Consider the following 57,206-nt stretch of genomic DNA (forward strand, 5'->3'; position numbering starts at 1 on the left):
GCCGCAAATCCACACGAAATGTCCCTTAAGCCGCAGCCCTCCATATACCCACTTTGGAGTCGGGCTAAAAACAAAGAGAAGCACCCCACCAAGTGGTGGGGTGCTTCCTAAGCTCTGGCTCCGTTAGGGGCGGAGCCGATTCAAGCTAGCTTGAATTAGAAGGGGAGCTTGATGTTCAGAGCCTTAGCAATTGCCGGGAAGGCAGCTGCGATTGCGGCCAGGACACCAGCGACGATGCCGAAGATAGCGAGCGGGGTCGGCTTGCCATCGTTGGACAGCTTGTCCTTGATGTTGGAGGACTTGTCATCCTTGTTGTTGCCCGGCTTGGTAGCGTCGTCGGAACCGTTGTCGCCGCCCTTGTTGTCACCGTTGTTGTCGGCGGACTTGTTAGCCAGATCCTGAACAGCCTTGATGAGGGCATCGGTGCGGTCAGCCTGATCCTTGCGGGCCTGGACGTCGTCGGCCTTCTGCTTGATATCAGCCTGAACTGCGTTATCAGCGTTGACAACCTTGCGGAAAGACTCTTCCCACGTGATGTCGTAGTTAGACGGACCGAAGACCTCGCGGTTAGCGGCGACCTTAGCTGCGGTGTAAGCGTTGCGCTCCTCATCGCTGTGAGCATCGCCGTTGAACAGGGCAACCGGAGCGTTGGCGAACGGAGCCTCCGGGTTACCGATCTGGTTCGGAACCTTGTCGCCGAGGATACGCGGGCCGTAGATACGGTTACCCTCGTACTTGCTCTCGTTGTCACCCGAAGTAACGTTCTTGAAGGTCCAGTCCTGCAGGGCCTTGAAGTCCTCCTCCTGATCAACCAGAAGGTTGTAGTTGTGCTCGAGAGCTTCACCCAAGACTCCGCCGTGGTCGAAGAGCTTGAAGTAGGCCTCACGCAGGGTCGGCTTCGGGGTGGTGCCGTCGATATCAACGGTCTGGTTGTCCTTCGCCTCACGGAGCTCCAGCTCACGCTTACCAGCAGCGTAGTTAGCCTCGAGGACACGGATTACCTTGACCTGAGCGTAAGCACGCTCCAGGAAGCCCTGGCGAACCAGAACGTCAGACTTCTGAGCCTCGCGGGAAGCAGCCTGAGCAGCCTCGCGAGCTTCCTCGAGTGCAGCGTGGTCATCCTTGAGGGACTGGAGCAGCATCTCGGAATCAGAGATCAGGGTCTCGAGCTTGTCGATGTAGTGGCGGGTGATGAACTGATCCTTGTTGTCACCATCACGGTCACCTGCGCGGTCGAAGGCCTTCTTGTATTCCTTGATGGTCTTCTCGAGGTTCTTGATGTTCTCAGCCGGAACGGTGTTAACGTTGTTGGCATCCTCCGGGTCGATCTTCTGGATCGGGAAGCCCAGCGCGCCCGGGGTCTTGAGCGCCGGCAGGCCGCCCTTAGCGCCCTCGTCGTTCAGAGCGTTGAGGTCGGTAGCGAAGAGGCCGTCGGACTTGTAGTCGCCTTCCTTACCGATGATGTTGGTTACGGTGTTGTTGTAGTCAACAGCCTTTTCCTCGTAGTTGGCCCATGCCTTGTCAGCAGCCTTGTCCTTCTCCAGAGCGTAGTTCACGGAGTTCATGGCGGACTGGTAGTTAGCCTCTGCCTTAGCCAGCTGCTTGGTAGCCTCGTTTGCAAACTGAACGTAGGCCTTCCACTGTGCCTGCTCGAAGAGGTTGATGCCGTCACCCTGGATTGCTGCAGCCTGGGTGTAAGCATCGACGAACTGGTTGTTGTTGATGATGTAGTTAGCAGTCTCGTTGGTCATTGCAAAGAGCTGCTCTTCGGTCACGTTGTCAGCAACGGAGCCGTTGTCAGCGGATGCATCCGGCTTGTTGAAGCCGTCACCCTGGGTGGTACCCGGAGTGGTGTCCTCAGCGAAAGCCGGGACTGCAACACCGGAGACACCGGTGGCAACTGCGATAGCACCTGCGAGAGCGGCGGTGCGAACACGGTTCTTGAACATGTAATTCCCCTATGAGAGTTGAGGTCGGACTGTGAAAATTATCTTACGATAACCGTCGTGTAGGGCGACGCTAGCAATCGTTCTTCATGAATGATCTTCACATTCTCAACGAGTAGTGCAGCTTTTGTCGCTGCAGCAAGATTATCGAAGTCTGGCGGGTCTTTCCAGTCAAACACAACTTATTTTTAAACTTTTTCCAACTAGCTGGCGGCGATGCCTAGCATTTTTGCTGGTAGATGGCATTCTTCTATACAGGAGTTGAAATTGAAACTATTTCGAACCTTTGTGACAGCTGTGAATGTACTACCCCTATCTGGGTAATAATTACACGAATGTCATTGCACTTGCTAGGGTGTCGGCCCAACTTTCACCCTCACTCCCCCTGATACCTGGAACGGGTGATTCCTGTGAGCCTTCGTGGGGCTTAAGTGGAAAAAGGAAAGACACCCAGCTTCTTTGTCGTCGCTGAGCGTCTTTCCTTATTTATATTGTGGAGCATAGGAGAATCGAACTCCTGACCTTCTGCTTGCAAAGCAGATGCTCTACCAATTGAGCTAATGCCCCATTGTTCCGTGGTGGGCCTAGCTGGAATCGAACCAGCGACCTCATCGTTATCAGCGATGCGCTCTAACCGACTGAGCTATAGGCCCTTGACCGGAACGAGTAGTTACTCTACATAGGACCGGCGATTTATTACAAATCGCCTGGTCATATGCAGTATTTGAAGCTGGTTTTACTTCACTTTGTATCGCTATTGATGCGGCTCATCTTGCAGTCGGATCTTGAACCCTCCGAAGACGTCCACGATGGCGTTATATATAACAGCCATGAGTGGCGCCAGAATCGTCATCAGGACGGCGATGATGGCGCCGAACAGGGCGGCTGCAGAAACGACCAATCCGAAGGAGACCTCAAAGCCGCCGCCGACACCGCCAACAAGGCTGTTCAGGGAATCCCAGATGCCCGCCTGGTCAAGGCCGATGTACAGCAGGCACACGGCGATGATCCAGGCCACGAGGCCGACGAGGGACATGGCCAAGCCAACGCGGAACGCCGACATAGGCGAAATCCGGGCTAGGTGAAGCTCTCGTCCAATCATGGTTTACTCCTCGTCCTTATCGGAGTCCTTGTCTTCGCCCTTTTCCGGCTTGGAGTTCTCTCCAAGCTTGAGGTGTTCGGGCTTGACGTCCTCGACGGACTTTTCACCCTTGGCAACTGCCTGGGCGTCTTCTTCGCCGTCGTCCTCAACATTGCGGTCGATGGCCAGCAGCTCGACGTCATCTGCCAGGTTGACCAAGCGCACGCCCATGGTGGCGCGGGAGCTCGGGCGAATCTGGTTGACCTCGGTGCGCACAACACCACCGGCGGAGGTGATGGCAAAGATCTCGTCGTCCTCGTCGACGGCGATTGCTGCAATGAGCTTGCCGCGCTTCGGCGTGTACTTGAAGGTCATCACGCCGAGTCCACCGCGGCCTTGCGGGGTGTACTCCTCAATGGCTGTGCGCTTCCCGTAGCCGCCGGAGGTAGCCACCAGGAGGAACTGGCCGTCATTGACCACGGACATGGACAGCAGCTGGTCATCGCCGCGGAAGCGCATGCCCTTCACACCGGCGGTAGCGCGGCCCATCGGGCGCAACTGGTCATCGTCTGCAGTAAAGCGGATAGCCTGGCCCTGTTCAGAGGTGAGCAAAATGTCATCGCCCTCGTTGACGAGCTGTGCACCGATCAGCGCATCGCCCTCGTTGAGGTTGATGGCGATAAGCCCGGCGGAACGTGCGGACTCGTAATCGGTCAGGCGCGACTTCTTTACGCGGCCCTGCTGGGTAGCAAGGACCAGGTATGGGGCGTCCTCGTAGGACTGGATCTGAATGACCTGAGCAATTCGCTCCTCTGGCTGGAACTCCAGCAGGTTGGCCACGTGCTGGCCGCGGGCGGTGCGGCCCGCCTCTGGGAGTTCGTACGCCTTGAGACGGTAGACGCGTCCGAAGTTGGTGAAGAACAGGATCCAGTCGTGCGTGGAGCAGACGAAGAAGTTCTTCACAATATCGTCCTGCTTTAGCTCTGCACCGCGCACGCCCTTGCCGCCGCGCTTCTGCGCCTTGTAGGCATCCACCTTGGTGCGCTTGGCGTAGCCGGTAGCGGTGATGGTGACCACGACGTTCTCGCGGGCGATGAGGTCCTCATCGGAAACGTCTCCGGAGGCAGCGACAATCTGGGTGCGACGCTCATCGCCGTATTTCTCGACGATTTCCTCCAGCTCATCGTGGACGATCTGACGCTGACGCTCGTCGCGAGCGAGGATGTCCTTGAGGTCTGCGATGATCTCTTCGATCTCCGCCAACTCATCAATAATCTTCTGACGCTCCAGAGCGGCCAGGCGACGCAGACGCATGGCCAGGATGGCATCGGCCTGGATCTCGTCGACGCCGAGAAGCTGCATCAGGCCCTCGCGTGCCTCATCCACCGTCGGGGAACGGCGGATGAGCGCGATGACCTCATCGAGCATGTCAAGCGCCTTGACCAGACCGCGCAAGATGTGGGCGCGCTTCTCGGCCTCATCGAGGCGGAACTGGGTCCGGCGGACGATGACCTCAATCTGGTGAGCCACGTAGTAGCTCAGCATTTGGTCCAGGCGCAGGGTGCGCGGCACGCCATCCACGATGGAAAGCATGTTAGCGCCGAAGGAGGTCTGCAGCTGGGAGTGCTTGTACAGGTTATTAAGGACAACGCGGGCTACGGCGTCACGCTTGAGGGTGACCACGATGCGCATGCCCACACGGTCGGAGGATTCATCCTCAATCTTGGCGATTCCGGCGATCTTGCCGTTGACCACAGACTCCGCAATATTGGAGATCATGTTGTCCGGGTTGACCTGGTAAGGCAGCTCAGTGATAACGATGGTCTGGCGGTTGCCCACCTCCTCAATGGAGGTCACGCCGCGCATGCGGATGGAGCCGCGGCCGGTGGTGTAGGCATCCTTGATGCCTTGGTCGCCCACAATGAGACCGGCTGTGGGGAAATCCGGGCCCTTGACGCGTTCCATGCAGGCGGCCAAGGCTTCTTCCTCAGAAGCATTCGGGTTATCCAGCAGCCAGTAAATGGCTTCTGCCAACTCGTTGAGGTTGTGCGGCGGAATGTTCGTGGCCATACCGACGGCGATACCGCCGGAGCCGTTCATCAGCAGGTTCGGAACGCGGGAGGGCAGGATAGTCGGCTCCTGCGTCTTACCGTCGTAGTTCGGCGCGAAGTCGACGGTATTTTCGCGGATATCGCGCACCATCTCCATGGCCAAGGGCGTCATACGACACTCGGTATAACGCATAGCTGCCGGGCCGTCATTACCGCGGGAGCCGAAGTTACCCTGGCCGTCGACCAGCGGGTAGCGCATGTTCCACGGCTGGGCCAAGCGCACGAGGGTGGCATAAATAGCGAAGTCACCGTGCGGGTGGAACTGACCCATCGTGTCCGAGACCGGGCGGGCGGACTTTACATAGCCGCGGTCCGGGCGGTAGCCGGAGTCATACATGGCGTAGAGGATGCGGCGGTGAACCGGCTTGAGACCGTCACGCACCTCCGGCAGGGCACGACCGACAATGACGGACATGGCGTAGTCGATATAACTCGACTCCATTTCCTCATTGATGTCAATTGGTTGGATGCGATCGAAAAGATCACCGTTATTGTCACTCATAACGCCCAATCCTACCGTTTAGGGCCGTATAAGGCCGTTTGTGGCACGGCTGTGGTATCACAGTGATACCATTCGCGCTATGGCTATGACACTGCGCCTGACCCCGGAACAAGACCACGCGCTGACCCTGCTGGCCTCCGCGCAAGGAACCTCCAAGCACGAGACGGTGGTCCGCGCCATCGTTGCGGCAGCAGCACGAACCCTCTCGGATGCCGCCGTGCAGGACACCGCGCGCCGGCTGCTGCCTGGGCGTTCAGAATTAGAAGCGGAGATCCGCCAAGCTCGGGGAGGGCGTCAATGAGCGCAGAACAGCTGCTCCTCGTCGCGCGGGAGTTCTGCCAGGCCTATCGGGTGCGGGTTATAAACTTTGCCGCCCTGGCCGCCGCGGCGGCTGCGAGCACGGCCACCATTGAGGGAATTTCCGTTCATGGCAGCCGCTCTGCGGCGGCAGAATCACTAGAAACAGTCTTGCGCGCGGTCCCCGCTCTGAGTGGAAGGAACGAAGAATTCGCGCGATTTTGCACGGAGGTCTATCTTTCTGTTGCAGAAGTTATGTAAGTTAAACATGATAAAGAAGTCTCTATTCCCTTGTAGAAAGGAATCCCCTATGCCTTCGAAGTCTTTGAAGAAGTTTCTAGCCGCTGGTGTCGTTGCCACTACCCTCGCCACTGCCGCGACGCCGGCTGCGGGTGCTAAGACTGCTGACAATGACTGGCAAAACAACAAGAACCCCAACTTCCAGCAGGGCGAAGCAGGCTCCTCCCTGACCGGTTCCACGCCGATCGACATGACGCTCATCATCGGCGGTAGCATCGCCGCCGCAGCAGCACTGCTCAAGTTGGTAGTGGATAATGTCCCGGCACTGCGCGCCCAGGTGGACGAGTTTGCCGCCCAAATCGGGATGGCCGGCTCCTCCGGTTCTTCCGAGAACAACCGCCTCTACGAAGGTGGCCTCGACTTTGACCTCGAGCGCCTAGCCCGCACCAATGGTTTCCCGGAGATTGCTGACCAGCTCGCCGCGCTCAAGGCAGGATCCAGCGCACCGGCACAGTAAGCTCGCCTGTATGACAAACCTCACCCAGCTTCTCCAATCCCCTACCCGCAACGCCGTGGTGGCGGACTTGGCCACGGCCGCCGATGACACCGTCTCTTCGCTTTCCGGCATTTCCGGAATGGCCTTCAAGGGCGCTCTAGCCGCCGCAAAGAAGGCAGATTCTAAGGTCTTATCCAAGGGAATCAACCAGATGCTCCCGGAGCTGCTCAACAGCCTGGATTCCTACTGGAAGGAATTCGAAGGCTCTGAGCAGTCTGACTTCGGCACCTACCTGGACGGACGCAGCGCTGAAGTTACAGAGGTCATCATGACTACTGCGGACAAAGCCGCTGAAGACGTTAATGCGCCTGGCATCGCTCGCACCTACAAGTCCCTGCGCGGCAAAGCCTCCTCCATCTTGGAGCCCAATGTTGCGACCATCGGCCGCGTTCTGCAGCGCCACATGGGCACTGTCTAAGAGCACGCACTTGACGAAGAAAAAAGACCAGCACCTCATATGAGGTGCTGGTCTTTGCGGGTTTTACCTAGTGCTTAGACGTCTAGGAAGCGCACGTCCTTCGCTCGGCGGGTAATGAAGGATCGGCGAGCAGAAACGTCATCACCCATGAGGATAGAGAAGAGCTCGTCGGCGCGCTGTGCATCCTCCAAGTCCACGCGACGGAGCACGCGGGTGGTCGGATCCAGGGTGGTCTCCCACAGCTCGGCGGCGTTCATCTCACCCAGACCCTTGTAGCGCTGGATACCGTCATCCTTGTTGATCTTTCGGCCCTGCTCCAAGCCCTCGGCGAGCTGCTCGTCGCGCTCGGCATCGGAGAAGGCGTAGCCCGGCTGGCCCTTCGCCCACTTCAACTTGTACAGCGGCGGATTAGCCAGGAAGACGTGGCCATCCTCCACCAGCTGCGGCATGAAACGGAAGAGCAGAGTCAACAGAAGCGTGGCGATGTGCTGGCCGTCCACGTCAGCATCGGCCATGAGCACAATCTTGTCGTAGCGCAGCTTGGAAATATCGAACTCTTCGTGGATACCGGTGCCTAGGGCGGTAATGATGGCCTGGACCTCAGCGTTCTTCAGAACCTTGTCCATGCGGGCTTTTTCCACGTTGAGGATCTTGCCGCGCAGCGGCAGGATGGCCTGGAACATGGAATCGCGGCCGCCCTTAGCGGAACCGCCTGCGGAGTCACCCTCCACGATATAAAGCTCAGTGCGCTTCGAGTCCTTGGAGCGGCAATCCGCTAGCTTGCCCGGCAGGCCGCCGAGGTCACCGGCAGACTTACGGCGCACGAGCTCACGAGCCTTGCGTGCGGCCACACGGGCGTGCGCGGAGGACACGGCCTTATTGATGATGACCTTTGCCTCAGCCGGGTTGGCGTCGAACCAATCATTGAGGTGCTCGTTGACGGAACGCTGGACAAAACCACGAATTTCCGAGTTACCAAGCTTGGTCTTGGTCTGACCCTCGAACTGTGGGTCCGCCACCTTGACGGAAATAACGGCAGCAAGGCCTTCACGGCAGTCATCGCCGGAAAGGTTGCCATCCTTTTCCTTGAGGAGCTTGTGCTCCTTGGCGTAGCGGTTCATCAGGGAGGTCAGCGCAGCGCGGAAGCCTTCCTCGTGCGTACCACCCTCATGGGTGTTGATGGTGTTGGCAAAGGTGTGGACGGATTCCTTGTAGCCCTGGTTCCACTGCAGTGCGATTTCGACCTCGTGGTCCTCACCCTTGACGTCGAAGGCAACGATGGTGGGGTGAATGGCGGTCTTGGTCTTGTTGAGGTGCTCAACATAGTCCTGCAGGCCGTTCGGATAGTGGTAAATAACTTCCTTGTTCTTCTTGGAAGTCTTCTCCTCGCTATCCTCGCCGTCCTTGTCGGACTTTTCCTTCTCATCGAGGGAGCTCAGGCTCACGGCGGAGTCGCCGGCTTCGGCGATCTCCTCTAGCTCGGCCTGTTCTTTGGAGATAGCGCGCTCGTCACGCAGCACAATGGTCAGGCCCTTGTTCAGGAAGGCCATCTCCTGCAGGCGGCGAGCGATCGTGTCGTAATTAAACTCGACGGTTTCGAAAATTTCCGGGTCCGGCCAGAAGCGAATGGTGGTACCGGTACCGCGAGCATTATCGCCTTCGACAAGCTCATCGGGGATGGCATTGTTGAAGTTCTGGTACCAGTGCTTGCCATCGCGCTTGATATCCGCCTCCACACGGGTGGACAAAGCGTTGACCACGGAGATACCCACGCCGTGCAGACCACCGGACACGGCATAAGATTCAGAGTCGAACTTACCGCCGGCATGCAGCTGGGTCATGACCACCTGGACGGTGGGAACACCAGAGGCGTGCATCTCCACCGGGATACCACGGCCGTTATCGATGACCTCGATGCCGCCATCCTCACGGAGGGTGACGATGACCTTGTCGGCATAACCTGCCATCGCCTCATCGACGGAGTTGTCAACGATCTCCCAAATCAGGTGGTGCAGGCCACGGGCACCGGTGGAGCCGATGTACATACCGGGGCGCTTACGGACGGCCTCGAGGCCCTCCAGAATTGTGATTGACCCCGCATCATATGCGTGTTGTTCAGCCACGGATTCGTGTTCTCCTTTTGGCTAGAGCTAAATCTAAGACTCTAGCCATTCTACACTGTGTCCCCCCACGCAAGGGCACTGCACGCCCGTGAGAGCCCCAAATTTGCGTGAATTTCGCGGTCGCCGAAAATCAGCCATATGTATCTTGCGAACCTTGCGGCTTGACCCATTGGCGGCCCTCGTAATTCCGGTGCTGCTTAGGACCCTGAATGTGCAGCTTAACCACCACGTCTGGGCCCAGGCGATCCGCAATCTTTTGCAAGATGGGGCGCTGCAGGTAGCGCAACTCGGTAGCCCAGCTGGAGGAATCACACGCCACGTAGACAACCTGCTCTTTGATGTTGAGCGGTTGCGTATGCGCAGCAATGCGCTCGCCGACGAGGTTTTCCCAATTGCCCATGACCCAGCCATGGGCCAATTCGTGTTCCCAGCCGCGCTTGCCAATCTCTCGTTGGATCTGCGCGCCGAGGCTAGGGATCTCGAGGCTCCGTCGCCTGCGACGGCCATCGGGACCGCTCGGCCGACCACGCTGATAGGGCTTTGGCTGCTTCTCTGAAGATGTCTGGGCTAAGTTCATTTTGGGCGCCGGCTTATTGAGCTTCGGCGGATTTTTGGAATTGTTCCGCGTGCGCTCAAAAAGCGCCTTAACCGGATCAAAGTCTTGTTCAGTCATCCTCGTCACCGCCCGCCGTATACGGAGCGATCTCGGAGATTCGGCCCTCATCGGTATCGCAGACCGTGACCGTAAAACGTTCGATGGGCTGCAAGTTGCCGGGCAGATCCTCATCCACAGCTGCGGTGATGAGCACCTGTTCCGCACCTGCCGCGAGGTGAACGAGCTTTTCGCGGCGTTTGGCGTCCAGCTCAGCGAAGACATCATCGAGGATGAGGATCGGATCAGTGCCGTCCTGGCGCAACAAGTTGAACTCCGCCAACCGCAGGGAGATGGCATAGGACCAGGTCTCGCCGTGGCTGGCAAAGCCCTTGGCAGGGCTCGCTCCTAGATTAAGCAGCAGGTCATCGCGGTGCGGGCCAACAAGCGAGATACCGCGTTCGATCTCGCGCTGGCGCTTGCTAGCGAGTTCGGTGAGCATCATGGCCTCGATGACCTCAGGATCAGAAATATCCACCGTGGACTTGTACTCAATATTCGCCGGCCGCGATTCCGGGGCAAGCCCGGCATAGGCGGCGGGGATGAGCTCGCGGAGTTCGTCGACAAGCGCAAGGCGTGCCTGAATCACCTGCGCACCGAGGGAAGACAGCTGTGTATCCCACACGTCGAGAGTCGCCAGCGCCGAGGCACCATCACTGTCGCTGTAGCCGCGGCGCAAGCTTGGCGACGCCGACTTCAACAACGCATTCCGCTGCTTGAGCACCTTGTCATAATCGGCCTTCACACCAGCCAAACGCGGCGTGCGCGAGGCAATGATGTCATCCAGATACTGGCGGCGCGCTGCCGGTTCGCCGCGTACGAGCGATAAATCCTCGGGGGAAAACAACACGGTTTTCACCACGCCTAGTAGCTCACGCGGGGATTTCAGGCGCGTACGGTTGATCTGCGCCTGGTTGGCCGCGTGGGGTTTGATCAGTAGGTGCGCAGTGAGCTCTCTGCCCTGGTTCACCGCCGTGGCAGAGATACGAGCATTGTGTGCGCCCTGGCGCACGAGGGGGGCATCGTGGGCCACACGGTGTGAGGATAGATGCGCGGTATACCCGATGGCCTCGACGATATTGGTCTTGCCGAAACCGTTGCGGCCGACAAACAAGGTAATTCCCGGTTTCAGCCTGAGGGTGAGCTCGGGCCAGGAGCGGAAGTCCCTGACATCGAGATCGCGAATATACATATGGCCTAGCCTGGCAAGCGCACTGGCATCAAGAGGTAGGTGAAATCAGTCTCCGGGGTCGGGAAAGAGCCGTCTTCGTTGGCTACCGGCAGCTCTTCCGGTTCCGGAATCATGATTGCCGGGCGCGAAGGTTCGGTGAAGCCAAAGACCACGCGGTCCGTGTGAACCACAGCCAAACCATCCTTGAGGTAGGACGGGTTGAAGGCAATAACAAAATCCTCACGGCCGTTGAAGGCGCACGGCAAGGTCTCGCTTGCGCGACCAGAGTCCGCACCGGCCGCCAAGGTCACCTCACCTTCGCTGAACTCCATGCGGATCTGAGCGTTGCGATCCGTCAACAGCGAGACGCGGCGAATCGCTTCCTGGAGCGGAGCAACCTCAATGCTGGCCATGGCGCTGTGGGTCTTGGGCAGCAGCGGTGCCACGTTGGGGAAATCCGCGTCCAACATGCGGGTCGTGGTCTCGCGGTTATCCGCATGCAGGCCAAAAAGGCCTTCCGCAGCGATGTTGTCACCAGTGCCCACGGCGATCTCCACCGGGATGTTGAGGTGCGTGTCGAGGGAGCGGCCGGTCTCCTGCAGCGTCTTGGCCGGGACGAGGAGCTTGGCCTCCACGTCAGGGGATACCGGATCCCACTCGAAGGTGCGCATGGCCAGGCGGAAGCGGTCCGTCGCCGTCATTTCCACGTGGGAACCATTGATGTCGATGTGCACACCTGTGAGCATCGGCAGGGTGTCATCCTTGCCGGCAGCCGCAACGACCTGGCTGATGGCCTCCACGAAGAGCTGCGGGTTAATGGTGCCGGTGACCTCCGGCAAAACAGGGAGCTGAGGGTAATCATCCAGCGGAATGAGCGGCAGCTCGAAACGGGAGGAACCACAGGTCAACAGAACTTTGTTGTCTTCCTGGGTCATCTCGATTTCCTTGTTGGGCAAGGAAGCAACGATGTCAGAAAGCAACTTACCGGCCACGGCGATGCGTCCCGGTTCATCCACCATGCCGGCGATACGCACACGGGTGGAAACTTCGTAGTCGAAGCCGGTGAATTCCAAACCATTGTCATCCGCGGTGATCAGCATGGCGCGCAGTACCGGCTGGGTGACCTTCGAGGGAAGGCTGCGCGCGACCCACGCTACGGCGTTGGCGAGGTCATCTTTGGCAACGCGAAATGACACGGACTGCTCCATGGTGGTGAGACGCTCCTCTAGTTGCGGATGGAAGATTCTTGCAAGCTCACTCCAACTTACAGGATCGGCGCCGAAGCACAGGATTTTGTCATTTACCGTCTGTGCTTCTCGATGAGGGCGTGCGGTCAGGCCGGGCGCCAACGAATCACACACATCCTTTTTCTTCTTAGTTAGGGAGAAAACAAAATAGGAGTAGTAATAAGCGCTGTGGGATCTGTGGACAACCTAGCAAAAGCCAAGCTCTGAGCCGCGAATCGATCTGTGAGTCAGGGTGTGGGATCACTGTGATCAAATGACAAGAAATGTGAGTAACTCGGTCGGGGCCGAAGTTATCCACAATCCATCCCCAGATCTATCGCCGCTGATCACAGGGTTGCTCACAAGGCTGAAGAGGCTGCTGATCTGCTGTGGAAGAAGAAAACGTGACGAGGATCTACAAATTACAAGAGTGGAATTACACAGCTGTGAATAACTATGTGGATAAGTTTTCTCCGATCAAAAAGACGCCCCCGGCCCACGCCCGCGGGGAGGTTGTGCGGGGTGGGCGGGGACGTCGCCAAGCGCCGTGCGGTTCTAGCGCTGGTTGTGGTTCTTCACGCGCTGGGTCAGCGCCTGGATCTCGTCGTACGTGTTGCGGTTTTCTGTCATTTCCTTGCGGATCTTGCGGTCGGCATAGATGACGGTGGTGTGGTCCTTGCCGCCGAACTGATCACCGATCTTCGGCAGGGATAGCTCGGTGAGCTCGCGGCACAGGTACATCGCCAGCTGGCGGGCGTGGGCGACGGCGCGCTTCTTACCGGAACCGCGCAGGGTGTCCACGTCGATGTTGAAGTAGTCTGCCGTGACCTCGATGATGGCCGCCGCGGTGATCTGGCGATCGGCAGAATCAGGAGCCAAATCGTGCAGGGCAATCTCCGCCATCTCTAGGCTGATCGGCTCATTGACCAAGGAAGAGTAAGCAGACACACGGATGAGCGCACCTTCCAGCTCGCGAATTGAGGATTCGAAGCGGGAGGCGATGAGCTCGAGGACCGAGCGATCGACGTCTGTGCCGTCCGCAGAAGCTTTCTTCATGAGGATGGCGATGCGGGTCTCCAGGTCTGGCGGCTGAATATCCGTAATCAGACCACCCTCAAAGCGGGTGCGGAGGCGATCCTCCAGGGTCGTCAGCTGCTTCGGCGGGCGGTCGGAAGACAAAATAATCTGCTTGTTGGCCTGGTGCAGGGCATTGAAGGTGTGGAAGAACTCTTCCTGCGTGGATTCCTTGCCTTCCAAGAACTGGATGTCATCGACCATGAGGATGTCCAAGTTGCGGTAGCGGCGTTTGAAGGATTCCTGGCGGTCATCACGCAGCGAGTTGATGTAATCGTTGGTGAATTCCTCCGAAGACACATATTTCACCCGCAGGCCCGGGTGCAGGACCTGGGCATAATTGCCGGCCGCGTGCAACAGGTGCGTCTTGCCCAAGCCGGAGCCGCCCCAAATGAACAGTGGGTTATAGGCGCGGGCGGGGTTTTCCGCCACCGCCACGGCGGCACCGTTGGCAAAACGGTTGGAGGAACCGATGACGAAGTTCTCAAAAGTGTGTTTCGGGTTGAGAGACTTCTCGTGGTTCGGGTTGTGCGCGGGTTCCTCGCGCGGAATGCGCGCGCCGGCGGCCTCCGAGTAGTCCGGGTAGCCGCTGGCAACGGTGCTCTGCTGTTCGCTGTAGTGCTGAGCCAACTCATCCAGGCTGGCCGGGGAATGCGCGGCATCCCAGGAGCGCGGCTGATGATGAGCGGGCGGAGCGGGTTGGGCCGGCTGGGTCGGTGGCGTGGGCGGCATGGCTTGCTGGAAAGACTGAGCCTGGTGGCCCATGCCGTACTCCGGTGCCTCGGTCTGAATGGGGCGCTGAGGGGCGGGAGCTTCGGTCTCTTCCTGCGGAGCAGGCTGCGGGGGCGCGGCAATGGTCACGGCCAAGGAACACGGCCGGCCCATGTGCTGCGACAGAGCGCGGGTGATGTACTCCCCCAGCTCAGCCTCAATAACACTCTTGGCATTCTCGTGCGGGGCGGCAATCAACGCGTAGCCATCCCCGATCATGATGGGCTCTACGAGCTGGAGGTTGAGGCGTTGGCTGTGGGTGAAGTTGGGAACGTCCGAGTTCGGTTGTTCGGACTGTGCCAGCAAATCACTGACCACAGCTTTCCAGCTGGCCCTTAGGGCTGCTTGCGGATCAGACAAAACGCCTACCTTCTGTGTGCTTCACGGCCACGCGGTGCCGGCGGGTGGCGCCGGCTACAGCTACTTACGTGCCTGAAGGAGAGGCTTCAGGGCCGCAGTATGTACTGCGTGACTGTGGGTTGGATCGGGGACGGATGGACGGATGAGGAAGAGACGGTGATGGGGAAATTCCAATTTCTTGTGATTTCCACCGAGGATTCCACACGATGTTTTAGTGTGTAACCTCGGATTCCACAAAGTTATCCACAGGTGTGAATAGGTGGTTTATCCACAGCCTATCTCATGGCTGTGGATAACTTTACATCGGCTCCTTAATGCAGTTGACCTGCTCAAATAGCAAAAGTCTCAAGTCATGATTGAGAGTTATCCACACCCTGTGGGCGGCTGTGGAATTAGATTCCTCAGTTGTACCGCGTTATGGGGATGCTGTCTAACGCACTTCTTTGCACGCCTGGCGCGACCGCGGCTCGACCGCGCCACGGTCGGTGGGAGGAGGCGTTGACCGCGCAGCATGTGGGTGAAAAGTGGCGCTCTAGCTGCGGATAAAAACATCCTTGTAATTTCGGGGACACCCAGTGTGTCGATTTGTTTAGCGCGCTACCTGTCACGTAACCTGTGATGGTCTATCGCAACAGTGCATGGTGCACATGTTGCATGTGGGAATGCCTCGCCACGCCTCATGGCGCTTCAAGTGCGAAGCCTCATCCCCACGTACACCATTCATCAGTGGATGTTTAAGCCTGAGCGCCGGCGGCGCTGGGCTGTGCCATCCACCAACAACTTCAAGGAGTTAATCGTGGCAAAGGGTAAGCGTACCTTCCAGCCGAACAACCGTCGTCGCGCTCGCAAGCACGGCTTCCGTACCCGCATGAGCACCCGCGCCGGCCGCGCTATCGTCGCCGCTCGTCGCAAGAAGGGTCGCGCTAAGCTCACCGCTTAATTCATGCTTCCAGCCCAGCACAAGCTCACGTCCCCGAGGCAGTTTCGGCGGACCATCAAGGGCGGGCGCCGGGCGGGCACGCGCACTGCCGTCGTGCATTTGCGCTTTAATGACGGTGAAGACGACATCGCGGCCACTGGGCCGCGGTTCGGCCTCATTGTGTCGAAAGCCGTCGGGAATGCCGTGGTTCGCCACCGCACCTCCCGGCGGCTTCGTCATGTGTGCATGTCGCTCATGCGCGATGGAGTCAACGGGAAAGCTTTACCCGCCAATGTCGACATCGTTATTCGTGCGCTGCCCGCCAGCAGCGAGGCCACCAGCCAGCGTCTTGAGCGTGATATCCGCAAAGCGTTAAGCACATGGGATATCTGAACTCCCAAGGCCAAGAGATCCCCGAAGCCCGCGGGTTCGGCAGGGTCTTGGTTTACGGGGTGCGCTTCTACCAAAAGCATGTGTCAGGCCTTAAGATGGTCTCCACCTGTCGTTTTGAACCGACGTGCAGTGCCTATGCCCTCGAAGCCATCTCCATCCATGGAGCCTTCAAGGGAACGGGCATGGCGCTCGCCAGGTTATGCAAGTGCGGTCCCTGGCACCCGGGTGGGTTTGATCCGGTACCGACCAAACAACAACTGAGGTAAACAACTCTCGTGCTTAATTTCATCTATTGGCCAATTTCAGCCGTCTTGTGGTTCTGGCATTGGCTCTTGAGCTTCGTCCTCGATTCCGCATGGGGCGGAACCTGGATCATCGCCATCGTCCTGCTGACGTGGACGCTCAAGGCCATCATGGTCAAGCCGACCATCACCCAGCTGCGCTCTTCACGCAAGATGCAGGAGATCCAGCCGCAAATCCAAGAGCTGCGCACCAAGTACGCCAATGACCAGACCAAGGCGGCGCAGGAGATGCAGCGCATCTACAAGGAAGCCGGCGTGCGTCCCGTGGCGGGCTGCCTGCCCATGTTCGCGCAGATCCCCATGTTCATTGGTCTCTTCCACGTGCTGCGTTCCTTCGACCGTACTGTGGCCGTCGCCGGTGGTATCGGGCACCCGGCCGGTGAGGCGATGTCAGAGGAAATGAACGCCTCCATCGCCAACTACATCTTCAAGCCCGAGCTGGTGAAGCAGTTCGTGGATGCGAAGATCTTCGGCGTGCCGCTGGTGGCCAACCTGAGCCTGAACTCCGGTCTGGAGATCGTTAAGGAAACCACCACCATGCAGGCGGCCGTTATTATCGTGCCGCTCATCGCCATCATTGCGGTGCTCACGCACTTCAACGCCCGCATGTCCCTCAACCGCCAGGAGGCACGCCGCGCCGCCGGCAAGACCGCTACCCCGCAGGGCCAGAACGCGGAAATGATGCAGCAGCAGATGGCCATGATGAACAAGATGATGCTGTGGTTCATGCCGGCCATGCTGGTGTTCTCCGGCTTCATCTGGCCCATCGGTCTGCTCTTCTACATGCTGGCTAACACCGTGTGGACCTTCTTCCAGACTCGCATCGTCTACGCCAAGATGGACCGCGAGGAAGAAGAAGAGGCAGCCGCCAAGGCTGAGCTCAAGCGCACCTCCGCGCCGAAGCCGGGCGCACGCAAGAAGGACAATCGCTCCAAGAAGCAGCGCCGTAAGAACAATAACTAGAAATTAACCCAGGAGTTTTCACAGTGACTGAATCTGTGTCCGACACTGTGCCACTGGACCCGTCTGACGTCTTCGGATCGCGTCTGCCGCTCGCGCAGAAGTATCACGATTCGCTCGCCACGGACGGGTCCACTCGTGGTTTTATTGGCCCCCGCGAGGTCCCGCGCCTGTGGGAACGCCACCTCATCAACTGTGCCGTGGTCGCGGAGGTGATGCCGCAGGGCGCCACGCTTATCGACGTCGGCAGTGGCGCCGGCCTGCCCGGCATCCCGCTTGCCATCGCGCGCCCTGACCTGAAGATCACTCTCATCGAGCCGTTGCTCAAGCGCTCGACCTACCTCAACGAGGTCGTCGACCTGCTGGGTCTGGATAACGTCACCGTCATCCGCGGCCGCGCCGAGGAAGGCCCCGTGAAAAAGCAGGTGCAGGGCGCCGACATCGTGACCTCCCGCGCGGTGGCCCCGCTGGGCAAGCTGGCCAAGTGGTCCTTGCCGCTGGTGCGTAAAGGCGGCGAGATGATCGCTCTCAAGGGCTCCTCAGTGCATGAGGAGCTGGAGCGCGACGCTGCCGATATCAAGCGCGCGGGTGGCGGAAAAGCCGAGGTCATGACCATCCACGGCACCACGATTATCCGTGTCCCGCGCGTGAACTAAAGTAGACGGCATGACTCATCCTCGTCTTATCACCATCGCGAACCAGAAGGGTGGCGTGGGTAAAACCACCTCCGCCGTCAACCTTGCCGCCGCGCTCGCTGAGGCCGGCAAGAAGGTCTTGGTGATCGACTTGGACCCGCAGGGCAACGCCTCCACCGCGGTAGGCGCGGAGCATACCTCCGGCACCAAATCCAGCTATGAGGTCCTTTTGGGTGACTGCAGCGCGGACGAAGCAATGCAGCGCTGCCCCGACGATGAGAACCTCTACTGCATCCCTGCCACCATTGATCTGGCCGGCGCTGAGATTGAAATGGTTTCTCTGGTCCGCCGCGAGTTCCGCCTCTATGACGCCCTGCACAACGGTTTTCTTGAGGAGCACGGTTTCGACTACGTCTTCATCGACTGCCCGCCCTCCTTGGGCCTGCTCACCATCAATGCGATGACGTGTGCGGAGGAAGTCATCATCCCCATCCAGTGCGAGTACTACGCGCTGGAGGGCGTTGGCCAGCTGCTGGGCAATATTTCCATGATCCGGGAGCACCTCAACGAAGACCTTCACATCTCCGGCGTGCTGCTCACCATGTTCGATGCCCGCACCAAGCTGGCTGAGCAGGTGGCCAATGAGGTGCGCGAGCAATTCGGCGCCGTCGTTTTGGGTAATGTCATCCCGCGTTCTGTGCGCGTTTCGGAGGCGCCGGGCTATGGTAAGACGGTTATCGCTTATGACCCGTCGTCGACAGGCGCCCGCGCCTACTCCGCCGCCGCGCGCGAGCTGGATAAGCGTGGGGACTACACGCCACACCCCACCACGGGTGCCATCGGCGTGAGCCCAGAGATTTTCGCGGAATTGGAAGGATAGGACATCGTGGCAGATAAGAAGGCAGACCAGAAGCCGGAGCAGCGCCAGGGCGGACTAGGCAAGGGACTGGCCGCTCTCATTCCGTCTGGCCCGGGTGCTCCCTCCCGCAAGCCGCGTCTTGGGGATTCGGCGGCTGACATTATCCTCGGCGCATCCGCCGGCACTCCTAAGGATGGCGGCACGAAAAGGGTGCAGGGTGCGCCGACCATCCAGCAGTCCACTGGCTCGAAGAAGCGGCAGGCGAAACCTTCGGTGATTGGTGCGACGTACCGGGAGATCTCCGTCGGGGACATCATGCCCAACCCGAAGCAGCCGCGTTCTGTCTTCGACGAAGATGAGTTGGCGGAGCTGGTCCACTCCATCAAGGAGTTTGGCCTGCTGCAGCCGGTCGTTGTGCGCCCCGCCGAGGAGGGCGGCTTCGAGCTCATCATGGGTGAGCGCCGCTGGCGCGCCTCCTCCAAGGCGGGCCTGGCCACCATCCCGGCCATTGTGCGCGATACCAAGGATGATGATCTGCTGCGGGATGCGCTTCTGGAGAACATCCACCGCGTGCAGCTCAACCCGCTGGAAGAGGCCCACGCCTACCAGCAGCTGCTGGAGGAATTCGGCGTGACCCAGAACGAGTTGGCTGATCGCATCGGCCGCTCCCGCCCGCAGGTCACCAACATGATTCGCCTGCTCAAGCTGCCGGTCAGCGTGCAGAAGCGCGTCGCCGCTGGCACCTTGTCCGGTGGCCATGCCCGCGCGCTGCTGGGTCTGCCGGATGCCGAGGCCATGGAGCTCATTGCGAACCGCATCGTGGCCGAGGGCCTGTCCGTGCGCGCCACGGAGGAAGCCGTCACCCTATACAAGCGCGACGGCAAGCCGGCCGAGCCAAGCAAGAAGCCTGCCGCCCCGCAGCCGCAGTTCTTTACCGATTCCGCTGAACGTCTGGCCGATCGCTTTGACACCAAGGTCACCGTCACCATGGGCAAGCGCAAGGGCAAGATGGTCGTCGAATTCGGCGACCAGGAAGACTTCGAGCGCATTCTGGCCCTCATTGAGGGCAAGGAAAGCAGCTAGTCCACCATGCTTGTTCAGGCCGTCAAGGAAGGTGTTGCCATCAACCCCTTGGCGGCCCGATCCATCTTTTGGGAGTTGAAGACCACGGCCGCTGATCCTGTCTTCGAGAAGGAAGCATGGATCAGCGCCACGCTGCTGCGCTGTGGCGAGTGCGGTTTTACCGTGGGTGATGAGGCCACAGTGTTCTTCTGCCCGCCCGATCTTGCCCCCGGTGCCGCGAAGCTGCCCACCTCCCCCGTCTCGGAGGACGCGGTGCTGGTGTCCTCGCTGTTCGTGAAGTCGCATCGCGCGGCGAAGGGCTTGGAGGCGGTGCTTCTCGATGCCACCATTATGCACCTCACTTCCCGCGAAGCCAGCGCCGTTGAGGCCTTTGGCTTCCGCGATGCCCGCGCTGCCGAAGATCTTTTGCGGGGCAAGCCCGGCCGTATTGGCTTACTACCGGTAGAAACACTGGAGTCAGCTGGCTTCATGGTGGTGCGCGATCACCCCATCACGCCGCGTCTGCGCCTCGAGCTGCCCCCTGCCTTCGATCTGCTGACCGCAGCCGCTGTGGAGGACCTCCTCGCCCGCGCCTTGGCCTAGATACAGGATGGTTCTAGTAAGAAGGTTCTACTCAAACGGTTCTGTTGGGGGCAAGGGAACCTTTTGGAAAGTCCTAGAAGGTTTGTTTGGGGGCAAGGAAACCGTTTGACTGGAACCATTTGAGGGGAACCGTCTGGGACGGCACCCCCTAGGCTCCATTAGGAAGAGCGCTCCGCGCGCAGGAGCTCGTCGAAGCGGTACGTGCCGGTCACGGCGGTGTCGTCGTCGAGGAGGTAGAGGCGCTTGACGGAGACGACGATGGCCTCGGCGATGTCATCGCGGCACTCTGGGTTAGTCAGAATCGCCACGTCCTTCGGGCTGGTCAGGTAACCCAGAACTACCTGCACCACCGGCATCTGCGTCAAGCGCAGCAGCGCCCACGTGCGGCCGTGGTTGCGGCAGTTGCCCAGCTCGGTACGGGCAACGATTTCGCGCTGGATGAAGCCGGAGAGCGTCTCCCCAATGAGGGAGGAATTGCCGGACTCAGAACCGAAGTAGAAGGTGGCTACGCCATTGGCTTTTTCCGTGGGGTACTCATCGCAGGCGAGTGAAATGACCAAGTCAGCGCCAAAGGCATTGGCGATGTCGGCGCGATCGTGGATGGAGGGATCATCGGTACGCGGGCGGGAGATGATGGTCTCCATGCCGGCGGCAATCATGCGGCCGGCGACGCGCTCGGCTAGATCCCAGAGGATCTCTTCTTCCGTGATGTCGCCATAGCGGCCCTTGACCGTGCGGCCCTTGTTGAAGCCGCCGAGGCTGGGGTCGATCACCACGCGCTTGCCCGCCAGCTTGGGCCCCGCGTTGCGCACGCGCTCGCGCTCTTGGATATTGTGCGCCGAGCCGCCCGTGATCCGCCGACCCAGCAGATTGAGCGCGTTGATGGTGGCCGGGCCGCAAATGCCATCGCTGCGCAGGCCGGAGTTCAGTTGGTATTCCGCCAGCGCCGCGTAGGTGCGGGCCCCAAAATGGCCATCGATGCGTTCTTGGTAGAAGCCGAGTTCCTGGAGCTGTTGCTGCAGCTGGGATACATCATCTCCCACCTGCACGTTGCCCGGTTCATAAGCCAGTACCCGCGCGCCTAAGGTGTAGGAAGCCTGACGCAGCTCACGCAAAGTAAGGTCATCAATATCGCCGCTGGGCACGATGCCGCGGGATTGCTGGAAGGCTTTGAGCACTTGCGCCAGCTCGTTATCAAAGTACTTATCGGCTTCGGAATACTTCTGCTTCTTCCAGTCGGACAAGGTCCCCTGGTAGTCAGTCATCAGGCCGAGGCGGGCAAGGGTTGCGCGTGCTTCGGCGACCCGAACGCTCTGGTCACCTACACGTAAAACGCGGTTCACACCTACCCCTTTCGTGATCAAGGAGGCGCACCTTAGTGCGCCGTCAACGAGTTAAAGACTACCAGTTAGAGCTGCTTCTTTACCTGTGCCACGATGTCGGCCTTAGAACGCAGGCCAACGAACTCATCGACCTTCTCGCCGTTCTTGAAAATCAGGACGGAGGGAATGGACATGATCTGGAACATGGCACCCAAAGTGCGCTCTTCATCCACGTTGACCTTGACCACGGAGACGTCATCACCGAGCTCCTCGGCGACCTCCTCGAGGATCGGGGACAGCTTCTTGCACGGCCCACACCATTCGGCCCAGAAGTCCACGACGACGGGCTTGCCTGCCTCCACGACGTCGGCGCGGAAGGAATCAGTAGTGACGTTTTTAATGTTGCTCATGTGATCACTAACGGTTCTCGGCGAGGAAATGTTCCGCATCAATGGCCGCGCGGCAGCCGGAGCCCGCAGCGGTGATGGCCTGCTGGTAGTGGTCATCCACCAAGTCACCACAGGCAAAGACACCTGGCAGCGAGGTCTTGGTGGACGGCTGCTCTACCACCACGTAGCCAGCTTCATCGGTCTCTACCTGGCCGTTAAGGAAGCCGGAGCGCGGATCGTGGCCAATGGCCACGAACATGGCGGTCAGGTCGAGTTCACTGGTCTCACCGGTCAGCACGTTTTTTACCTCGAGGGCACCGACCTTGCCATCCTTCTCCAGGACGCGCTCGACGGTGGTGTTGGTCAGCCACTTAATCTTTGGATTGTCCTTGGCGCGCTCCAGCATGATCTTGGAGGCGCGGAAGTTCTCCGAGCGGTGAATAATGGTGACGGTCTCGGCGAACTTGGTGAGGAAGGTAGCCTCCTCCATGGCGGAATCGCCGCCGCCGACGACGGCGATGTTGTGGTCCTTGAAGAAGAAGCCATCGCAGGTGGCACATGCGGACACGCCGCGGCCGGTCAGCTCCGATTCGCCCGGAATACCCAGGTAGCGCGGAGCGGCACCGGTAGCGAGGATGACAGCACGGGCTTCATAAACCTCGTCGCCCACGTGCAGCTTCTTCACCTCGCCTTCGAGCTCGACGGAATCTACGACTTCCATGCGCAGGTCGGCACCGAAGCGGATGGCCTGGGCGCGCATCTCTTCCATGAGCTCAGGGCCCATGATTCCCTTCTGGAAGCCCGGGTAGTTCTCTACCTCGGTGGTGTTCATGAGTTCGCCACCGTATTCAAAGCCCTCGAAGACGATGGGATTGAGCTCGGCGCGTGCTGCGTAGAGCGCTGCGGTGTAGCCGGCGGGGCCGGAGCCGACGATGGCGACATCGTGGATAGTCACTAAAAACTCCCTTGAAACGATAATTTTTAAGTAAGACTCAGATTCTACTCGCCCTCAGTTTATCGCCGCACGCAACACTTGCCGAGCCCGGGCTCGGCGCGACTTCACCGTGCCCGGCGCAACCCCCTGCACCTTGGCCACGGTATCGATGGGATAGCCAGCCACGTCGGTGAGGTACAGCGCCTCGCGCTGGTCCTCGCGCAAGGTTTCCATCGCTTGGGCCACCGTGATGCGTTCCGCCAGGTTTTCGCTGGGGTTGTGTGCGAGCGCATAGTTGCGGTCATCCTCAATGATCTCCGCATCCAGGGATGCGTTCTCTCGGTTCGATCGGTGGTTGAGGAAGTCATAGCCGGAGTTCATCACCAGCCGGTGCAGCCACGTACTCAGGGTGGCATCGTGTCGGTAGGAGGCCATATTGCAGCTGGCCTTGAGCAGGGCCTCCTGCACGATGTCCTGCGCATCATCATCGTTGCGTGTGTAGCGCCGCGCCATGGCGGTCAGGCGCGCGCGGTGCTTCTCGACGATTGCCGAAAAAGCCTTAGTATCTCCGCCAATGAAGGCGTCGACGAGTTCACGATCGGTCGGCTGTGCTGACACTAAGAATCCCCCCGGAAACTTGAGCAATGACATTTGGGTCAACACAGCCCCCAGCCGAAGCCGATGGTTTGTGATTGTCCCCCCGTTAATGTGTCTGCGAGTTTACGGGAAGATTCTTCTGTCCGCTACGCGAAGCGCTTATTGCGCGGCACGGACGCGTTGCGCGCGACGCAGCGCATCCTGGCATTCCAGCAGCACGCGGCGCAGCGCACGTGGGCGCTCGGTGGCCAGGAACTCGCTGGTGGCGGCGTCGGCCATTGCGAGATCCGGGTAGAGCCCGCGCACGAGGCGGTTGGCAATTTCGATGGGGTGCTCCTCCCACAGCTGAGACAACGAGTCGAAGTATTCCTGGGCAAAGGCCTCGGTGAGGTGGGCCGAGCGCGGCGCGTTGAACGCCGCGAGCAGGGAATCCACCTCCGCGTTGGAGTACTTACCCGGCGTGCGCACGAGGTCGAAGACTTCGCGCTTGAGCTCGGCAGACGGGAAGGCGTGGGAGGCGCCCAGGTAGGCGGCGGCACCGGTGAGCGTGTTATCGCGCTCCTTCTCCGCCTCGAGCTCCTCGGCGCTGACGGCATCGCGGGCGGCCAGCGCGCGCAAGATGGCCCAGCGGATGTCCGGGTCGAGGGCGAGGCCGTCGAGGGAGCCGTCGTAAAGCGCGCGCAGGCGCTGCGTGCCGGACTCCGCCGGGGTGGCGGCAAGTGCCTGGATGGCGGCGCGGGCGACGGTGAGCTGTGCGTCGGAGCCTGCCGGTGCTTGCTGTAGCACCTCCCAGAGGCGCTCGGCGTAGTCGGCGCGAATCTCCTCGCGAGCCTCCTCGCCCACAAAGTGGTTGATGGCATAGGCGGCGTTGGCGAAGGCCGTGGTCAGAAGCGTCGGGTTGGACTCCGCCGGAGCGTGCTTCAGCACGGTGTCGAGGTAGGAGCGCACCGGCCACTCGCCATCGCGGGTGAGGTTCCACAGGGAGGTCCAGATGACCGCGCGGGAGAGCTCATCCGGAACGTCAGACAGGCGCGTGCGAATGGTCTCCAAGGAGGTCTCGTCGAAGCGGACCTTGGCGTAGGTGTGGTCGCCGTCGTTCAGCAGCAGCAACGCCGGCGCCTGAAGCCCAGAAGCCTCGTCGAGGATGGTGCGCTCGCCCTCCAGATCGACGTCAAGGGTGGCGTATTTGTTCAGGGAGTCATCGAATAGCGTCACGTTGAGGCGGTGCGGGCGCGTGGTGTCTTCGGCCTCGACCACGATGGCGAGCTCGTGAATCTTGTCGCCGTCCGTGTGCAGTTCCGGGGTCAGCGTATCCGGGCCCCACGTGCGCAGCCAGGCGGTGGACCAGGCATCGAGGTCGCGGTCGGTGTGCTTCTTCAGCGCCTTGAGCAGGTCCTCGAAGGTTGCGGCAGCAAAGGCGTGCTCCTGGAAGTAGTCGCGCGCGCCGGCGTAGAAGTTCTCGCGGCCCACGTAGTGCACCAGCTGCTTGAGCACCGCCGCTCCCTTGGCATAAGTAATGCCGTCGAAGTTCTGGCGCGCGGCATCCACGTCCGGGATCTCGGCCTTGATCGGGTGCGTGGTGGGCAGCTGATCCTGCAGGTAGGCCCAGTTCTTGCGCTGGCCTGCGAAGTTGACCCATGCCTCGGTGTAGTCGGTGGCATGCACCGAGGAATCCGCGCCCATGAACTCCGCGAAGGACTCCTTGAGCCACAGGTCATCCCACCACTGCGGGGTGACTAGGTCTCCGAACCACATGTGCGACATCTCGTGCAGGATGGTGTTCGTGCGCCCGGCATGCTGCGCGCGGGTGGCGGCGGAACGGAAGAGGTAATGCTCCGTAAAGGTCACCAGGCCGGGGTTCTCCATCGCACCCAGGTTGTACTCCGGCACGAAGATGGAATCGTACTTGCCCCACGGGTAGGGGTAGCCGTAATTGCTGTGGAAGAAGTCCATGCCCTGCGCGGTGACCTGCAGGATCTCATCATCCAGGTACTCCACCATGGAGGCGCGGGCAAAGGCGCGCAGCTCCACTTCCAAGGACCCATCGGGTGCGGACCAGGTGCTGTGCTTCTCGACGTACGGCCCCGCCGCAAACGCCGTTAAATACGTCGAAAGCAGAGGCGTCGGCGCGAAGTGCGCTACTTCCCTGCCCTCGGTCTTCTCGCGGCCAACCTCCGGCTGGTTGCTTAAGAGCTGCCAGCCTTCCGGGCCGGTGAGGTGCACCTCGTAGCTGGCCTTGAGGTCCGGCTGGTCAAAGCACGGGAAGATGCGGCGGGCATCGGAAGGCTCGAGGTGCGAGTAGAGGTACGTGGTGTCATCGGCTTGGTCGTGCATGCGGTGCAGGCCCTGGCCAGTGCGGGAGTAATAGGAGGAGCCGGTGATCTCCACGGTGAGCTCCTCCCCCACTGGAAGATTGCGCAGGTACACCCGTCCGCCGTCGAAGGTGTTCTCCACCTCCTCGCCGTTGACGCGCACTGAGTGCACGGCCTTGCCCAGGTAGTCCACGAAGGTTTCGGGTTCGGTGGTGGTGAATGTAATACGTGAGGTGACCTCGTAGGAATCGGCGTCGGTTGGTGCGCTCGTGACGTCGAGGTGCAACTCGTAGGTGCTCAGGCGCAGCGCGGCGCTGCGGGCGGAAGCTTCAGCATGGGTGAGGTTTGCGGTAGTCATGCGCTACATCTTAAACGTCACTGCGGTGCGTATCACAGGTAAGCCGCCCGGAGTTGTTTCAGAGTTGTTTATTACTCCATTGTTGTCCCTCTAGTTGTTAAAAAGTTGTTGCCCGCAGTACCGAAATGGGCACTACGGGCAACAACTTAGAACTACTTCCTACGGTGAGGTTTCGCGCTTTATGGCTTACTGCTTAATCGCAGAAACCTCGAGCTCGATCTTGATCTCCTCGGAGACCAGCACGCCGCCGGTCTTCAGCGGGGCGTTGAAGTCGATGCCGAAGTCGAGGCGGTTAATGGAGGTCTTGGCCTCGAAGCCCAGGCGAGTGTTGCCGAAGGGATCCTCGGCGACGCCGGCCTCGTCTACCTTGAAGTCGACAGACTTGGTGGTGCCCTTGATGGTGAGGTCACCGGTGACGGTGCCCTCGCCTGCCTCGTTAACGTCGAACTTAGTCGCGGTGAAGGTCATCTCTGGGAACTTCTCAACGTCGAAGAAGTCCTCGCCCTTCACGTGGGCATCGCGGTCAGCGCTCTTGGTGTCGATGGACGCGGTCTTCACCGTGGCGGTGGCGGCGGAGTCAGCAATGTTCTCCCCTACGGTCAGGGTGCCGTCGAACTCGTTGAAATTGCCGCGCACCTTGGTGATCATGGCGTGGCGGGCGACAAAGCCGATGGTGGTGTGTGCCGGGTCCAGTGCGTACGTTCCTGCAGTGATAGTCATGGGGGTTCCTCAGTTCTCTAGTTTGTTGACGTGACAACAACAATTATACGCCCCTCCCCTTATCTGTCAAGGGAAGAGAGCGCAAGAACTACAAAGCCCCAGACCTGCAACCCGAAACCTGCAGGTGGGCGTCGTCAAGCGCGTTGCACATCTGAGTCAGCGAGCAGGGAGTTGCGGGATCGAGGTCTGGGGAAATGCGTGAGGAGGTGCGTTAGTTGGTGGGGATGCCCACCAGGGTGGCCTCCTCCAGCGTGACGGAACCGGACTTGGGCATGTCAGTAAAGAGGATGAGGGCGCCGTCGAAGGCCACGGGCTTCTTCTTCAGCTCGATGTCCTGGCGTGCGCTGGTCAGGGTGCCGTGCGCGAGTTCGGTGAGCGTGCCGGATTCCGGATCCGTGGGATCGAAATCCTTGGTATCCACCCCGTAGACCACGTACTTCGCGCCGATGGAATCCTTCTGTTCCAGCGGTAGCACGTGCAGCTGCGTGGGCTTGTCAATGCTGAGCAGAAGTCCGGATTCTGCTTCCTTCGTGGTCCATTCGCCCGTGACCTCCTTGCCCTCCGGAACGGACGTGCTCTTGACGTCCTTGAACAAGACCGGCGGGACGTTGGGGAACGTGGCCTCCGTCGAGGCTTCGCTCTTGGTCACCACCGGGGAAGTCTTTTCGTTACCCACCTGGGAGAGGATCCAGACGCTCAGCGCGGCCATCGCCACGACGAAGAGGGTGGCAAGAACGCCCAGCACGATGGTGCCGGAGCCTGAGTAGCCGCGGCCGCCGAAGCCCGGTGCGGGGCTCGGGTCCTCCTTGCGCGGGGTTTCCTCCACTGGAACCTGGAGGGTTTCCTCGCCCTCTTCGCCATCGCCGGCGAAGGCCGCCAGGCGGTGAGCGATGTCCTCGAGATCGGAGTCCTCGCCCTCTTCGGCATCGGCAGCAATCTCCTGCAGCACCTCCGGGGTGGGCTTGGTGGACTCCACGAGGAGCGAGATGGCGGAGGCCAGCGCCGAGCGGTCCGTCTCCTCATCGTTGCTGTGCAGTACCGCGGGGAAGGCCAGCGTGGCAACGCCCTCGGTGGAAATGCGGATGCGGTTGCGGTTCTCAATACCCAGCACGAGGTTCGCCGCGTGGGCGGCGGCCGTGGTGCGCACCAGCGGTACCAAGGCGTGGGCCACGGCGCGCGGATCGAGGTCCTTGTCTTCCGACACCGTCTTCAACGAGGTGCCCTCGACCCAGTCCGCCACGACGAGGCAGCCCTGGCGGTAGGACAGGATATCGGTGTTCTCCGCCACGGCATCCAGCTCCATTTCCGCCAGGCGGCGCGTGGCGCGGGAGACCTCTGCGGAGCGGCGGGCGGCCACGGCCGGGGTGGCCGGAGCCATGGGTGCCTCGCCCGTGGTGTCCACGAAGGTCAGCGATACCAGGCGTCCGGTGGCCTGCTCGCGGGCCTTCCAGAAGCGGGTACCCGCGGCAGAGCCGTAGTCCTTGAGGAGACGGAAGCGGCCATCGGAGACCGGGGCGCCCGGCACCAGGCGTGGACCGCGGACGATACCGGCGGACATCGGCGGTGGTACCGGCGAGGAGTTGAAGGCATCCACGCTGAAGATGGGCTGGAACTCCAGCTGCTCCGGGGCTTCGACCTCGATGGCCTCGGCATGCTCGATCTTGATGATGCGGGACATGCCGGGGATGCGCTGCAGCTGGCGGCCAAGGTTGATGACTTCCGGTAGGCCCGAACGCGAGAGCACGATGCCGGTCACGATCACGAAGACCAGGCCCACGACGGCCAGCTTGAGTAGGTACACAAACGGCGGAACCTCGGCCGGGAGCACGAAGTTGATGCCGTAGTTGAAGGCGTAAGCAACGACCAGGCCCACGATGGAGGCCAGCACCGACCACACGGTGGTGGCGATGACCGCGCGGCCGCCAAGGCTGCCCAGCTTGCGCTTGAGCAGGAAGCCGCCGATGACTGCGCCAGCCACGAAGCCGAAGCCGTTGGCCGTACCCAGCAGGATGACCACGCGCTCCGGGGAGTCCGCCACGTGCGGGGCCAGCAAGGAAAGCACCACCTTGGTCAGCGTGATGCCGGCGATGATGAAGGTGGGGGTCCACGCTTCCTCACGCGCGTAGAACACGCGCAGGTGTAGCAGCACCAAGGCATAGGGGATCAGGGTAAAAGCGGAGAAGCTCAGCGTGAGGCCGAGCAACTCGGCCGCATCCGCGTCGAAGGCGCCGTACTGGAAGAGGCCGCGGGCAATCGGGATGCCGAAGCCCGTCATGAAGATGACGATGGGGATCAGCGCGATAAACGTCAGCTTCGTGCCGAGCGTGAGATCCCGAACCACGGCCTTGACGTCACCGTCCGCGGCGTTGCGGGACAGTCGCGGCATAATCGCGGTCAGCAGGGTGACACCAATGACGCCGTAGGGCACCTGCAGAAGCAGCCAGGCCTGTTGGTAGGTAAAGGGCGCACCTTTATCGGCATGCGCCGCCACGCGGGAGGTGATGACATAGCCCAGCTGGGAAATGGCCACGTAGGCCACAATGGCCAACGCCATGCCACCGAACTGTTTGAGCCGGTCATCTAGGCCCCAGAGCGGCTTGAGGTTGATGCCTGCCTTCTTGAGGTACGGGAACAAGATGAGGCATTGCACCACCACGCCCGCCGTGGTGCCGAGCGCCAAGAGCAGCACGTGCCCGTCCGTGATCGGCGAGGGCGCATTGGGATGTAGGCTGCCCGGCACCAGCTGATAGGCCACGAGCACCGAGATCGAGATGATGTTATTGACCACCGGCGCCCACGCACCCGGCCCGAAGATGTTCTTGGTGTTGAGCACCGCTTGGAAGAGCGCGAAGAGCCCGTAGAAGAAGATCTGCGGCAGCAGCAAATAGGCAAAGGAGGTGGCCTGCACGGCGTTGACCTTGCCGTCCTCCGGCAACATCATGCGCGTCAGCTGCGGGGCAAAGATGCAGGAGAGCACCGTGATCGTCGCCAGCAGGGAGAAGGCCAGCGTGAAGAGGCGGCGGACGAAGGCCTCGCCGCGGTCGGAGTCTTCCTTCTCCGCGCGTACGAGCACGGGCACGACGAGCGAGGTGAGCACCGCGCCCAGCACGATCTCCGTGATGAGGTTGGGCAGCTGGTTCGCCGTGGTGAAAGCGGAAGAAATGGCCGGGCCCAGCGAAGAGCCAATGAGCACGTTGCGGATGAATCCCGTGATGCGGGAGATCATCGTCGCGATGGCCATCGAACCGGTGGCGCGCACAACGGCGCGGTCGGAGTTCTCTTCGCCGGGGGACTCACTCGGGGCCGAGGCAGACTTGCCCTTCAGTCCCGAACGGTCCTCGAGTTCGTCGTCGACAGCAACGACGCCACTCGGCGCGCGCTTTTCCGGGACCGGTGCCGGCGGCGAGGGCGTGACAATGCGTCGACGGGCACCAGACATAGGTTCATGTGTCATAGAGAAAAACTATCCGTGAGACTTCTTTTTCTTCCGCTTACCTAGCCGGAACAGGGCGGCAAGGACGAGGGCGAGCGCGGCGATTGCGCCGACTCCATAGACGCTAACGATACCGGCACGCGTCTGCACCGTGATGTCGATTGGATCCGAAATGAGGTGCTCAGATGGTGTTGCAAGCCACAGGCGCAGCGACATCTGGTCAACGTTGCTGGGCAGGTCAGCGGTCATGGACACGGTAATAGATCCCTTGGCCGGGATGTGAATCAAGTCCTGCGTGTTTAACGTGGCGCCGTCGGGGGCGTCGTAGGCTAGGTGGGCGTCGACAGGCAGCGGCAGGCCGTTCTCCGCCACGATGAGCAGCGGCGATGACTCCGAAACACGGGTGTAGACGTTGCCCGGCGGGATGAGGGAGACGGAGGCGCGGAGCTCACGCAGCATATCCGCGTTCTTCTCCAGCCGCGTGCGGCTCTGCTTCACCGAGGGCGTAAAGCCATGCAGGCTGGAGCGGTCGGTAGCGCTCAGCGCCGTGAGCAGATCGCGGCGCAGGGGTGCCGTGAAGTCGTAGCGCGTCATGGCGATGCCCGGATCGTTGACCATGATGGACATCAGTTCGTCGGTATAGCGCGCTTGCTGTGTCACCTGCGTGATTTCGGCGTCGTGAAAGGCCGCGGGATCCGGGTAGGGGCTGCCGGGAGTACCGCTGCCCTCCCCCACGTCTAGCGCGGTGACGGGGCGCGGCTGCAGGCGCCCAGAATCGAGGAGCCTCTGCGCGGTCTCCATCACCGCGCGCGCGGCGGCAGGGTCTTGGTAATTCGGCAGCTTGGCCACGGTCTCCTCTTGCGCAGACGCCACGCTTATCGACGCTCCCGCCGTCAGCGCCCGCGCCTGCTCGGAATCCATGGAAAAGTCATAGCGCAGCTCCGGGTTGGAGTACCCGGTGGTCTGCGGCTTCGAACCGGTCTGGGCCAACAGCGCGCCGAGGGAGGCATCAAAGGTGGCGGCCTCACCCGCCCACTCGGAATTATCGGCCACCAACAGCGGGACGGGTACTGCATGTTCGCTCGTTCCGGAAGCCGGCGCGGTCAGCTTGGTGCTGAGCGGTGCATCGAGAACGCGCTCGACGGTCGCCGCGCCCTGCTCGAAGGCCTCGTGCGTGAGCCACTCATTGCCCACTTTGGCCACAGCGTCGGTATCCGCGTTGGCCCATGGCATGAGCATGCGGCAGTCCACCTTCTTGAGCTTCTCTAGCCACGCGGCGGCGTCTTGGGCACCCGCGCCCGGTTCACCGCGATCGGAATCGGACTGGGTGAACCAGGAGTCGCGCAGGCGGGTGGGGCGTTTGGCGATAGATGGGCGGGTCTCGTTGACGGTGTAGCCGGCGGACATGCGGTCGGCGGCGTCGACAAGCGCGGGGTCCAAGGCCACGCAGCCGGAGCCGTGCAGATCATGCTTCAGGTAGGCATCGAGCAGCTGATCGAGGCGCCCGCCCGGCGAGAGCTGCTCTGCCAGCTGCTCGCTTTCTAAGATGAGCTCCTCGCCGCCGGTATCACCTGGAACCACGTCCACTTGGGCGGTGATGGGATAGACCAGGGAAAAGGAATGCTCGCCCTCCTCTTCGGCATCCGGCTCTTCTCCTTGGAAATCCAGGATCGTCCGCTCCTCCGCGAAACTGGCCGCTTGGCCGTCGCGGGTGCCGGTCAAGGTAAACAGGAGCGGGTACGCGCCGGGCTCCGTGATGGCCAGGGTCGAGTCCTCCCCCAGAGCGGTGGGCACCTTGACGGTGACGTCGCGGCTCTCCCCCGGTTGGAGCGTCCCTGCGCCGAGCGAGGCCCCATAATAAGGAAAGGATCCTGCGGCCAGCTCTTGGCGGGCCTGCGTAGTGGAGGTCACGGCAGTGCTGCGGCGGGAGGTGATCTGAAGATCATCAACGGCGCTCTCGGTTGGGTTGTGGATGCGCAGCTGCAGCTCCAGCGTCTCCCCTACCCGCGCCTCGCTCGCGCTGAGCAGGCTCAGCTCCAGCTCATCAGGTCCGCGGGAGCCGAGCCAGTAGTGGGAGTCGGTGATCCCAGTATCGAGGGTTTCCGCCTGGGCCACGGGGACGGTGCAGCCCACCGCCAAGGCCGCGATGGCCGCCGCTGCGCGCCAGCTCACCGCGGGGTCGCCTTTCCTTCGGCAGCTTCCTTTCGCGCGAGATCCGGAAGAAGGTCGTGGGCGATGCGCGCCAGCTTGCGCTCGTCGGCATAGGCCAGGTGCTCGATGAGCTCGGAGACCGGGATCCAGGACACCTCCGTGACCTCCGGGTCCTCGTCGTTCATGATGCCATCGACAAAACGCAGCAGGTGATGGTGCACGGTCTTGTGAATGCGCACGCCATCGGAGACGAACCAATAATCAATCATGCCCAGGTCCGCGAAGACCTCGCCGTGGATGCCGGTCTCCTCCCAGACCTCGCGCTCGGCGGTCAGCTCCTTGGCTTCGCCGTTTTCCACATGTCCCTTCGGCATGGACCACAGCAGGCGCCCGCGGCGGTCCAACCTGCCGATGAGCGCCACATAGATCTGTGAGAGGTCTACGTTGCCGTCCTCGTCGACGGCCTCCGCCAATCCGGACACGACGAGTCCGCCCGCGGACGTCTCATCCCGCGTGGTCATGCGGTTGGTGGACGTGCGCTGGGGGCGTCCCGTGCGGTGGTTCCGGTGGCCCGCGCCCCGCCGGCGGCGGCGCTTGGACCCTGGCGTGTTCTTAGTCATCCCTGCTAATCGTAGTAGACTTCGATCCGTGAATTTTCAGGACACTCAGCTAATCGGCGTTCTCGCCCGCGCGGACGCCACCGTCGCCCGGCTCAGTGGCCTCTTAAGCGGCCTGGTGGAACGCTTTGCGCTTCACGACGCCCCCCTCTACCTCGTCGGCGGCTCCGTCCGCGACGCGCTGCTCGGCCGCCTGGGCAACGATCTCGACTTCACCACCCCGGCCCGGCCCGACGTGGTCTATTCCATTCTCGAGGAGTGGGCGGAGACCGTATGGGATACCGGTATTGACTTCGGCACGGTCTCGGCGGCCTATAAGGGCCAGCAGATCGAGATCACTACGTTCCGCTCAGATAGCTATGACGGGCAGTCCCGCAACCCCGAGGTCATGTACGGCGATACCCTCGAGGGCGATCTCGTGCGCCGCGATTTCAAGGTCAACGCCATGGCCATCGAGCTGCGGCCCGACGGCACCCGCGAATTCCACGATCCGATGGGCGGCCTCGAAGACCTGGCGAATCGCATCCTCGATACCCCAGATGCGCCGGAGATTTCCTTCCACGATGATCCCCTCCGCATGCTCCGTGCAGCGCGGTTTGCGGCGCAGTTGGAGTTTGACGTCGCCCAGCGCGTGCGCGATGCCATGACCAACATGGCGGGCGAAATCCAACGCATCACCGTGGAGCGCGTGCAGGTGGAACTCAACAAGCTCATCTGCGGTGTCGCGCCATGGAAGGGCATTGACCTGCTCGTTGACTCCGGGATTGCTGATTATGTTTTTCCGGAGATCCCGGCTTTGCGCATGGCTCCCGACGAGCACGCGCAGCACAAGGACGTGTACGCACACTCGCTGACCGTACTGCGCCAGGCCATGGAGCAGGAGGAAGACGGTCCCGATCTCATTCTTCGGTGGGCCGCCCTGCTCCATGACATAGGCAAGCCGGATACCCGCGACACCACCGACGGCAAGGTGAGCTTCCACCACCACGAGGTGGTGGGCGCGAAGCTCACCCGCAAGCGCCTGCGCAAGCTGAAGTTCCCCAAGGCCACGACCGAGGACATCGGCCAGCTGGTCTACCTGCACATGCGTTTCCACGGTTTCGGCGATGGCCAGTGGACCGATTCCGCTGTGCGCCGCTACGTCACCGATGCCGGCGATCTCCTTCCGCGCCTGCACAAGCTCGTTCGCGCTGACTGCACCACCCGCAACGAACGCAAGGCCCGCCGCCTGCAGCGCACCTACGATCAGTTGGAGGAGCGCATCGCGGATATCGCCGCCAAGGAGGATCTTGCACGCGTGCGCCCGGATCTCGATGGCAACGAGATCATGGAGATCCTCGGCCTTGAACCCGGCCCCGAAGTGGGCCAGGCCTGGTCTTACCTCAAGGAGCTCCGCCTCGAAGAGGGGCCCCTCGAGCGCGAGGTGGCTATTGCGAAGCTGCGCGAGTGGTGGAATTCTAGATAGGGATGTACGCAGACAGACTTTTCAACGCCCTCGAGCGCAACGATCCCGCCCCTGGCCAGCTCCTTGTGGCGGCGCCCGACACTCTCACGCCCCACTACAACCGTTCCGTCATTCTGATCACGGAGCAGCACGCCGGGCGTACGTATGGCGTGGATCTAACCAACCGCTCCGAGGTCGCCCTCTTCAACGTCATGCCGGAATGGGTACCCGTAGCGGCCAAGCCGCAGGCCCTCTACATCGGCGGCCCGCACAACCAGCAAGCGGCCATCGGTGTGGCGCTGACCCGCCAGGGCGTGGACATTGAGAAAGAGCCTTCGCTGAATCGCCTCGCCCCGCGCGTGGCGCTCGTCGATCTGCGCGTGAGCCCGGAGGACGTCACCGATCTGGTGGAGGGCATGCGCTTCTTCGCTGGTTTCTTTGAGTGGGGCCCGGGCGAGCTGGATGAAGAAATTGACCGTGGCGAGTGGTACGTGGCCCCCGCCCTGCCCCAGGACGTGGTCTCCTCTGGCTCGACCGATACGTGGTCGGACGTCATGCGTCGCCAAGCCATGCCCCTGCCGCTGTTTGCGACCTTCCCGCGCTACATCGATGAAGATAATTAGAGCTCTTCGTTTCTCCCTGCGCTAACATCTCTGCCATGCGCGCGGAGATCATCAAGGCTATACGGACTTGCATGCCCATCGCCGTGGGGGTGGTGCCGCTGGGCCTCGCCTTCGGCGTGCTCATGGTTCAGACCGGCTTCGACTGGTGGTGGACCCCTATCTTCTCCATCGTTATTTACGCCGGCTCGATGGAGTTTCTTGCTATTTCCATGGTGACCGGCGGCGCGACGCCCGCCGTGGCTGCGCTCACTGGTTTCATGGTCAACTTCCGCCACATTTTTTATGGATTGACCTTCCCGCGCGATCAGATTTCGGTACGCCTCGGCCGCGCCTATTCCACGTACGCGCTTACCGACGAATCCTATGCCGTCCTCTCCGCCTTTCCCCGAAACTTGCAGCCGAGCGGCGCCTTCGTCTTCACGGTGCAGTTGTACTGCCAAGTGCTGTGGGTCGGTTCCGGCATCGTCGGCGCGGTGGCCGGTCAGGCAATCCCGCCCTCTGTGAAGGGGCTGGAGTTTGCCCTCGTCGCGCTGTTCATCGTCCTTGCCATCGATTCCTTCCAGAACAACAAGGATTACTCGCTTCCCCTGTCCGCGGCGGCCCTGGGAATCCTCGCGGGCTGTGTATTTCCCGGGCAGCTGCTCATGGTGGCGCTGAGTGCTTATTTCTTGCTCTTGGTGGTGCGTTACCTTTCTCCGCGTATCGACAACGCGCTGATTTTACGGAGGGAGGCGCCATGCCAGGCGGAGTAACCCTGGCCAGTATCTTCGCTGTGCTCATCCCCGTCGGGATTGTGACCGTCGTGCTGCGTTGGCTTCCCTTCGCCTTCGTCAAGGCCCTGAGGGGGAGCCAGTTCATCAGCATGCTCGGGTTCACCATGCCGGTCGGTGTAATGACGGTTCTGGTGGTCTATACCTTGTTTGGCCAAGCCCGCGATACGGGAATTATTGTTGCTCCCCTCGTAGCCGCCGCTGTGACCGCCGTATTGCACCTGTGGCGCCGCAATTCTGGCCTTTCCATTTTTGGCGGGACGGCGTTCTACATGGTCTTGGTGAATCTCGTTTTTTAGCGCGGATGCGCTAAAAGTCGCCGAATAGCGCGATGGCCTCGGTCCACAGGGAGTGGAACTGGAAGGCGTCGATAAGCTCAGCGTTAATGTCGGGGTACTCGTCGTAGGTATCGGGGTGTGGGACCACGCTCTGTGGGATGTTGGCGTCACCCACCGAGGCAGTCGGCGTTGCGGCGCCGACGATGGCGTCATTCGGCGCGAGGGCAATCATGCGCAACATAGAGCAAGCCTCGTTGCTGATTTCCTCGAGTTCCGCGATGTGGATGGCGGTGCCGACCTCCGGGACAGTCATGGTGGTGCGAACGTAAAGCTTTTTCATGTGGTCTCACTCTACCCGCGAATAGCGAGCCGCCATAGACGCGCAGATCATCAATTGCACCTGGTGGTAGATCATGAGCGGGAGGATGAGAAGCCCCAAAGACGTGCCACCAGAGGCGAAGATCACTGAGGCCATGGGCAGGCCCGTGGCGAGGGACTTTTTCGAACCGCAGAACTGGATGGCGATGGTGTCCTCCCTGTCGAATCCCAGCTTGTTGCTCACGACCTTGGTGAGCCACAGCATGAAGAAGACGAATGCAGTTGAGAACACAACCTGGAACAGAATCTGCCATACGCTAATCGACGCCCAAATCCCGTCGACCATTCCCTTCGAAAAGGCCGCGTAAACAACCATCGCTATGGAGCCGCGATCCACTACTTTGGTGGCTTTGCTGGCTGCAACTTTTCCTACCCATTTTCTTGTTAATTGCCCGAGTATGAAAGGCAGAAGCAGAAGTACGGAAATCTCTAGGAAGACGGAGCTATCGATGCGGATGCCGTCGCCAGCCCCCATGAGGGTCATGACGAGTAACGGGGTGAGGACAACGCCGGCGAGGTTAGACACTGATGCGGAGACGATCGCTCCAGGAACGTTGCCGCGCGCGATGGACGTGAAGGCTACCGATGACTGGACCGTTGATGGAACTAGGGTGAGGTAAAGAATGCCCAGGTATAGATCGGTTGGGATGAAAGCCGTGAGTGGACGGAGTGCGAGACCGATGATCGGATACACCACGAAGGTAAAGACCAAAATGGTCAGATGGAGTTTCCAATGCTTGACGCCGTTGATCGCCTCGCGCGTCGACAGCCGGGCTCCGTAGAGAAAGAAGAGGACGGCAATTGCGATGTTCGTGAGGACGTCGAAGGTATCCGCAAAGCTGCCTCGCGCGGGAAGAACGATGGCGACCGCAACGGCGCAGAGGATGAGGACAATGAGGGGATCGAGTCTTTTGAGGCGCTCAAGCATATAACAGAGTGTAGACGCCCCTCAAGGTTTCACGTGAAACATCTTTTCAGCCCCCAGAGCTCCTGGGGATGCTCTTTAGGCTGACACGTTCTTGATTGTTCCCCCATCATTTTCCACGCCGTACTCCGTGAGCGGCTTGGCGCTGGGACCTCCGGTCACTTCGCCGGTGCCGAGGTCAAAGCTGGAATAGTGGCTGGTGCAGGTGGCGGTCATGCCCTCGATTTTCGTAATGAGGGAACCCTGGTGCGGGCAGGTTTGGGAGTAAGCTTTGAACTCCCCTTCCGTGGGTTGAGCAAAGATCACCTTGTCCACGATGATGGCTGATCCAACGGGAATATCCGTCGCGGCTATTTCGGCGGTAGGTTCTTTGCCGCAGGCGGCGAGATAGGCACCAGCGAAGGTGGTGGCAGTACCGAGGAGGAAGAGGCGGCGGGAACACGTAGTCATGGTGCTTACTTTATCTGATCGGCGTGTTCCATAGTGTGAGGTATAGCGTTCTTAACTGAGTTTGCCATCCCACACAGGTAACTCTTCTTCCCTACTGCCGCCGAAATCGTAGGATCCGTACGATGTACCGACATCGCTATAGATGGTCCCTGGCGAAGCCACGTGGCGTCCGCCCCGACTATCGTGCGTGAAGGCATAGGTTGCGCCAGCGCTCAGAACGCTAATGCTGAGCGCGGCTGCGGCGATAATACGGATTGCTCGAGTGTTAACGCTTTTCTTCATGCCATCTATAGTGCGCCTTAGGTTAAAGGTTGTCACGAGACGACGCCGGCTTCCCACGAAGTTGGCGTCCAGTTCCCAGTCTTCCCTCAGGCTGGGCCCGGCAAAACAAAGGCCAGACCAAAGGTAAGCGGCGCCCACCATTGGCCTGGCCTTCTAACTAATGCGCTAGTGACAAAATTATGACGCCTGTGGACTTAGCTGACAATACGTCACTGTGCCGTATTTAAATCTAGCGAGGATTTGTGTTATCCGCGCGTTCTGCAGCAGCGCGGGCCGCGGAGACGTCGACAGTCGGTGCCTCTCCCCCGCACCCACCGTCGCCACAGTTGCAGGATTCACCGCAACCCTCATCCTCTTTGTGGGCCTGATCCCAGAGATACGCCGCGCGGGCGCCCATATTGGAACCGACCGAGAGTGCGAGAACAGCTACGACGAACGTGAGTGCTGGAATCAGCCACATCCAACCCTCGGCCCGCAGCGCGATGATTCCCCCAAACACTAAAGCGACGCCGGCGAGGAACCAGAACGGTCCTGCAACGGCGTGGGCATTATCCCACGCTTCCTTAGTCTTGCGGATCTCCGCGAGGCGTAAACCGACGACGCTATTACCCGGGAGCTTCCGGAGTGAGGCTAGGCCGCCGACGACGATAAGGATGGCGGCCACGATGAGGAAGATGATTCCGACTACGAGCATGCCCATAGTCTATCCCGCCCCATAGTTCGTGAGAAAGTCAGTTCAATTTATTCGCACGCTGCTGTAATATACATTTCGTGTCGCTTGGTAGATATTAAAGACTTTATTATCGAGCGAACTGATCAGCGTGGTAGCAACCATAGAAAAGACTCAATCATGACATTCAAGAGTGTTCGCAACTCTCTGTTGTTCAAGATCATCGTCGCGATAGTCTTGGGCATCATCGTTAGCCAGTTTGCCCCGGAATGGTTTGGCAGAGCTTTCGCAACCTATAATGGCCTGTTTTCAAACTTCCTCGGCTTCTTCATTCCGATCCTTATTCTCGCCCTCGTGGCCCCAGCAATCGCGGGTCTCGGACGCGGCGCGGGTAAGTGGTTGGGCATCACCGCCGGAATTGCCTACGGCTCCACTATCGTGGCGGGGCTTATCGCATACGGCTTGACCCAGGTCCTCTACCCGACTTTGTTGAGCGGACAGGCCCTCAATACCGAGGTTTCTGATATCGATGCCGGAGCCCTAGAGCCGTACTTCACGGTTGAGATGCCAGCGCCTTTCGAAGTGATGACGGCGCTGCTGCTGTCGTTTTGTATCGGTGTAGCCATGACGACTGTGAAGTCGGATAATCTTTACGCAATTACGAAGGAATTTGAGAACGTCGTCATCAAGGTCATTTGGGGTTTCGTGATTCCTCTTCTGCCGATCTACATCTTCGGTATGTTCCTCTCCTTGGGTATGAACGGAAGTATCGGTACCGTGTTGATTGCCTTCACCAAGGTGCTTCTCCTCGCGGTCGTGATGACCTTGGTCTACCTTGTCCTGCAGTACATTATTGCTGGCGCGATTGCGGCCAAGAATCCATTCGCCGCCCTGAAGAACATGGCCCCGGCTTACTTTACCGCGTTGGGTACGTCCTCCTCTGCGGCTACTATTCCGGTCACCCTCGACGCCGCGCTAAAGAATGGAATCTCCAAGCCGGTGGCGGGTTTTGTGGTTCCGCTCTGCGCGACGATTCACCTTTCCGGTTCGATGATCAAGCTCACCCTCTATGCTTTCGCGATCGTGTACATGGCGGATGGCATGGAGGCTGACCTCGGGAAGGCCCTTGGCTTCATCTTGCTGTTGGGCATCATGATGATCGCCGCTCCTGGCGTTCCGGGTGGCGCGGTGATGGTCGCGGTCGGACTTCTGCAAGCGAACATGGGCTTTGATGATTCGATGGTCGCATTGATGATTGCCGCCTACATCGCAATTGACTCCGTGGGTACCGCCGCAAACGTTACTGGCGACGGCGCCATCGCCATGATCGTCGATCGCTTCGCACGCGATAAGATTGAGGGCCTAGAGGCCGAGGCAGATGCCGAGGCTACTGACGAGGAGCTTAGCGAGGCCTAAGTTTCACGTGAAACCCTGAAGTTTCTACTCCCCCTTTCCCTGACATGATATCTGCGATGGATAGTTGGGTGAAGGGGGATTTTTTTTGCCCTAATACCGGAGAATGTGTGCAGTCATGTAGGGGCTAGTGGCTCCGATGCGTAGACCGTGGTTCTACCCATGGCAGTTTGGGGCCAAGCCCCAATTTCTTAAGGAAAGTCTTGCGCCTTAGATATAGAACAGGTATTCTATAAATGGGTGTGGGGGAACGAATTGTTCCGCAAGTTTAGGGGTGCAGCTAGCCATGGCAACCACAGCACAATCTTCTACGTCACTTCCCACCGCATACTTTTCCCACTCAAATCCGCGTGATCTTGAATGCATGTCGGGTCAGCTGATGCGCAGAATAGAGTATGAATTCTGGGCAAGCATCCAGCCACCATTAGACGAGGATTCTGATACCGCCTTCATGCGCATAGGACAGAAGACGGGAAAATCTCCGGCGCATGTGGCGCGCAACGTGATGGCTCTTATCCGTCTTGATGAAATGCCGAAGTTACGTGCGTTGCAGAAGGCCGACTTTTTACTGGACATGCAGATGCTAGTCGCTATCGATCAGGTGATGGCAAAGCTTGGCAACCCAACGGCGGCTGTAATAGCGGAAGTGGATGAGAAGCTAGCCGCCTGGTTAACGCCGACCAAGCCGAATCAGGTCTTTCCCTCAGTTGAGAAGATCCGGCGCAAGGTGCGAGACATCTGCAAGGTGCTCGACGACTCCGTTTCATTCCGTGACAAGCGCAAGAAGAATCGCTACTCTCTACTCACCCGCGGGCAACGTGGGTTGATCGAGCTAGAAGTGGACAGCAACGTGGGTGTCGTCATCCATGAAACCATCAAATTGGCAGCAAAAGAACACGACGTCTCCATGGCCGATGCACTGGTGCTCCTCATTACCGGAAAAATCAAGCCAGAGGCAGGCAAGGTCGTCGTCCACGAATACAAGGCGAAAGACGTCGAGGGCGCGCCGGTCTATGTCCAAGGGCATGGGTGGAACGGTGAGGGCGTTCCGGCTTCGAAGACTGTTTTGCGCGACTTCGAAAGTGTCCCAAATGCCTGTGAGGGCTATCAGCCGTCGGAATTTTTAAGGAAGTACGTCGAAGGGCGTGACGGCACATGTCGGGCGCCTGGCTGTAATCGGCCCGCATGGGTCTGCCAGCTGGATCATCGGATCAACTACGCCGACGGCGGGCCTACACACCCACACAACATGGTGGCCCTGTGCCAGCACCATCACAATATGAAGACAGATGGGCGGGCGTTCTACATCCTGGATCCCGTGACTGGAGATGTTGTGTGGTTGTACGAGGACGGAACCTGGGCGGTTACCGAAGCGAGCGGACCGTTGGCTCCTGCTTCGAAGGTATGGGCCCGCTCCATCGCGGAAGATGTCGTTGCGCACCGCCGTAAGATGCACGAAGCTGCACGGGCGCTGAAGGTGGAAATGGATAACGGAATCTTGGTCGAAGTATTCGACATGACAGATCCGGCGGATTGCTCCACCGATGGCGAAGAGGATATTCCTTTTTAGGGAGGAGTTTCACGTGAAACGGCCCCCTTCCGCCCTGCCGTCGGTAAATGCGGATTCTGGCGGAAAGAGGCCGTTGCGAGCTGAACTCAGCTAAGACTTCTTCTGCTTGGTAGCCGCCTTCATCGTAGATACGAAGTCAGTGACCGCAGCGGCGAGGGCATCGTCAGGGCGGCCCCCCTCGTCGAGATGGGCATTAACGACCTTGGCCAGAGCGGAACCGGTGATTGCTCCCGCAGCGCCGGCAGCAATGGCGTCCGCAACGTGTTGCGGGGTGGAGATTCCAAACCCAAGGAGAATTGGTGCACCTCCGAATCGTTTCACGTTGTCCACTACGTCAGCGAGCCCGCGGGTCTCTGACTCCTTCTCGGTGCCGGTTACGCCGTCGCGGGAAATCGCGTAGATATAGCCCTTGGAATACTGCGCTACGCCCTCGAGGGTTTTCTCAGAGGCTTGCGCCGGTGCGATGAAGATGGGATCGATTCCTGCTTTGTCGGCTGCGGCGACGAACGGGGCGCCTTCGCGAACGGGGACGTCGGGAAGCAGGATGCTATCGGCGCCGGCCTCGTGAAACTCGGAATAGAAGGTCTCTAGCCCGCGGGTGAAGGGCACGTTGCCGTAGATGAGCATGCCGATGGGTAGGTCCGGGAATTCACTGCGGATCTGACGGATTTGCTCGATGGCGGAATCTACCGTCGCACCGCCGGCGAGCGCGCGAATGTGGGAGGCCTGGATCGTCGGGCCGTCGGCGACAGGATCCGAGAACGGGACACCTAGCTCGAGAACGTCGGCGCCACCAGCGACAGCCGCGCGGACGATGGTGAGGGCGGTCTCGGGATCGGGGTCGCTGAGCATGATGAAAGGAACGAAAGCGCCTTCACCGCGTGCGGCGAGGGTGGAGAAGAGTGTCTCGTAACGGCTCATTACTTGTCCTCCGTGATCTTGAGTTCGGGGTGCTCGTTAAGGGTTCGGCGGACGTGGTCGATGTCCTTGTCGCCACGCCCAGACAGGGAAACGAGGATGGTGATGTCTTCATCCTTGCGCTTGAGGGCATAAGCCAGTGCGTGCGAGGACTCGAGGGCGGGGATGATGCCCTCGCGGTGGCTGAGGAGTTGGAAGGCTTCGAGAGCTTCGGCGTCGGTGATGCCGACGTAGGTTGCGCGCGCCGTCTGAGCGAGGTGCGCGTGCTGTGGACCGACGCCCGGGTAATCGAGGCCGGCTGAGATGGAGTAGGATTCCTCAACCTGGCCGTCGGCATTGCGCATGAGATAGGACCGGGCGCCGTGGAGGATGCCGATGGTGCCGTTGTTGATGGTCGCGCCGTGGTGCCCGGAGTCGAGTCCCTCTCCCCCGGGTTCCGCTCCAACGAGTTCGACGGATTCCTCATCGATGAAGTCAGCGAACATACCAATGGCGTTCGAACCGCCGCCGACGCACGCGACGACGAGATCCGGCAAACCGCCGGTGCGCTCGATCATCTGGGCCTTGGCTTCTTCGGAAATCACCTTGTGGAACTCGCGAACGATCGTTGGGAAGGGGTGTGGCCCAGCCGCAGTGCCGAGGAGGTAGTGAGATTCGTGGAAGGTTGCGGTCCAGTCACGGAGAGCTTCGTTGACGGCATCCTTGAGCGTGCCGGAACCGGAATCAACCGGAACAACCTTCGCGCCCATCAGTTCCATTCGGTAGACGTTGGGCTGCTGCCTCTCGACGTCCTTCGCGCCCATGTAGATCACGCAGTCGAGGTCAAGCAGAGCGCAGGCGAGGGCGGTCGCCGTGCCATGCTGGCCGGCGCCGGTCTCGGCGATGATGCGGGTCTTCCCCATCCGCTTGGCCAAGAGCGCTTGGCCGATCACCTGGTTGGTCTTGTGCGCGCCGCCGTGGACAAGGTCCTCCCTCTTTAGAAAGATGCGCGCCTTGCCGCCGAGCTTGGTGGCTTCGGTGAGGGGCGTGGGGCGGCCTAGGTAGTCTCGTAGGTAGCCGGCAAGTTCCTTGCGGAAGGCCGGGTCGTTCTGGGCGTCGACGAAGGCGTGCTCGAGCTGGTCGAGTGCTGGGATGAGTGATTCGGGAACAAATTGTCCGCCAAACTCACCGAAGTAGGCGGGAAGAATGGTCTCCCTGGTGTCCTGATCGTTGGTCATGATAGTCCTTTTGTCTCGGGCTGTTGCTAAGGCTCGGGTTGGGGATTAATACGTAAAGTGACGAATGATATGGAAGGCCTGAGCGATGAGTGCACTGTCTTTTCGACCGTTCACTTCGACCCCCGAATTGATGTCCAATCCGGCGGTGCCGACGCGAAGCGCCTGGGTGAGGTTCTCTGGATTCAGGCCCCCAGCAAGAAGTGACTTGGCTTTGACCTCGTCCGGGACTGTTGTCCAGTCGAAGGATGAGCCAGTGCCGCCGGCGCCCGAGTCGAGGATGAGCATGTCGGTGGCGTCGGCAAGCGCGGAGGCAAGGGCGGGGCCATGGGCAGCTGTCATGTCGATGGCGCGCCACACCTGTCGCTCCCCTGCTACTGCGCGGACGGACTCAATGAGTTCGAGCTCGGCCTGGGTGCTTCCCTGGAAGGGTGCGTGGAGTTGTAGGGCGGCGATGCCGTCGAAGGCAAGCTCCTCCCAGCCGGAGGTGCGGCGAGAGACCGCGACGTAGTTGAGGTCGGGTTCGTGGGCGATGATGTCGAGCGCGGTTTCACGTGAAACATTGCGCGGGGAGGCCTCCTCGAAGACGAATCCCCCGTAGACGGCACCGGCGGCACGGGCGGCCTGAGCCGCTGACCATGTCGTGAGGCCGCAGACCTTGTTCTGGCCATAGACCAGCTCACGGGCGGCCCGGTCGATATCGGGCGTGCCGGTGAGCTGGGAGCCGACGAGAAAGGCATTGGCATGCGACCCTAGGCGGCGGACGGTCTGGTTATCGCGGATGCCCGATTCCGAAACGATAACCTTGCCCGATGGCACGTGGTGCGAGAGGCGCTCGGAACGATTTAGATCGATGCTGAGGTCGTGGAGGTTGCGGTTATTAATACCGATCACGTCGATGCCAAAGGCAGTGGCACGGGCGACCTCCTCCTCGGTGATCGCTTCGGTGAGGACATCGAGGCCAAGGGAATCCGCCAGCTGCTTGAGTTCTGCGTAGGTGTCGTCATCGACGATCGACATCATGAGCAAAATGGCGTCGGCGCCGAAATAGCGCGCAGCATAGACCTGAATGGGGTCAATGATGAAGTCCTTGCACAAGACAGGCAGGTGCGTGGATAGAGCCACGGTCTGCAGGTGGTCGTAGTCGCCACCAAAACGATCCGGCTCGCACAGCACCGAGATGGCCGAAGCGTAGCGCGAGTACACCCGCGCGATGGCCCCGGGCTCGTAGTGCTCGCGAATCAGCCCCAGTGACGGCGAGGCAGACTTGCATTCCATGATGAAGCGGTTGGTGCCGCGGAGCGCATCGTAGAAGGAGCGCTCCGAGCGCGGGAGGGCAGCTAAATCAACGTGCGCCAGGCGCTCACGGATTGCGGGCAGATGCGTGCGGCGCTTGGCGACGATCCCCTCAAGCACGGTCGGCAGAGCCATAGTTCGCCTCCTCGTGCTTCTTCAGCCATGCGGCCACGGTGCCATCCTTGATGAGCTGGTCGGCATGCGCGACGCCCTCTTGGATGGAGTCGGTCGTGCCATTGAGGTAGAACATCGCGCCGGCGGTCGCGGCGATCGCATCGTGGTGGGCTGGCTTTCCGGTGCCGGCGAAGACGGCGCGCAGAGCTTCGGCGTTTTCCTTGCCGTTGCCGCCGGCGAGGTCAGCTAGCTCGTGGCGGGAAATGCCGAGGTCCTCAGGGGTGAGTTCGTAGTGGGTTATGGTGCCGTCGCGAAGCTCCCAGACCTGGGTGGTGCTGTGGACAGCGATCTCATCGGTGCCGGCGCCGTGGACGACGAGCGCGCGCGTGCGGCCAAGATCCTTGAACACCTCAGCAATGAGCTGACCCTGTTCGGGGTTGGCGATGCCCATGATCTGGAACTCCGGGTGGCCTGGGCTGAGCAGTGGGCCCATGGTGTTGAAGAGTGTGGAGACGCCAAGGCCCTTGCGCACCGGTTGCACGTGGGCAACCGCCGGGTTATACGCGGGGGCGAAGAGGAAGGTGAAATTCGAGGCTTCGAGTTGGCGGACCGCGCGGTCCGGATCGAGATCAAGCGGAATGCCGAGGGCTTCAAGGACGTCCGCGGAGCCCGACTTGGAGGATACGGAGCGGTTGCCGTGCTTGACCATCTTGACCCCGCCGGCGGAGGCGACGAGGGATGCGCCGGTGGTGACGTTGATGGTGTTCGCGCCATCGCCACCGGTTCCCGCGGTATCCATGAGGCCCTTACCGGTAACCGGGAAGGGGCGGCCGGCGTTGAGGAAGGCGCGGGCGGCGCCGGCCACATCGGCGAAGGTTTCGCCGCGCGTACGGATGTGAGTAAGGAGGGCCGCGATATGGATGTCGTCATACTCCCCCACCGTCAGCGGGGTGAAGACCTCGATTGCTTGCTCGAGGGTCGGTTCGGGGATATCGAGGAATTCTTGCAGTGTCGTGAGAGCGTGGTTATTGGTCATTACTTGGCTCCTTCCATGGTGGGTAGAGAAGAAAGTTGCCCAATGCAGCGTTCGATCATGATGGGGCCGGTTGGAGTTAGCACCGACTCCGGGTGGAACTGCAGGCCGAGGGCCATGCCGTCGACGGTTTCTGCCGCCATCGTGACAGGGCCGATGGCGGTCTCCGTCTCCGCGAGGCTGCGCATCTGGGCGGGAATGCTCGCGCAGCCCAAGGAGTGATAGCGCGCAACGGGGACGAGGCGGCCCACGTAGTTCGGATTATCTGGCTCGGAATCAGTGGTGAGCCCTTGGAAGAGCGGGTGCTTCGCGCCAGCGTCGGTCAGCGTCATGGGTACGGAAGAACCGTGGACCGGGCCGCAGGGCTCAACGGTGCCGCCGAAGTGATCGAGCAGCGCCTGGAAACCCAGGCAGATGCCGAGGATGGGGATGCGGCCGAGGGAGGCGTCGATAAGCTGCATCATCGATCCAGCCTCGCGCGGATGGCCGGGGCCGGGCGAAAGGATGATGATGTCGGGCTCGGCGGCAAGGACCTCCTCCACCGGCACGGTGTTGCGGAAAACGGTGGTGTTGTAGCCGGCGAGCGCGTCGACGAGGTTGTAGACGAAGGAATCGTGGTTATCAATGAGGACGACGTGTGGGTTCATCGGATGACCTCCAGGGAAGCGTTGTGTGCCTGGGCGATGGCACTGAGCACCGCGTAGGCCTTGTGGACCGTTTCGTCGGCCTCGGATTGCGGGATGGAATCGCGCACGACTCCGGCGCCGGCCTGGACAACGGCCGTGCCGTCTTTGACGTAGGCGGAACGGATGACAATGCAGTTGTCCATGGATCCATCGCCGCGCAGGTATCCGATAGCACCCCCGAAGGATCCGCGGCGAGTGCCTTCGGTCTCACGGATGAGTTCCATGGCACGCAGCTTCGGTGCGCCGGTCAGCGTTCCCATGTTCATGCAGGCTCGGTAGGCGTCGAGGGCGTCGAAATCCTCGTGCAGCGTCGCGACGACGCGGGAGACCAAGTGCATCACGCGGGAATAGCGGTCCACTTGGAGCAGGTCGGCGACCTTTCTGGTGCCGGGGACGGCGACGCGGGCAAGGTCATTGCGCGCTAAGTCAACCAGCATGATGTGCTCCGAGACCTCTTTGGAGTCGGTGCGCATCTCGAGTTCGTTGCGGATGTCCAGCTCGTGGGTCGCACCACGCGGGCGGGTGCCGGCCACGGGATAGAGCTGCACCTGCCGGTCGGCGGCGGTGTACTTCAGATTGGATTCTGGGGAGGCCCCGAACAGCTCGTGCTCGGCGCCGCGCAGGTAAAACATGTACGGCGAGGGGTTGGTCTCTCGCAGCGTGCGGTAGGCGGCAAAGGCATCCGGGCAGTCGAGGCTGAACGCGCGGGAGGGCACGACCTGATAGATATCGCCTGCATGTACGTTGTCTTGGAGGCGCTCGACGTGGCGGCGGAAAGCGGCGTCATCAATGGAAGCGCGTGCGCGAATGGTCTCGCGCGGTGCCGGGGCTTCTGGAGTAATAGGTACGGTGACAACGGCCCGGTCCAGCTCTTCTTCGAGCGCGTGCTTGTCGACGCCCCATCCCTCAATCCTTGCCTTCTGCGTCAGGTGGTCCACCGTGAGGACGTGCTCGGCTACCAGAAATTCATAGTCGGGGTATTCGTTGAGTCCGTCGGGAACCGGCGGCAGTGCCTCGAAGGTGTCGACGTAGTCGAAGGCGAATCCTCCACCGAGGAATGGAAGCGACTCGCCGGAATAGAGCTGGCTAAATTGCAGCGTGCGCAGGATATCCGCGGTCGAGGTGGCGCGGAGGCGGGCGCGCTCATCGTGCTCGGCGGAGAGTTCGAAGCGAAAGGTCGCGCTGTCTTTGTTATTGTGCTCCATCTTGGAGCGAAAATCCTGACGAAGTTCATCTAAGAGTAGGTGCCCGGACGGAGTTAAGGCCGTTGCGGTGACTTCCTGGCCGCGGCACACCACCTTGAGTGCCGCCTTGGTGATGGCGATGCAGGTGAGGTTCTTCTTGGACTCGATGTCGGCGGACTCTAAGAGCAGGGAATCCTGCGGAGTGGCGAGGGCATAAAAGAGCGCGCTGGCGTCCGGTATGTACCTGACCTCGCGTTGGGCTGTATACGGCATCCTGTGTCTTTCTTTAACGATAGTGAGTGCTGCCGCGAGCTTCGCAAGAGAGCAAAACGCCGAAAAGCCCGCAGCTGCGGGCCTTAAATATGGGAGAACAACGAGGCCCGCGGGTTACGCGCGCCACCACCAAAGGTTAGATGTGTTCTTCACATCACTGACTCTAACACCGATACCTTCCGCCGTACAGATAAAGAACGTACGGGTACCCCCGCGGCCTGAGGGCGGCAGACAGCGGGGGCTATGGAAGTGATGTAGCAAACATGCAGCTAGCACGTGTGATGTAGAACTCTAAAACTATAAATCTATAGCTTTTGGAGAGCTAAGAGTACCCCCGACTAGGAAAAATATTCATAAAACTGCTGCTTAGGAGGGTGAAAAGAGGATTAAATAACGGTCACTACTGTCATTCTTGAGTAGAAAGGGACCGAAATGTTCTCTAAAACTTCCGCCGCTCTCTCAGTTATCGCGTTGAGCGCAGCAGCCCTCGTGGGCTGCTCCTCGTCGTCGGAAAGCGCCAGCGGGGACTCCGGAGGTGGGGACTCCTTCTCCATCGGAATTAACCAGCTTGTTCAGCACCCCTCCCTCGACGCAGCCGCCGAAGGGTTCCAAGCAGCCTTCGAGGAAGCGGGCGTGGATGTGGATTGGGATGTTCAGAATGCCAACGGCGAGCAAGGCACCGCGGTGTCCATCTCGCAGCAGATGGCAAACGCTAACCACGACCTCTACCTGGCAATCGCCACCCCGGCCGGCCAGGCCATGAGCAAATCCATCAAGGACAAGCCGCTTCTGTTCACCGCGGTGACGGACCCCGTCGAGGCGGAGCTCGTGGAGGCGCTGGATAAGCCGGGCAAGAACGTCACGGGTACTTCTGATGCCGCCCCCATCGAGGAGCAGGTCGAGCTGATTACCCAACTGGTTCCGGACGCCAAGACCGTCGGTGTGGTCTACTCCTCCGCCGAGGTCAACTCCAAGGTGCAGGTGGAGCAGTTGGCGGAGGCCGCCAAGCCGAAGGATATTGAGGTGAAGTCGCAGACGGTGACCTCCGTGACGGAGATACCGCAGGCCGTGGAGGCGCTGGGCGATGTCGATGCCATCTACGTGCCGACCGATAACATGGTTGTTTCCGGCATTTCTTCGCTCATCAAGGTAGCGAATGACAAGACCATCCCGGTCATCGCAGCGGACTCAGGTGCCGTTGAAGGTGGCGCTGCCGCTACCATCGGTATCGACTACAAGGAACTGGGCCGCCAGACCGGCGAGATGGCGCTGCGCATCCTTCAGGACAGCGAGGACCCAGCCGAGACCCCGGTAGAAACCGCCTCTGAGTACACCTACGTCATTAACGAGGATGCCGTGAAGGCACAGGGCGTCGAGGTACCGAAGGAGATCCTGGAGAAGGCTGAGACGCTGTGATTGGTGCACTCGAGCTAGGTCTCATCTATGCGGTCATGGCCGTGGGCGTCTACCTGACGTTCCGCGTCCTTGACTTCCCGGACCTGACCGTCGATGGTTCCTTTACCACTGGGGCTGCGACGGCCGGTGTGCTCATTACGAATGGGGTCAATCCCTTTCTGGCATCGGCCGCAGGCTTTGTCACCGGCTTTATCGCCGGCTGCATCACGGGGCTTCTGCACACGAAGGGCCGCATCGACGGTTTGCTTGCGGGTATCCTCACGATGATTGGTCTGTGGTCCATCAACCTGCGCATCATGGGCAGCGCCAACGTTCCGTTGCTCTCCCAAGACTCGGTGTTTACCCCACTGGATGCGGTTATGGGGTCCTGGGCTGGGGTGGGCTTGCTCGCTGTGGGCTCGGTGCTGCTCTGCCTGCTGATCGTGTGGTTCCTGTCCACGGATCTGGGACTCTCGCTGCGCGCGACGGGTGACAATCAGCAGATGATCACCTCCTTCGGCGTTTCCACCGATTTCACCAAGATCCTGACCCTGGCCCTGTCCAATGGCCTGGTGGGCCTGTGTGGTGCGCTCATCGCGCAGTACCAGGGCTTCGCCGACATTTCGATGGGTATCGGACTCATCCTGGTTGGTCTGGCATCCGTCATCCTGGGACAGGCGGTGCTCCCCCAGTCGCGCTTGTGGATGGCCGTGGTGGCGGTGGCCTTGGGCTCCGTGATCTACCGTCTCATCATCTTCGCTGCGCTCCAGGTGGGCCTCAACCCGAATGACATGAAGCTCATCACGGCGCTGCTGGTTATTGTCGCTCTGCTGGTGCCGCGTATGACGAAGGTACGTGGGAAGAGGAAGGCCTAGATCATGCTCAAAGTAGATAAGATTTCGAAGACCTTCTTCCCAGGTACGGTCAACGAACGCCGTGCGCTTCGCGACGTCTCCCTGGAACTTGCCTCCGGTGACTTTGTCACTGTCATCGGCTCTAACGGTGCGGGAAAGTCGACACTGCTGAACTCCGTTGCGGGCCGGCTCATCCCGGATTCGGGAAAGATCTCGATCGACGGCCAGGAGGTGACGAGCCAGCCGGAGCACAAGCGTGCAAGGAAGGTCGGGCGCGTCTTTCAGGACCCCATGGCGGGTACGGCACCAAACCTCACGATTGAGGAGAATCTCTCCTTGGCGTACCTGCGCGGCAAGAAGCGCGGCCTCGGCTTGGGTCTCAATTCCGCGCGCCGGGCCATCTTTGTGGAACAGCTGGAATCCCTCGAGCTCGGCCTAGAGAAGCGTCTGGGGACCAAGGTGGGGCTGCTCTCCGGCGGTCAGCGCCAGGCCCTCTCGTTGCTCATGGCCGGCTTTACTAACCCGAAGGTGATGCTTCTGGATGAGCACACAGCCGCCCTCGACCCGCAACGCGCGGAGCTGGTGACCACACTGACGAAGCGCATTGTGGAGCAAGGCCAGCTCACCACCCTGATGGTGACGCACAACATGGCCCAAGCACTGCAGGTGGGAAACCGCCTCATCATGATGCATGAGGGTGAGATCATCTACTCCGCTGACGCCGAGCAGAAGGCGAAGCTCACAGTGGAGGATCTCATGGCGGAGTTCGCGAAGATTAAGGGAGCGACGTCCGATAGGACCCTCCTGCAGTAGAAGTCGAAGCGTGGTTGTTTCACGTGAAACCTAGGTGTTGCACTTGGCAGCACCTAGGTTTCTTTTTGTCCGTGGTGGCTTAGCGGCGGCATTGAAAGAGGGCCCAGCGTTGTGCTGAGCCCTCTTGGTTTTACGTGAAACCGGAACTAGGTGAGCTTGATGAGCGCGGAAGAGAAGTAGTCCTCGACGGTAGCTGGGTCATCCAGCGGAAGGACCGCTCCTACGTATTGGTCCGGGCGAACGATGACGACGGCACCGTCGCGGGAAATGCCGCGGGTGTGGAAGATATCCTTGTCTCCCGGCAGAGCATTGAAAACATTCTCCCAGTTCGGGATATTGAACTTGCCGTTGCGGGGCCGGAACAGGAGTGGAGCGTCGAGGATTTCGTACTCGTGGTGATCCGTCTGCTGGTAGATGGCCTTCACGTCGAAGTAGGTGTTCTCATCGGCGCCCTCAGGGGTGAACTTGGCGAGGATGGGGCCGACCTTCTCGGCCCACTCGCTGAGCTTCGAGGTTTCGCCGGCTTTGGGTGCATCAGCGAAGGCGTAGATGCGGTAGCGGCCGTCAGCGGTGTGCTGGTGGCCCAGGTGCTGGGGGTACGCGTCACAGCGGCGCAGAACCTCGTAGGACTTGAAACGCTTGCCCACCGGGAAGCCGACGGCCAGCTTCTGGTGCTCGGTGCTGCCGACGATGAGGTTTTCTTCGTACTGCGTCATCATGCCGGCGGCGAATTCCTCCGCGGAAACGTAGTACTTCTCGACTGCCTCGGGATCATCGAGCTCTTCGGTCGGGGTGGCCATGAGGGTGGACCACTCGCGGTCGAAGTTGATGAGGTTCTGGGCAGCTGGCTGGCGTTCACCGTGGTAGGTGGTCAGGAGCTCCTTCGGTGCGCGGCCGTCGAGAACATGGCCGAGCTTCCAACCGATGTTGAACCCATCCTGCATGGAGACGTTCATTCCCTGGCCGGCCTTGGCCGAGTGGGTGTGGCAGGCGTCGCCTGTAAGGAAGACGCGCGGATCCTCGTTGTTATCGTCGAACGCGTCGACAAGTCGGTGGCCCACCTCGTAGACCGAGTGCCAAGCGACCATCTTGACGTCGATGAAGTAGGGCGAATAAATCTCGTTAGCCTTCTCGATGATCTTCTCAATCGGGGTGGAGCGGACCTTGTGGTTGTCATCCTCCGGCACGACGCCGAGGTCGACGTAGATGCGGGACAAGTAGCCGCCCTCACGTGGGATGTGCAGAATCGAACCAGCCTGTGAGTGGATGGCGCACTTGGTGCGCCAGTCCGGGAAATCGGTATCTACGACAACGTCCATGACGCCCCACGCGTGATTGGCCTGGTCACCCTTGAGCGAGCGGCCAATGGACTTACGGACACGGGACTTTGCGCCATCGCAGCCCACGACGTACTTAGCGCGTACGTCGCGCGGGTTGCCGTCGACATCCTCGAGGTGCACCGTCACGGGGTAGTCGCCCTCCCCTACCTCAAGGGAGACGAAGTTCCAGCCGTAATCCGGGGCGATTCGGCCGGGTGCTCGGCGTGCGTAACGGGCGAAGTAGTCCAACACGCGAGCCTGGTTCACAATGAGGTGGGGGAACTCGGAGATTCCGTGTTCGTCGTCAATCGGGCGGGCGCCGCGAACAATCTTGGAGCGGTCCTGCGGATCGGGGTTCCAGAAGGACATCTCGGTAATTTCGTAGGCCTCTTCCGTGATTTCCTTGGCAAAGCCGAAGGCCTGGAAGGTTTCTACGGAGCGGGACTGGATGCCGTCGGCCTGGCCCAACTCGAGGCGGTGAGGACGGCGTTCAATGATGCGCGTGTTGACGTCGGGGAACATTGCTAGCTGCGCGGCCGCGATCATGCCGGCCGGGCCGGAGCCCACAATGAGGACGTCCATTTCATCGGGAAGCTCAGAGGCGCGATCGATGCCATACCCGGCGGGCTCGTGCACGCGGGGATCTTCCGAAACGTAGCCGTTGTGGTGGAACTGCACTGTGGACTCCTTAGTCAGCGGGTTGTCGTGGTCGAGAACAAAAGCGAGTGATGGGGGTGGTATCTACTCCCCCATCGCTCTGTGAGCTTTGCTCGTGGAGGTGGTGACTCAGTTCAAGGCGTCTGGAGGATGTGAGCTGGGCCTTATTTCTAGAATCATATATGATACGCGGCTCCTGCACAATGATCTGCGCCCGGGACGTCGCCTAGCGCGGGCTGAAGATGAAGTGTCCCTGAGATTGCTCGGACTCGTGCTCTGCGCCGAGTGCGATTCCCTTGCGCTCGCGCAGGATGAAAGCGCAGATGAAGCCGACAATCGAGGCGGAGACGAGGTAGCCCGACACCGCGAAGGTGGTGCCGGTAGCCTCCACGAGCGACGCGGCGATCATGGGGGCGAAGGCGCCGCCCAACACCGAGCCAAGCGCATAAGTGATGGACACGCCGGTGGCGCGAATGGAGGCGGGGAAAGCTCGGCGTACATCGCGGACTGCGCGCCATAGGTCAGGCCCAGGCCGACGGTCAGGAAAATGAGTGCGCCGTAGAGAAGCCCCAGGCTGCCCGTATTAACCAGCGGGAAAAGGGCGGCAGCGCCGATTCCCTGCAGGATGAATCCGATGAGGTAGGTGTTTCGGCGGCCGATATAGTCGGAGATGTATCCCGCGAACAAAGTCATCAATGCCCACGTGACGGCAGAGACGGTCACCGCGTTGAGGACGTCACCGCGGTCGAGGGCAACGAGGCCGTCGGGATCGGTGGCGTAGCGCTGAATATAGCCGCCCGTAGTCATGTAGCCGACGGTGCCGTTACCTGCAAAAACGAGGGCCGCAACAACGACTAGCGGGGTGAAGTTCTTGAAGAGCTTGCCAATGGGGTTGGTGGCTTCCTCTTCTTCACGCTCCGCAATCTCTTCAAAGACCGGGGATTCGTCGACGCCCATGCGGATGAGGTAGCCCACCAGGATGAGGACGAAGGAGAGCAGGAAAGGTACGCGCCAGCCCCAGCTCATGAAGGCGTCGCCAGGCGCAATGGTGTTCATGATGGAGAGGACGCCGGAGGAGAGCAGCAGGCCAGCTGGCACGCCGATCTGCGGGCCGGCGCCGTAGAGACCGCGCTTGTCATTCGGTGCGTGCTCCACAGCCATGAGTACGGCGGACCCCCACTCGCCACCTGCGGAGATGCCCTGAATAATGCGCAAGGTGATGAGGAGGATCGGCGCCCAGATTCCGGCGGTCTCGTAGGTGGGCAGAAGGCCGATGAGGGTGGTCGCACCACCCATGGCGAGGAGCGTGACCATGAGGACCACGCGGCGGCCGAAGCGGTCCGCGAAGTGTCCTGCCAGAAACGCGCCGACGGGTCGGAATAGGAAGGACAATCCCACGGTGAGGAAGGAAATGATGGTGGCTAGGCCACCCTCGAGCGGGCCGAACATGAGCTGGTTGAACACGAGTCCGGCCACTGCGGCATAGAGGAAGTAGTCGTACCACTCGATAGCGGTACCAATGGTTGTCGCGGCGACGACGCGGCGGCGTTCGGCCGTCGAAATTGCCGGCGTGACAGATGTGTGCGACATTCTGGTTCCTTTCGGCATGCGGTGTGCCATATATGGAAATGTGTGTGAGTTGAACCACTTGCGGTGGTGGTAGGGATAATATACGATCTGGGTAAGGATTTGTTCACAATTAAGGATTCTTCATGGCTGTACCTGAGTTCTTGCCGGTTAAACCGGGCAAAATGATCGCTGTCCATGTGGCCTTTGAGTCCCGCGCGGCGCAGCGCGGTCGCTGGCCCAAGACCCCGAGCTACTTCCTCAAGGCGACCAGCACGCTGGCTGAATCGGGCGGGGTTGTTGAACGCCCCGAGGGAACGGAGCTGCTGGCTTTTGAGGGAGAAATCGCGCTCATCATCGGAACCCCGGCCCGCAACGTATCGCTTGAGGATGCGTGGAAACACGTCGCCTACGTGACGGCTTCGAACGACATTGGTCTGTATGACTACAAGGTGCAGGACAAGGGCTCCAACACCCGCTCCAAATCCCGCGATGGATACACCCCCATCGGGCCGGAGCTTATCGACGCCCAAGGGATCGACCCCAAGGGTCTTCGCCTCCGCACCTGGGTCAATGGCGAGGTTGTTCAGGAGGGAACATCTTCTGATGAGGATCTCATCTTCCCGCTCGCACAGTTTGTGGCCGACCTATCCCAGCACATGACGCTGGAGACCGGTGACATCATCCTCACCGGCACCCCGGCCGGCTCCTCTGTCATTGAGCCTGGTGACGTTGTTGAGGTCGAGGTTGACGTGCCAGGTGGCGTGAGCTCCGGCAGGCTGAAGACCACCGTGAAGGAAGTCCCCGCTTCCTTCGATCCGCAGCTGGGCAACCTGCCGTACGTGGACGATAAGCAGCGCGAGGACGCCTACGGTGACCGCGAATCCGCCGGACTTCCTCCTAAGGATGAGGTCGGCCTCGATCCAGAGCTCAAGGCGGCCCTGGAGAAGGCCCCGACCGCCGGCTTGTCCGCTCAGCTGCGCAAGCGCGGTATCAATCAATCCGTGATCGAAGGCGTGTACCCGCAGGCTAAGGGAACCAAGATGGTGGGCGTTGCCCGCACGCTGCGCTTCGTGGCTGGCCGTGAGGATCTGTTTAAGTCTCATGGCGGTGGTCTCAACGAGCAGAAGAAGGTCTTCGACACCGTCAAAGAGGGCGAGGTCATCGTTATTGAGGCCCGCCAGGAATCCGGCTCCGGAACACTCGGCGACATTCTGGCGCTGCGGGCGAAGGTCCGCGGTGCCGCAGGCGTCGTGACCGACGGCGGCGTGCGAGACTACGAGGCCGTTAAGGAGATTGGTCTGCCCGTCTTCACGCAGGGCGCACACCCGTGCGTTCTCGGCCGCAAGCATGTCCCGTGGGATAGCGATATCGCTGTCTCCTGCGGCAACGCCACCGTCCTCCCGGGTGACATCATCGTTGGTGATGATGACGGCGTCGTGGTCATCCCCCGCGATATCGCAGCCGAAGTCGCCGAAGGTGCCCTGGCTAAGGAGCACGAGGACGAATGGGTCGCCTCCCAGGTGGAGGAAGGCGCCAGCTTGGATGGGCTCTTCCCGCCGACCGGAGCGAACAAGGAAGCCTACATCGCTTTCCGTGATGGAAAGGCAGGTGGTCAATGACGCAAACCGCAGCACCAGCCGGGGAAAGTAAATCCCAACAAGCCTATAACTGGATAAGTGAAAGGATTCGGACTCGCGACTATGAGCCCGGGTATCGCCTCGTGTTGGCAACAATCGCGGATGAACTGGGGATCAGCGTAGTTCCCGTCCGTGAGGCTATTCGGCAACTCGAAGCGGAAGGGATGGTCACCTACGAACGCAACGTCGGTGCCAGCGTGACCACCTACAATCGCGAGGCCTACTACGAATCCATGGACATCGTGGCCACCGTGGAAGCCAATGCCACGGCCCAATCCGCCCCGTATCTCAACGCGGAGGATATTGCCCGGGCGCGGGAGATCAACCAGCGCATGCGGGAGCTCGAT

Annotated in this window: 51 protein-coding genes, 2 tRNA genes and 1 pseudogene (1 of these 54 running past the window's edge); 23 read left to right on the forward strand and 31 right to left on the reverse strand. The window is 60.7% G+C overall.

Annotated elements, in window-relative coordinates:
- Positions 1-155: 155 nt before the first annotated feature.
- The 5 genes from HMPREF2807_RS11000 to gyrA all read right to left on the reverse strand — a co-directional run bounded on the left by HMPREF2807_RS11000 (position 156) and on the right by gyrA (position 5,640).
- Positions 156-1,949 carry a hypothetical protein gene (locus tag HMPREF2807_RS11000; RefSeq protein ID WP_070512870.1) on the reverse strand — a complete coding sequence of 598 codons (1,794 nt, stop codon included), beginning with the start codon at positions 1,947-1,949 and terminating at the stop codon, positions 156-158.
- A 491-nt stretch (positions 1,950-2,440) separates the two neighbouring features.
- Positions 2,441-2,513 (reverse strand) — tRNA-Ala (locus HMPREF2807_RS11005).
- Between the two features lie 9 nt (positions 2,514-2,522).
- Positions 2,523-2,599 (reverse strand) — tRNA-Ile (locus HMPREF2807_RS11010).
- A 101-nt stretch (positions 2,600-2,700) separates the two neighbouring features.
- Positions 2,701-3,048, reverse strand: coding sequence for a DUF3566 domain-containing protein (locus HMPREF2807_RS11015; RefSeq protein WP_070512874.1), 348 nt, complete (start codon positions 3,046-3,048; stop codon positions 2,701-2,703).
- A gap of 3 nt (positions 3,049-3,051) precedes the next feature.
- Positions 3,052-5,640, reverse strand: coding sequence for a DNA gyrase subunit A (gene gyrA, locus HMPREF2807_RS11020; protein WP_070512877.1), 2,589 nt, complete (start codon positions 5,638-5,640; stop codon positions 3,052-3,054).
- Between the two features lie 79 nt (positions 5,641-5,719).
- On the opposite strand from gyrA, the gene HMPREF2807_RS11025 reads away from it, so the two are divergent.
- From HMPREF2807_RS11025 to HMPREF2807_RS11040, 4 genes are read left to right on the forward strand one after another with little or no spacing between them, the layout of a single operon-like run.
- Positions 5,720-5,941 carry a CopG family transcriptional regulator gene (locus HMPREF2807_RS11025; RefSeq protein ID WP_070444506.1) on the forward strand — a complete coding sequence of 74 codons (222 nt, stop codon included), beginning with the start codon at positions 5,720-5,722 and terminating at the stop codon, positions 5,939-5,941.
- Positions 5,938-6,198: a cell filamentation protein Fic gene (locus HMPREF2807_RS11030; RefSeq protein WP_070444508.1), complete on the forward strand. Its 261-nt coding sequence runs from the start codon at positions 5,938-5,940 to the stop codon at positions 6,196-6,198. The genes HMPREF2807_RS11025 and HMPREF2807_RS11030 overlap by 4 nt, the downstream gene beginning before the upstream one ends.
- A 49-nt stretch (positions 6,199-6,247) precedes the next feature.
- The gene (locus HMPREF2807_RS11035) at positions 6,248-6,694 is read left to right on the forward strand and encodes a hypothetical protein (RefSeq protein WP_070444510.1); all 447 of its coding nucleotides are present in this window, start codon (positions 6,248-6,250) and stop codon (positions 6,692-6,694) included.
- 10 nt (positions 6,695-6,704) lie between these two features.
- Entirely contained in the window at positions 6,705-7,151 is a 447-nt protein-coding gene (locus HMPREF2807_RS11040; RefSeq protein ID WP_070444512.1) for a DUF6918 family protein, read from the forward strand.
- A gap of 74 nt (positions 7,152-7,225) precedes the next feature.
- On the opposite strand, the gene gyrB is transcribed toward HMPREF2807_RS11040, so the two are convergent.
- The 5 genes from gyrB to dnaA all read right to left on the reverse strand — a co-directional run bounded on the left by gyrB (position 7,226) and on the right by dnaA (position 14,528).
- Positions 7,226-9,274 (reverse strand): DNA topoisomerase (ATP-hydrolyzing) subunit B, encoded by a 2,049-nt coding sequence (gene gyrB / locus HMPREF2807_RS11045; protein ID WP_070512880.1) that lies wholly within the window; start codon positions 9,272-9,274, stop codon positions 7,226-7,228.
- Between the two features lie 130 nt (positions 9,275-9,404).
- Positions 9,405-9,947 (reverse strand): DciA family protein, encoded by a 543-nt coding sequence (locus HMPREF2807_RS11050; protein ID WP_070444516.1) that lies wholly within the window; start codon positions 9,945-9,947, stop codon positions 9,405-9,407.
- A complete protein-coding gene (recF, locus tag HMPREF2807_RS11055) occupies positions 9,940-11,118 on the reverse strand; it encodes a DNA replication/repair protein RecF (RefSeq protein WP_070444518.1) in 1,179 nt (392 codons plus the stop codon). Before recF ends, HMPREF2807_RS11050 begins: the two co-directional genes overlap by 8 nt.
- Before the next feature lie 5 nt (positions 11,119-11,123).
- A complete protein-coding gene (gene dnaN / locus HMPREF2807_RS11060; protein WP_070512883.1) occupies positions 11,124-12,305 on the reverse strand; it encodes a DNA polymerase III subunit beta in 1,182 nt (393 codons plus the stop codon).
- A gap of 573 nt (positions 12,306-12,878) precedes the next feature.
- Complete coding sequence (gene dnaA / locus HMPREF2807_RS11065) at positions 12,879-14,528, reverse strand: chromosomal replication initiator protein DnaA (RefSeq protein WP_070512885.1); 1,650 nt, start codon at positions 14,526-14,528, stop codon at positions 12,879-12,881.
- Positions 14,529-15,324: 796 nt separating this feature from the next.
- Here dnaA and rpmH point away from each other — a divergent pair.
- From rpmH to HMPREF2807_RS11105, 8 genes are read left to right on the forward strand one after another with little or no spacing between them, the layout of a single operon-like run.
- On the forward strand, positions 15,325-15,468 hold the full coding sequence (gene rpmH / locus HMPREF2807_RS11070) for a 50S ribosomal protein L34 (protein ID WP_003847033.1): 144 nt from the start codon (positions 15,325-15,327) through the stop codon (positions 15,466-15,468).
- A 3-nt stretch (positions 15,469-15,471) separates the two neighbouring features.
- Positions 15,472-15,840 (forward strand): ribonuclease P protein component, encoded by a 369-nt coding sequence (rnpA, locus tag HMPREF2807_RS11075; protein WP_046648702.1) that lies wholly within the window; start codon positions 15,472-15,474, stop codon positions 15,838-15,840.
- The gene (yidD, locus tag HMPREF2807_RS11080; RefSeq protein ID WP_175975006.1) at positions 15,828-16,106 is read left to right on the forward strand and encodes a membrane protein insertion efficiency factor YidD; all 279 of its coding nucleotides are present in this window, start codon (positions 15,828-15,830) and stop codon (positions 16,104-16,106) included. The genes rnpA and yidD overlap by 13 nt, the downstream gene beginning before the upstream one ends.
- Positions 16,107-16,115: 9 nt before the next feature.
- Positions 16,116-17,105, forward strand: a complete 990-nt coding sequence (gene yidC / locus HMPREF2807_RS11085; protein WP_049155646.1) for a membrane protein insertase YidC — start codon at positions 16,116-16,118, stop codon at positions 17,103-17,105.
- 23 nt (positions 17,106-17,128) lie between these two features.
- Positions 17,129-17,758: a 16S rRNA (guanine(527)-N(7))-methyltransferase RsmG gene (rsmG, locus tag HMPREF2807_RS11090; protein ID WP_046648704.1), complete on the forward strand. Its 630-nt coding sequence runs from the start codon at positions 17,129-17,131 to the stop codon at positions 17,756-17,758.
- A gap of 10 nt (positions 17,759-17,768) precedes the next feature.
- On the forward strand, positions 17,769-18,617 hold the full coding sequence (locus HMPREF2807_RS11095) for a ParA family protein (RefSeq protein WP_070512889.1): 849 nt from the start codon (positions 17,769-17,771) through the stop codon (positions 18,615-18,617).
- 6 nt (positions 18,618-18,623) lie between these two features.
- The gene (locus HMPREF2807_RS11100; RefSeq protein WP_070512894.1) at positions 18,624-19,679 is read left to right on the forward strand and encodes a ParB/RepB/Spo0J family partition protein; all 1,056 of its coding nucleotides are present in this window, start codon (positions 18,624-18,626) and stop codon (positions 19,677-19,679) included.
- A gap of 6 nt (positions 19,680-19,685) precedes the next feature.
- Positions 19,686-20,261 (forward strand): hypothetical protein, encoded by a 576-nt coding sequence (locus HMPREF2807_RS11105; RefSeq protein ID WP_070512896.1) that lies wholly within the window; start codon positions 19,686-19,688, stop codon positions 20,259-20,261.
- Positions 20,262-20,419: 158 nt separating this feature from the next.
- Here the strand turns inward: HMPREF2807_RS11105 and HMPREF2807_RS11110 are convergent, their stop codons facing one another.
- The 9 genes from HMPREF2807_RS11110 to HMPREF2807_RS11150 all read right to left on the reverse strand — a co-directional run bounded on the left by HMPREF2807_RS11110 (position 20,420) and on the right by HMPREF2807_RS11150 (position 33,097).
- Positions 20,420-21,604, reverse strand: coding sequence for an N-acetylmuramoyl-L-alanine amidase (locus HMPREF2807_RS11110; RefSeq protein ID WP_070512899.1), 1,185 nt, complete (start codon positions 21,602-21,604; stop codon positions 20,420-20,422).
- Between the two features lie 65 nt (positions 21,605-21,669).
- Positions 21,670-21,993 carry a thioredoxin gene (gene trxA, locus HMPREF2807_RS11115; protein ID WP_046648711.1) on the reverse strand — a complete coding sequence of 108 codons (324 nt, stop codon included), beginning with the start codon at positions 21,991-21,993 and terminating at the stop codon, positions 21,670-21,672.
- Between the two features lie 7 nt (positions 21,994-22,000).
- Positions 22,001-22,927 carry a thioredoxin-disulfide reductase gene (gene trxB, locus HMPREF2807_RS11120; RefSeq protein ID WP_049155640.1) on the reverse strand — a complete coding sequence of 309 codons (927 nt, stop codon included), beginning with the start codon at positions 22,925-22,927 and terminating at the stop codon, positions 22,001-22,003.
- Between the two features lie 54 nt (positions 22,928-22,981).
- Positions 22,982-23,524, reverse strand: a complete 543-nt coding sequence (locus HMPREF2807_RS11125) for an RNA polymerase sigma factor (RefSeq protein ID WP_070512901.1) — start codon at positions 23,522-23,524, stop codon at positions 22,982-22,984.
- 138 nt (positions 23,525-23,662) lie between these two features.
- On the reverse strand, positions 23,663-26,173 hold the full coding sequence (gene pepN / locus HMPREF2807_RS11130) for an aminopeptidase N (RefSeq protein WP_070512904.1): 2,511 nt from the start codon (positions 26,171-26,173) through the stop codon (positions 23,663-23,665).
- 186 nt (positions 26,174-26,359) lie between these two features.
- On the reverse strand, positions 26,360-26,893 hold the full coding sequence (locus HMPREF2807_RS11135) for a YceI family protein (protein ID WP_070512907.1): 534 nt from the start codon (positions 26,891-26,893) through the stop codon (positions 26,360-26,362).
- Between the two features lie 211 nt (positions 26,894-27,104).
- Positions 27,105-30,347 (reverse strand): murein biosynthesis integral membrane protein MurJ, encoded by a 3,243-nt coding sequence (gene murJ, locus HMPREF2807_RS11140; protein ID WP_070512909.1) that lies wholly within the window; start codon positions 30,345-30,347, stop codon positions 27,105-27,107.
- 9 nt (positions 30,348-30,356) lie between these two features.
- Entirely contained in the window at positions 30,357-32,498 is a 2,142-nt protein-coding gene (locus HMPREF2807_RS11145; protein ID WP_070512912.1) for a hypothetical protein, read from the reverse strand.
- On the reverse strand, positions 32,495-33,097 hold the full coding sequence (locus HMPREF2807_RS11150; RefSeq protein ID WP_046648718.1) for an NUDIX hydrolase: 603 nt from the start codon (positions 33,095-33,097) through the stop codon (positions 32,495-32,497). The genes HMPREF2807_RS11145 and HMPREF2807_RS11150 overlap by 4 nt, the downstream gene beginning before the upstream one ends.
- Before the next feature lie 28 nt (positions 33,098-33,125).
- Here HMPREF2807_RS11150 and HMPREF2807_RS11155 point away from each other — a divergent pair, with 28 nt between their 5' ends.
- Genes HMPREF2807_RS11155 through HMPREF2807_RS11170 form a run of 4 tightly spaced genes read left to right on the forward strand, consistent with a single transcriptional unit; the run spans position 33,126 to position 36,230 of the window.
- A complete protein-coding gene (locus HMPREF2807_RS11155; protein ID WP_049155621.1) occupies positions 33,126-34,559 on the forward strand; it encodes a CCA tRNA nucleotidyltransferase in 1,434 nt (477 codons plus the stop codon).
- Positions 34,560-34,561: 2 nt separating this feature from the next.
- A complete protein-coding gene (locus tag HMPREF2807_RS11160; protein WP_070512915.1) occupies positions 34,562-35,161 on the forward strand; it encodes a YqgE/AlgH family protein in 600 nt (199 codons plus the stop codon).
- Between the two features lie 35 nt (positions 35,162-35,196).
- Entirely contained in the window at positions 35,197-35,913 is a 717-nt protein-coding gene (locus HMPREF2807_RS11165; protein ID WP_070512920.1) for an AzlC family ABC transporter permease, read from the forward strand.
- On the forward strand, positions 35,898-36,230 hold the full coding sequence (locus HMPREF2807_RS11170; protein WP_070512923.1) for a branched-chain amino acid transporter permease: 333 nt from the start codon (positions 35,898-35,900) through the stop codon (positions 36,228-36,230). The genes HMPREF2807_RS11165 and HMPREF2807_RS11170 overlap by 16 nt, the downstream gene beginning before the upstream one ends.
- A gap of 10 nt (positions 36,231-36,240) precedes the next feature.
- Here HMPREF2807_RS11170 and HMPREF2807_RS11175 read toward each other — a convergent pair whose 3' ends face one another.
- The 4 genes from HMPREF2807_RS11175 to HMPREF2807_RS11195 form a co-directional block, all read right to left on the reverse strand.
- On the reverse strand, positions 36,241-36,549 hold the full coding sequence (locus HMPREF2807_RS11175) for a hypothetical protein (protein WP_070512926.1): 309 nt from the start codon (positions 36,547-36,549) through the stop codon (positions 36,241-36,243).
- 6 nt (positions 36,550-36,555) lie between these two features.
- Complete coding sequence (locus HMPREF2807_RS11180) at positions 36,556-37,515, reverse strand: bile acid:sodium symporter family protein (protein WP_070512929.1); 960 nt, start codon at positions 37,513-37,515, stop codon at positions 36,556-36,558.
- 75 nt (positions 37,516-37,590) lie between these two features.
- Positions 37,591-37,962, reverse strand: coding sequence for a Rieske (2Fe-2S) protein (locus tag HMPREF2807_RS11185; protein ID WP_070512931.1), 372 nt, complete (start codon positions 37,960-37,962; stop codon positions 37,591-37,593).
- A gap of 511 nt (positions 37,963-38,473) precedes the next feature.
- Complete coding sequence (locus HMPREF2807_RS11195; RefSeq protein WP_070512997.1) at positions 38,474-38,938, reverse strand: SdpI family protein; 465 nt, start codon at positions 38,936-38,938, stop codon at positions 38,474-38,476.
- A 156-nt stretch (positions 38,939-39,094) separates the two neighbouring features.
- Between HMPREF2807_RS11195 and HMPREF2807_RS11200 the strand changes: the two genes are divergently transcribed.
- Both HMPREF2807_RS11200 and HMPREF2807_RS11205 read left to right on the forward strand, forming a co-directional pair.
- On the forward strand, positions 39,095-40,330 hold the full coding sequence (locus tag HMPREF2807_RS11200; RefSeq protein WP_070512938.1) for a dicarboxylate/amino acid:cation symporter: 1,236 nt from the start codon (positions 39,095-39,097) through the stop codon (positions 40,328-40,330).
- Positions 40,331-40,613: 283 nt separating this feature from the next.
- Positions 40,614-41,897, forward strand: a complete 1,284-nt coding sequence (locus HMPREF2807_RS11205) for an HNH endonuclease signature motif containing protein (RefSeq protein ID WP_070512942.1) — start codon at positions 40,614-40,616, stop codon at positions 41,895-41,897.
- Between the two features lie 90 nt (positions 41,898-41,987).
- Here HMPREF2807_RS11205 and trpA read toward each other — a convergent pair whose 3' ends face one another.
- The 6 genes from trpA to HMPREF2807_RS11235 are packed head-to-tail and all read right to left on the reverse strand — an operon-like array spanning position 41,988 to position 48,615.
- Positions 41,988-42,818, reverse strand: a complete 831-nt coding sequence (trpA, locus tag HMPREF2807_RS11210; RefSeq protein ID WP_070512945.1) for a tryptophan synthase subunit alpha — start codon at positions 42,816-42,818, stop codon at positions 41,988-41,990.
- Positions 42,818-44,032, reverse strand: coding sequence for a tryptophan synthase subunit beta (trpB, locus tag HMPREF2807_RS11215; protein WP_070512948.1), 1,215 nt, complete (start codon positions 44,030-44,032; stop codon positions 42,818-42,820). The genes trpA and trpB overlap by 1 nt, the downstream gene beginning before the upstream one ends.
- A gap of 45 nt (positions 44,033-44,077) precedes the next feature.
- The gene (gene trpCF / locus HMPREF2807_RS11220) at positions 44,078-45,460 is read right to left on the reverse strand and encodes a bifunctional indole-3-glycerol-phosphate synthase TrpC/phosphoribosylanthranilate isomerase TrpF (RefSeq protein ID WP_070512951.1); all 1,383 of its coding nucleotides are present in this window, start codon (positions 45,458-45,460) and stop codon (positions 44,078-44,080) included.
- Entirely contained in the window at positions 45,438-46,475 is a 1,038-nt protein-coding gene (gene trpD, locus HMPREF2807_RS11225; RefSeq protein WP_070512954.1) for an anthranilate phosphoribosyltransferase, read from the reverse strand. The genes trpCF and trpD overlap by 23 nt, the downstream gene beginning before the upstream one ends.
- The gene (locus HMPREF2807_RS11230; protein WP_070512957.1) at positions 46,475-47,119 is read right to left on the reverse strand and encodes an anthranilate synthase component II; all 645 of its coding nucleotides are present in this window, start codon (positions 47,117-47,119) and stop codon (positions 46,475-46,477) included. The genes trpD and HMPREF2807_RS11230 overlap by 1 nt, the downstream gene beginning before the upstream one ends.
- On the reverse strand, positions 47,116-48,615 hold the full coding sequence (locus tag HMPREF2807_RS11235; RefSeq protein WP_070512960.1) for an anthranilate synthase component 1: 1,500 nt from the start codon (positions 48,613-48,615) through the stop codon (positions 47,116-47,118). The genes HMPREF2807_RS11230 and HMPREF2807_RS11235 overlap by 4 nt, the downstream gene beginning before the upstream one ends.
- A gap of 432 nt (positions 48,616-49,047) precedes the next feature.
- Here HMPREF2807_RS11235 and HMPREF2807_RS11240 point away from each other — a divergent pair, with 432 nt between their 5' ends.
- From HMPREF2807_RS11240 to HMPREF2807_RS11250, 3 genes are read left to right on the forward strand one after another with little or no spacing between them, the layout of a single operon-like run.
- Positions 49,048-50,031 carry an ABC transporter substrate-binding protein gene (locus HMPREF2807_RS11240; RefSeq protein WP_070512963.1) on the forward strand — a complete coding sequence of 328 codons (984 nt, stop codon included), beginning with the start codon at positions 49,048-49,050 and terminating at the stop codon, positions 50,029-50,031.
- Positions 50,028-50,885 (forward strand): ABC transporter permease, encoded by an 858-nt coding sequence (locus HMPREF2807_RS11245; RefSeq protein WP_070512966.1) that lies wholly within the window; start codon positions 50,028-50,030, stop codon positions 50,883-50,885. The genes HMPREF2807_RS11240 and HMPREF2807_RS11245 overlap by 4 nt, the downstream gene beginning before the upstream one ends.
- A gap of 3 nt (positions 50,886-50,888) precedes the next feature.
- Complete coding sequence (locus tag HMPREF2807_RS11250) at positions 50,889-51,677, forward strand: ABC transporter ATP-binding protein (protein WP_070512969.1); 789 nt, start codon at positions 50,889-50,891, stop codon at positions 51,675-51,677.
- Positions 51,678-51,823: 146 nt separating this feature from the next.
- Here HMPREF2807_RS11250 and HMPREF2807_RS11255 read toward each other — a convergent pair whose 3' ends face one another.
- Both HMPREF2807_RS11255 and HMPREF2807_RS11260 read right to left on the reverse strand, forming a co-directional pair.
- Entirely contained in the window at positions 51,824-53,674 is a 1,851-nt protein-coding gene (locus HMPREF2807_RS11255) for an FAD-binding monooxygenase (protein WP_070512972.1), read from the reverse strand.
- A 205-nt stretch (positions 53,675-53,879) separates the two neighbouring features.
- Positions 53,880-55,243 (reverse strand): annotated as a pseudogene (locus HMPREF2807_RS11260) (MFS transporter).
- 122 nt (positions 55,244-55,365) lie between these two features.
- Between HMPREF2807_RS11260 and HMPREF2807_RS11265 the strand changes: the two are divergent.
- Both HMPREF2807_RS11265 and HMPREF2807_RS11270 read left to right on the forward strand, forming a co-directional pair.
- A complete protein-coding gene (locus HMPREF2807_RS11265; protein WP_049155578.1) occupies positions 55,366-56,841 on the forward strand; it encodes a fumarylacetoacetate hydrolase family protein in 1,476 nt (491 codons plus the stop codon).
- Positions 56,838-57,206, forward strand: partial view of a GntR family transcriptional regulator gene (locus tag HMPREF2807_RS11270; protein ID WP_046648738.1) — the 5' portion only. 294 nt of this gene lie beyond the right edge of the window; 369 of the gene's 663 nt are visible here — the first part of the coding sequence; the start codon lies at positions 56,838-56,840; its stop codon lies off the right edge, out of view. Before HMPREF2807_RS11265 ends, HMPREF2807_RS11270 begins: the two co-directional genes overlap by 4 nt.

This window comes from Corynebacterium sp. HMSC074A09 (assembly GCF_001811545.1).
Classification (GTDB): Bacteria; Actinomycetota; Actinomycetes; order Mycobacteriales; family Mycobacteriaceae; genus Corynebacterium; species Corynebacterium hiratae.

Coding starts and splice junctions, on each gene's coding strand:
- HMPREF2807_RS11000 (WP_070512870.1), bottom strand. CDS start 1,949: ATGTTCAAGAACCGTGTTCGCACCGCCGCTCTCGCAGGTGCTATCGCA.
- HMPREF2807_RS11170 (WP_070512923.1), top strand. CDS start 35,898: ATGCCAGGCGGAGTAACCCTGGCCAGTATCTTCGCTGTGCTCATCCCC.
- gyrA (WP_070512877.1), bottom strand. CDS start 5,640: ATGAGTGACAATAACGGTGATCTTTTCGATCGCATCCAACCAATTGAC.
- HMPREF2807_RS11205 (WP_070512942.1), top strand. CDS start 40,614: ATGGCAACCACAGCACAATCTTCTACGTCACTTCCCACCGCATACTTT.
- HMPREF2807_RS11250 (WP_070512969.1), top strand. CDS start 50,889: ATGCTCAAAGTAGATAAGATTTCGAAGACCTTCTTCCCAGGTACGGTC.
- HMPREF2807_RS11105 (WP_070512896.1), top strand. CDS start 19,686: ATGCTTGTTCAGGCCGTCAAGGAAGGTGTTGCCATCAACCCCTTGGCG.
- HMPREF2807_RS11185 (WP_070512931.1), bottom strand. CDS start 37,962: ATGACTACGTGTTCCCGCCGCCTCTTCCTCCTCGGTACTGCCACCACC.
- HMPREF2807_RS11035 (WP_070444510.1), top strand. CDS start 6,248: ATGCCTTCGAAGTCTTTGAAGAAGTTTCTAGCCGCTGGTGTCGTTGCC.
- HMPREF2807_RS11015 (WP_070512874.1), bottom strand. CDS start 3,048: ATGATTGGACGAGAGCTTCACCTAGCCCGGATTTCGCCTATGTCGGCG.
- trpA (WP_070512945.1), bottom strand. CDS start 42,818: ATGAGCCGTTACGAGACACTCTTCTCCACCCTCGCCGCACGCGGTGAA.
- HMPREF2807_RS11150 (WP_046648718.1), bottom strand. CDS start 33,097: ATGACTAAGAACACGCCAGGGTCCAAGCGCCGCCGCCGGCGGGGCGCG.
- HMPREF2807_RS11230 (WP_070512957.1), bottom strand. CDS start 47,119: ATGAACCCACACGTCGTCCTCATTGATAACCACGATTCCTTCGTCTAC.
- HMPREF2807_RS11025 (WP_070444506.1), top strand. CDS start 5,720: ATGGCTATGACACTGCGCCTGACCCCGGAACAAGACCACGCGCTGACC.
- HMPREF2807_RS11180 (WP_070512929.1), bottom strand. CDS start 37,515: ATGCTTGAGCGCCTCAAAAGACTCGATCCCCTCATTGTCCTCATCCTC.
- HMPREF2807_RS11195 (WP_070512997.1), bottom strand. CDS start 38,938: ATGCTCGTAGTCGGAATCATCTTCCTCATCGTGGCCGCCATCCTTATC.
- HMPREF2807_RS11235 (WP_070512960.1), bottom strand. CDS start 48,615: ATGCCGTATACAGCCCAACGCGAGGTCAGGTACATACCGGACGCCAGC.
- HMPREF2807_RS11265 (WP_049155578.1), top strand. CDS start 55,366: ATGGCTGTACCTGAGTTCTTGCCGGTTAAACCGGGCAAAATGATCGCT.
- trpB (WP_070512948.1), bottom strand. CDS start 44,032: ATGACCAACGATCAGGACACCAGGGAGACCATTCTTCCCGCCTACTTC.
- HMPREF2807_RS11165 (WP_070512920.1), top strand. CDS start 35,197: ATGCGCGCGGAGATCATCAAGGCTATACGGACTTGCATGCCCATCGCC.
- HMPREF2807_RS11050 (WP_070444516.1), bottom strand. CDS start 9,947: ATGACTGAACAAGACTTTGATCCGGTTAAGGCGCTTTTTGAGCGCACG.
- dnaN (WP_070512883.1), bottom strand. CDS start 12,305: ATGGAGCAGTCCGTGTCATTTCGCGTTGCCAAAGATGACCTCGCCAAC.
- trxA (WP_046648711.1), bottom strand. CDS start 21,993: ATGAGCAACATTAAAAACGTCACTACTGATTCCTTCCGCGCCGACGTC.
- yidD (WP_175975006.1), top strand. CDS start 15,828: ATGGGATATCTGAACTCCCAAGGCCAAGAGATCCCCGAAGCCCGCGGG.
- HMPREF2807_RS11240 (WP_070512963.1), top strand. CDS start 49,048: ATGTTCTCTAAAACTTCCGCCGCTCTCTCAGTTATCGCGTTGAGCGCA.
- HMPREF2807_RS11200 (WP_070512938.1), top strand. CDS start 39,095: ATGACATTCAAGAGTGTTCGCAACTCTCTGTTGTTCAAGATCATCGTC.
- HMPREF2807_RS11040 (WP_070444512.1), top strand. CDS start 6,705: ATGACAAACCTCACCCAGCTTCTCCAATCCCCTACCCGCAACGCCGTG.
- murJ (WP_070512909.1), bottom strand. CDS start 30,347: ATGACACATGAACCTATGTCTGGTGCCCGTCGACGCATTGTCACGCCC.
- recF (WP_070444518.1), bottom strand. CDS start 11,118: ATGTATATTCGCGATCTCGATGTCAGGGACTTCCGCTCCTGGCCCGAG.
- HMPREF2807_RS11095 (WP_070512889.1), top strand. CDS start 17,769: ATGACTCATCCTCGTCTTATCACCATCGCGAACCAGAAGGGTGGCGTG.
- HMPREF2807_RS11160 (WP_070512915.1), top strand. CDS start 34,562: ATGTACGCAGACAGACTTTTCAACGCCCTCGAGCGCAACGATCCCGCC.
- pepN (WP_070512904.1), bottom strand. CDS start 26,173: ATGACTACCGCAAACCTCACCCATGCTGAAGCTTCCGCCCGCAGCGCC.
- HMPREF2807_RS11135 (WP_070512907.1), bottom strand. CDS start 26,893: ATGACTATCACTGCAGGAACGTACGCACTGGACCCGGCACACACCACC.
- trpD (WP_070512954.1), bottom strand. CDS start 46,475: ATGACCAATAACCACGCTCTCACGACACTGCAAGAATTCCTCGATATC.
- trpCF (WP_070512951.1), bottom strand. CDS start 45,460: ATGGCTCTGCCGACCGTGCTTGAGGGGATCGTCGCCAAGCGCCGCACG.
- HMPREF2807_RS11030 (WP_070444508.1), top strand. CDS start 5,938: ATGAGCGCAGAACAGCTGCTCCTCGTCGCGCGGGAGTTCTGCCAGGCC.
- rnpA (WP_046648702.1), top strand. CDS start 15,472: ATGCTTCCAGCCCAGCACAAGCTCACGTCCCCGAGGCAGTTTCGGCGG.
- HMPREF2807_RS11175 (WP_070512926.1), bottom strand. CDS start 36,549: ATGAAAAAGCTTTACGTTCGCACCACCATGACTGTCCCGGAGGTCGGC.